Origin of the sequence: Arthrobacter sp. 3Tela_A, from assembly GCF_049311025.1 — a bacterium.
Lineage (GTDB): Bacteria > Actinomycetota > Actinomycetes > Actinomycetales > Micrococcaceae > Arthrobacter_B.
In genome coordinates this window covers 1-52,496 of sequence record NZ_JAXIOM010000020.1, presented here as the reverse complement: position 1 = coordinate 52,496, position 52,496 = coordinate 1, and the positions used below count along the sequence as shown (strand labels likewise).

The window sequence follows — 52,496 nt, the reverse complement described above, 5'->3', positions numbered from 1 at the left end:
CTGCGGGGGCGGGGGGGGGCGCCGGGGGGGGGGGGCTTTGGGGGGGGCGGCGGGCGCCTTTCGGGCCGGGGGCCAGGCCGTGGAGCTGGCGGGCAGCCCCGGCGAAGAAGGACACATTGTCCACGGTGCCCGGCACGTCGAACTCGGTGGACATCCGGATGGATTTGCCGGTCTGCGCGGTCTCCAGTTCGGCGAGCTCGGGGGAGCGCCTGTCCAGTTCGGCGGCCAGCGCCAGCATCGCCTCGGCGCGCTCGCCAGGAGTGCGGCGGGACCAGCCGGCAAAAGCTGCCTTGGCGGCAGCAACGGCGTCGTCCACGTCAGCGGAGTCCGCGTAGCGGATGGTCTCGTCGACGTTCCCGGTTGCCGGGTTGATCCGCTTGGCTTCCTCTCCCCGGCCCTGCCGGTAGCTGCCGTTGATGAAGAGGTGTCCTTCGGAAAACTGGTGCATTTGAAACTCCGTGTAAGTGGTGTGTGGTGCTGGGAGCGGCCGGGCAGCAATCTGCCCCTCCGGGTACGGCTAGGCGGTCAGGTAAACCTTGCGGAGCGTCTCGGTGACGGTCCAGCGGGTGCGGGTTCCGGCGGCGAGGCGCATCAGGGTGTGCGGGGCGAGTGACGCGGTGGCGGCCGCGGAGCCGTCCTCAGCCAGGAATTCGACGGTCGCGGTGCCGGAGAGGACCAGGAACACCTCGTCCGCTTCGGTGTCGAACATCCCGCCTTCGGTCATTTCCCAAACGCCCAGATTCACCCCGCCGAAACTGCCCAGCGGGTGCAGGCCGGTGGCCGGGGAGCCGGAGGCGACTGCCTCAGCGGGGACTGGTTCATGCTCCAGGTCCAGGGCATCGGGGTGGACGGGGACGCCTGCCGGCAGGGAAGTCAGGGTGCTCATGAATCGAACCCCATTCCCACGGCGTCCATGGCCTTCAGCCAGGGGCCCCGGCGGCCCTGCCGGCGGTCCGCGCGGACCATGGCGGCGGTGGTGATTTTCACTCCCAGCCAGGCGACGGGCTCGGGCGGGAAGGGAATGGGTTTGCGTTTGACCATCTGAAGCTCCGTTCGTTCGGTTTTCTCACCGGACAGCAGGTCCAGCATGACATTGGCACCGAAGCGGGTGGCTCCGACGCCAAGGCCGGTATAGCCCGCCGAGTAGGCGACCTTGCCGCGGTGTGCGGTGCTGAAGAAGGCGAAGAAGCGGCTGCAGGTATCGATGGCGCCGCCCCAGGCGTGGCTGAACCGGATGTCCGCGAGCTGGGGGAAGGTGGCGGCGAAGTGCGCGGCGAGCCGCTCGTAGGTTTCCTGCCGGTGTTCGTACTCCGGTTTCATCGTGCGGCCGTAGTTGTAGACGGCGTCGTAACCGCCAAAGAGGATCCGTGCTGCGCCGTCACGGTCCGTGGTGAGCCGGTAGTAGTGGAACCGGTTGTTCAGGTCGCTCAGTCCCTGACGGTTGTGCCAGCCGATTTCGGCCAGCTGTACCTGCGTCAGCGGTTCGGTCATCAGGGCATAGTCGTAGACCGGCACGGTGTAGAGGCGGGTGCGCTTGAGCAGGGAAGGGAAGACGTTGGTGGCCAGTGCCACGCGGGCGGCGGTGACGGTTCCGCCGTCGGCCAGGACCCGGACCTTGCTGCCGGCGTTCTGCAGGTCCCGCACCGGGGTGTTCTCATAGATTTCGACGCCGGCGGCCAGGGCTGCGCGCTGCAGTCCCCAGGCGAGCCGGGCCGGGTTCACCAGTGCGGTGCTGGTCCGGTCCCAGAGCCCGGCGAGGTAGAGCGGGGAATCGACTTCCTTGCGCACCGCCTCGCGGTCCAGGAACACCAGGTCCGGGTTCTCCGGATCGGCTTCCTCGGCCAGCCAGTCCACCTGATGCGCCTCGGTGGCCACGGACAGGCTTCCGGTGAGCTCGAAGCCGCAGTCGATGCCGTACCGTTCTACGGTCTCGGCTATCTCGCGCAGGTTCTCCCGCCCCAGCCGGTCCAGCTGTTCGGCTTCATCCGGCAGGTGCTTGATGCCGTTTGATTCGCCGTGGGTCAGGGATGCTTCGCAGAATCCTCCGTTGCGCCCCGAGGCCGCCCAGGCAACACGGGAAGCTTCCAGCAGCACCACGCGGCGGTTCGGGTCCCGTTCTTTGGCCATCAGGGCCGTCCAGAGTCCGGTGTAGCCGCCGCCGACCACGGCCAGGTCCGCGGTGGTGTCTTTGGCGAGGGCAGGCAGGGCGTCGGGCCGCTCCGGGTCATCGAGCCAGTACGCTCCCCGGGAGGCCCCGGCCAGGGCTTTGGCGGCACGCGGCCGGCCGTACCGGGATTCGGCGAGCTCATACACGGTCATCATGGGGTGGTCCTCGAAAGCATGGGTGCGCCGGCATCGGCGCTGGAACGGACAAAGACAGGTTCGCCGGCAACCAGCACGATCTCGGTCTGCATGGCAGACAGCTCGTCGGGGGCCAGTTCGAAGGGGTTGGCCGAATGAACCAGCAGGTCGGCGGGTTCGCCCGGAGCCAGGGTTCCGCCGCGGGCACGGTTGAGCCAGGCTGAACCGGAGGTATAGGCGGCCAGCGAAGTCTCCAGGGAGAGTGCCTGGTCGGGGAGCAGCGGCGGGGCGCCGGGGTAGTCCGGGTGGGCCCGGTTAACCGCTACGTGGATGGCCTGCCAGGGATCCGGAGTGGAGACGGGCCAGTCCGATCCCATGGCCAGGCGGGCGCCCGCGGCCTGCAGCCCGGCAAACGGGTACTGCCAGCCGGCGCGTTCATCGCCGAGCAGCGGAACGGTCAGCTCCCGCATCTGGTCATCGTTGCAGGCCCAGAGCGCCTGGGCGTTGACGGTGACGCCGAGTTCGGCGAACCGGGCAACGTCCCGGGGATGGATGATCTGCAGGTGGGCCATGTGGTGCCTGCCTGCCGAACCGGGGTTGGCAGCGCGCGCTGCGGCGACGGCGTCGAGTCCGGTACGTACCGCCCGGTCGCCGATGACGTGCATGTGCAGGTCGAACCCGGCCTCGTCCAGGGCCACGGAGACGGCCGTCAGGACGTCGGGGGAGAGGTAAAGCAGACCCCGCTCGGGGGCGTCGTCGGCACATGCGCAGGGCCGCAGGTAGGGGTCAAGCATGGCGGCGGTGTAGTTTTCCGGAACTCCGTCCACCATGATCTTGGCGCTCACGGTGCTGAACCCGGCGGCTGCGTTTGCGCTGCGGCGTTCCACGAAGGACTGGACCAGGTCCGGAACGGAGTCCACGGTGGTGTCCCGCGGGACCCACAGTGCACCGGTGGCGCGTGCTTTGAGCCTGCCGCCGGCGGCTAGGGAACGGTATGCCGCTGAGGCGTCGGGGTAGCCGCCGTAACTGCCCAGGATGGCTTCCTGCCAGCCGGTGACGCCCACGGAGAACAGGTGTTCCTGGGCATGGAGGATCCCGTCAGCGAGCAGCTGGTCGGTGACCGGCGGCAGCACGTGTGCCACCAGGTCCATGGCACCTTCGTGCAGGGTGCCGGAGGGGAATCCGTCCCCGCCGCGTTCGATGCGTCCGTCGGCGGGGTCCGGCGTTGAGGCGTCAATGCCTGCGAGTTCAAGGGCACGGGTGTTCACCCAGGCGCTGTGATGGTCGCTGTTGATCAGGTAGACCGGGCGGTGGGGTACGACGGCGTCGAGCGTGTGCCGGTCCGGGTAGCCGCCGGGAAAATCGCCTTTGTACCAGCCGCCGCCGGTGACCCAGCCCTGGGGGTTATCCGCGGCGGCCGGGCGCCGGGCGTGTTCGGCGATGCGTTCCAGGCAGGCTGCGGCGCCGCTGAGCTCTGCCAGGTCGCAGCCCAGACGTTCCACGCCCGCGTAGGCGGCGTGGATGTGCGCGTCGGTGAAACCGGGCGTGATCAGGCGGCCGGCAAGGTCAACGGTCTGCGTGGCGGGCCCGGAGAGGGCGCGGAGTTCCGCATCGGTTCCCACGGCTGAGACGACGCCGTCGGAGACCGCCACCGCGGTGGCCCCGGAAACCAGCCGGTGGCCGTCAAAGACTGCTCCGGAATGGAAAATCCAGTCGAACTGTGGCACAGAAACCTCGTTATTCCACTTTGGTCATTATCGGAAATAGCCCAGCGCTATTCCGGACCAGGCACCTAAAATGAATGCCATTCATCGGTCAAGACTGTTCTTATAAAACGGGAGGCCGGCAGGCTTGTCAACGGTGAGTAGGAAGTTGCTGAAAGTGTTTACGGGCGCGAAACACCCTCCGTTTCCGCACCAGTGCCGTCCTACCGGATACCGCCGCAGCTGCCCTAAACCAGCGGCGGGACCCCGGAGGGATCCCGCCGCTGGATTTGCCTGAGTCCGGCTACTCCGTGTAGCCGTCCGCGATCGCCATGACGTCATCGAGGATGCCCAGGCCGGTGCGGGCCTCTTCCTCGGTGATGTTCAGCGGCGGCACCACATGAATGCGGTTGAAGTTCGCGAACGGCAGGAGTCCGTGTTCCTTGCAGGCGCCAATGAGTTCGTTCATGGCCGGGCTGGAACCGCCGTACGGTGCCAGCGGTTCGCGGGTTTCGCGGTTCTTGACGAACTCGATGGCCCAGAACGCGCCGGTTCCGCGGATCTCGCCGACGCTGGCATGCTTCTGCGCCAGTTCGGCCAGGCCCGGACCAAACACCGTTTCCCCCAGCCGGGCGGCGTTCTCCACCATGCCCTCTTCGCGCATGGCGTTGATGGTGGCTACTGCTGCGGCGCAGGCCAGGGGGTGGCCGGAGTAGGTCAGGCCGCCCGGGTAGGCCGAGCTGGCGAACGTCGCGGCGATCTCGTCGGAGATTGCCACGCCGCCCAGCGGGACATAGCCGGAGTTCACACCCTTGGCGAAGGTGAGCAGGTCAGGCTCCACGCCGTCCGCGTGCTCCACGGCGAACCACTTGCCGGACCGGCCGAAGCCGGCCATGACTTCGTCGGCAATGAACACAATTCCGTACTTGCGGGTCAGCTCCCGGACACCGGCGAGGTAACCGGGCGGAGGAACCATGATGCCGGCGGTTCCCGGGATTGACTCCAGCACCAGGGCAGCGAAGGCGCCTGCACCTTCAAGCAGGATGAGCTGCTCCAGGTGGTCCAGTGCGCGCTGGACTTCCTCTTCCTGCGTGGTGGCGTGGAACTGGCTGCGGTACAGGAACGGAATGTGGAAGTGCACGGTTCCCGAAGTGCCGTAGTCGTTGGGAATCCGGCGCGGATCACCCGTGACGTTTACTGCCAGTGCCGTGCCGCCGTGGTAGGAGCGGTAGGCAGAGAGAACCTTGTAGCGGCCGGTGTGCAGGCGTGCCATGCGGATGGCGTGCTCAATGGCGTCGGCGCCGCCGTTGGTGAAGAACACCGTGTCCAGGTTCCCCGGGGTCAGTTCGGAGATCAGCCGTGCGGCTTCGGACCGGGCATCGTTAACGTACTGCGGGGCAACGGTGCACAGCTTAGCGGCCTGCTCCTGGATCGCTGCAACGACCTTGGGATGCTGGTGGCCAATGTTGGTGTTGACCAGCTGGGAGGAGAAGTCCAGCAGCTTGCGGCCTTCTCCGTCCCAGACCCAGGACCCTTCGGCACGGGTGATGGTCATCGGGTTGATCTGCTTCTGCGCGGACCAGGAGTGGAACACGTGCTTGCGGTCCAGTTCCCAGGCACGGCGTCCTGCGGCCAGTTCCTCTTCGGAGACTGCCGGTTCTGCGGTGGTGCTCATGATCGAATCCTTCCTGGGGCCTAGGCGTTCTGCGGGAAACCGAGGTTCAGGCCGCCGTGGCTGGGGTCGAGCCAGCGGGTGGTGACAACCTTGCCGCGGGTGAAGAAGTGAACGCCCTCGGTGCCGTGGGCGTGGGAGTCGCCGAAGAGCGAGTTCTTCCAGCCGCCGAAGGAGTAGTACGCCATGGGCACGGGGATCGGAACGTTGATGCCGACCATGCCCACCTGGACTTCGTTCTGGAAGCGGCGGGCGGCGCCGCCGTCGTTGGTGAAGATCGCGGTGCCGTTGCCGTACTGGTTGGCGTTGATGAGGGCGAGCGCCTCGTCGTAGCTTTCGGCGCGGACCACGGAGAGGACGGGGCCGAAGATCTCATCGGTGTAGATGGACATGTCCGGGGTGACATTGTCGAACAGGGTCGGGCCGAGGAAGAAGCCTTCTCCGTCGGCATCGGCTTCCACCTTGCGTCCGTCCAGGACAACAGTGGCTCCGGCGGCTTCGCCGGCGTCGATGTAGCTGGCCACCTTGTCACGGTGGGCTGAGGTGACCAGCGGACCCATGTCGGTGCCGCGCAGGCCGTCGCCAATGCGCAGGGTGCGGGTGCGCTCGGCGATCTTGGCAACGAGCTCGTCACCGACCGGTCCGACGGCGACGAGGGCGGAGATGGCCATGCAGCGTTCGCCGGCGGAGCCGAAACCGGCGTTGACCGCGGCGTCGGCAGCCAGGTCCAGGTCGGCGTCGGGCAGGACGATCATGTGGTTCTTGGCGCCGCCCAGGGCCTGGACGCGCTTTCCGCTGGCGGTGCCTTCGCGGTAGACGTACTGGGCAATCGGGGTGGAACCCACAAAGGAGACGGACTTGATGTCCGGGTGGTGCAGCAGGGTATCCACGGCAACCTTGTCGCCGTGGACCACGTTGAAGACGCCGTCCGGCAGGCCGGCTTCCTTCCAGAGTTCGGCGACCCAGTTGACTGCTGTGGGGTCCTTCTCGCTGGGCTTGACCACCACGGTGTTGCCGGTGGCGATTGCAACCGGGAAGAACCACATGGGAACCATGGCCGGGAAGTTGAACGGGCTGATGATGGCTGCGGGGCCAACCGGCTGGCGGATGGAGTGTACGTCCACCTTGGTGGAGGCGTTCTCCGTGAAGCCGCCTTTGAGCAGGTGGGGGATGCCGCAGGCGAATTCGACGACTTCCTGGCCGCGGCTGATTTCGCCCAGTGCGTCGTCGAGGACCTTGCCGTGCTCGGCGGTGATGATTGCAGCCAGTTCCGGCTTGCGGGCGTTGAGCAGCTCGCGGAAGTTGAAGAGGATCTGCACGCGGCGGGCCAGGGAGGTGTCGCGCCAGGCCGGGAAGGCGGCAGCTGCGGCTGCAACGGCCTCGTTGACGGTTTCCTCGCTGGCCAGGGCCACCCGGGAGGTGGTCTTGCCGGTGGCCGGGTTGGTCACGTCGGCGAGGCGGGTGTCTGCCGGTGCCGTGAAGGCGCCGTTGATCCAGTGCTGCGTGGTCTGCACGTGTGCTCCTTGGGCTTAGATGGTGGGACTGAACACCATCTAAGCGGGGTGGCTGGCCGGGGAACATTGCCAACCTGTTAGGAAATATTCGGAAATCTTTACGATTCGTCAGCCCGCTGGTCAGAGTCCTGCCTAGACTCCCAGCATGAGCCTGCAGCTGCGCACCGTCCTGGACCTCGACGTCGTCCGTGCCGGGGAGCCCGAAATCCTTACCGGACACGCGGCCCTGGACGTGCCGGTACGCTGGGTGCACGTTGCCGAGCTGCGCAGCCTTGCCGACCTGCTCGAGGGTGGGGAACTGGTGCTGACCACCGGCCTGGCGTTTGGGGAGTCGGCAGACCAGGCAGCTGAATACCTGGCCGGACTCCAGGCCGCCGGGGTGGCAGGCGTCGTCGTCGAAATTCCCTCGGACCGCCCGGAGGCCGCCGCGGCGCTGGCAGCCGGTGCGCAGCGCGCGCTGGCAGCCGGCACACCCGGACTGCCCGTCATCCGGCTGCACCGGACCGTCCGGTTCGTGGAGGTTACCGAGGTGGTGCACCGCAGGATTGTTGCCAGTCAGCTCGAGCAGGTTGAAAAAGCACGGCAGGTGCATGAAGTGTTCACCATGCTGAGCCTGGAAAGCGCCGGGGTGCAGGAGATTGTGGACCGAACTGCCGCGCTGCTGGACGCTCCGGTGGTGCTGGAGGACAACTCGCATCTGGTGGTGGCCTTCGCCGCCGTCGGGCTGCCGGCCCAGGACCTGCTGCGGGACTGGCAGCGGCGCTCGCGGGCGGTGCATGGTTACCGGGAAACGAAGGTGGCAGGCGACGAGCGCTGGCTGCAGACCCCGGTGGGGCTCGGCAGCGCGCAGTGGGGAAGGCTAGTGCTTCCCGGCGTCCCCGAAGGACCTGCGGCTGCAGCGGAGGCCGCCATGGTGCTGGAACGGGCCGGACAGGCGCTGTCCATCAACCGGCTTGCCGAACGTGACCAGGCGGGACTGGCCCAGCAGGCGCAGGCCGGCCTGATCCATGAACTGCGCGGGTCCCGGAGCCAGGACGACGACGAGGCGCTTACCCGGGCGTCGGCACTGGGACTGAAGCCGTCTCCGGCATACCTGCCGCTGGTCCTGCACTTGGACTCGGGCTCCGGCAAGGATCCGATGTCCATGCAGCGCAAGGAACGTGCACTGCTGGAGATGCTCGACGCCGTGCTGGCAGCCACCCGGAACAGTGCCCTGGCTGCCGCACTGCAGACCGGACAGGTGGCAGTGCTGCTGGCGCTGCCGGCCCGGATGCTGGAGGACAGTCTGCTGGAGCGGATCTGCGGCGACCTCGCGGCACGGACCGCTCCGGGGGAAGTGCGCTGGACCGCCGGTGTTGGCCGTGCCCGTACCCGCCTGTCAGACGCCGCCGCCGGCCTGGACGAGGCGGCGCATGTTGCGCAGACGGCCGGCACGCTCTCGGCCGGAGCCAACCGGTACTTCCGCTCCACGGACGTCCGGCTGCGCGGCCTGCTGGCGCTGCTGCGCGAAGATCCGCGGGCGGTGTCCTTCGCAGAGGCGGAGCTGCGCGGGATTGATGCCGGGGAAGACCTCGTCCTGCTGCAGCGTTTCCTGGAGTGCGGCGGCAACAAGACGGCACTGGCCCGCAGCGGCTATCTCAGCCGTCCCACGCTCTACGCGAGGCTGCAGAAGCTGGAGTCACGGCTGGGCGTTTCCCTGGATGATCCCGAGTCCCGGACGTCACTGCATGTGGCAGTGCTCCTGCGCCAGCTTCAGGCGCTTTCTCCGGCAGGCTGACCGATACCGAGTTCGCCTTCGTGGAGATTGAGCTGAAGCCCCAGGGCTGAGACGCAGAACGCGTAAAGGTGCAGGGCAGTGGACGCCCCTAGCGCCCGGAGACCAGGTCCGCGGCTTTGGCGATGGGCGACGTCGTACTGCGGCCGTTCCGTTCGGCACGGTCGGCGGCGTAGTACGCCGCATACATGGCTTTCACCGCAATCCAGCGCAGCGGTTCGGGCTCCCATTTGCGCACCTTGCGGTTCACCCACGGCATCCGGGTGAGTTCACTGCCGGGATCAAGGATCAGGTCGCGCAGGGTACGGGCGGCAAGGTTCGTGGCGGCCACTCCGGTGCCGACGTAGCCGCCCGCCCAGCCCAGGCCGGTCTTCGGATCCAGCCCGACGGTGGCTTTCCAGTCCCGCGGAACGCCCAGGACGCCGGCCCAGGCGTGCTCGATCCGGGCGTCTGCCGCTGCGGGGAACATGTCCTGCAGCAGCGCCGTGAGGCTGGCAATGGTCTCCGGCTGGGTGGCGCCGTCGGTATCGGTACGGGAACCAAAACGGTACGGCACCCCGCGCCCGCCCAGGGCGATGCGGCCGTCGGCGGTGCGCTGGGCGTACATGTAGGCGTGGGCCATGTCTGCGACGGTGTCCATTGAATCCCAGCCGAGCTGCTGCCAGACCGAGTCCGGCAGCGGCTCGGTGGCGATCATGGAGGAGTTCATCGGGAGCCATTCCCGGTGGTGGCCGCGCAGATTCGCGGTGAAGCCCTCGGTGGCTCGCAGCACGTACTTCGCGTGAACGGTCCCGCGGTCAGTGACGGCGCGTCCGGGCTGGATGTCCGTTACGGTTGTGCCCTCGTAAATGGGAACACCAAGGCGTTCGACGGCGGCAGCCAGCCCCCGCACCAGGCGGGCGGGGTGGATCCGGGCGCAGTGCGGGTGGTGGATGCTGCCCAGCGCACCGGCAACGTGGATCCGCCCGGTGGTTTCGCCGGCGTCGAGCAGGCGTGCCCCTGCCTCGGGCCACGCTGCTTCCTCTTCCGCCCAGGCACGCAGGCGGCCCAGCTGGGCCTCGTTGCGGGCCACGTTCAGTTCCCCGCCCTTGGCCACCGCAGCGTCGATGCCTTCAGCATCGGCAGCCGCGATGACCTCGTCCACGGTTTCGTTGAGCAGTTCCTGGAACCGCCCGACGACGGCGCGGCCGTGGGATTTCACGTACTGGCCGCGGCCGCCGGTGATCGAGTTGGTCAGCCAGCCGCCGTTGCGTCCGGAGGCGCCAAACCCGGCGAAGCGGGATTCGAGCACCACCACGGACAGGTCAGGCCTGGCCTTTTTCAGGTAATAAGCGGTCCACAGCCCCGTGTAGCCGGCGCCCACGACGGCGACGTCCGCCTCGCGGTTCCCGTCCAGGCCGGGACGCGGGTCCGGCATGCCGGTGTCCGCGTACCAGAAGGAGACGTTGCCGTTTACCGGGGCTGTGGAGATGCTCATTAGAGGTGGTTCAGTCCTTCTGTCAGGACGGTTCGGAGGATTGATTCGATCTGGTCGAACTCCGGCTGGCCGATGGTCAGCGGCGGTGCCAGCTGGATGACGGGGTCTCCCCGATCATCGGCGCGGCAGTAGAGGCCGGCGTCGTAGAGTGCGGTTGAAATGTAACCGCGCAGCAGGCGCTCGGACTCGTCGGCGGAGAAGGTCTCCTTGGTTGCCTTGTCTTTGACCAGTTCGATCCCGTAGAAGTAGCCGGCGCCGCGGACATCGCCCACAATCGGCAGGTCCTTGAGCTTTTCCAGGGTGGCGCGGAAAGCCGGTGCATTGGTCTTCACGCGGTTGTTAAGATCTTCGGCTTCGAAGATGTCCAGGTTCGCCATGGCGACGGCGGCGGAGACCGGGTGCCCGCCGAAGGTGTAGCCGTGGTAGAACGTGGTGTCGCCCTTGGTGAACGGTTCGAACAGCCGGTCGGAAGCGATCATCGCACCCAGCGGTGCATAGCCGCTGGTGATGCCCTTGGCGCAGGTGATGATGTCCGGTACGTAGTCGAAGTCGGTCGAGGCGAACATCGAGCCAACGCGGCCAAAGGCACAGATCGTTTCGTCCGAGACCAGCAGTACGTCGTACTGGTCGCAGATTTCGCGCACGCGCTTGAAGTATCCGGGGGGCGGCGGGAAGCAGCCGCCGGAGTTCTGTACCGGCTCGAGGAAGACAGCGGCGACAGTGTCCGGTCCCTCGAATTCAATGGCTTCGCCGATGCGGTCGGCAGCCCAGCGGCCGAAGGCCTCCGGGTCCTCCAGTCCGGCAGGTGCGCGGTACTGGTTGGTGTTCGGGACGCGGAAAGCGCCCGGGACCAGCGGCTCGAAGGCGGACTTCATGTCCGGGATGCCGGTGATGGACAAGGCTCCCTGGGGAGTGCCGTGGTAAGCGACGGCGCGGGAGATGACCTTGTGCTTGGTGGGCCGGCCGGTCAGCTTGAAGTACTGCTTCGCGAGCTTCCACGCGGACTCGACGGAGTCGCCGCCGCCGGAGGTGAAGAAGACGCGGTTCAGGTCGCCGGGGGCTCCGGCCGCGAGGCGCTCAGCGAGGTCGATGGCCGGCGGATGGGCGTAGGACCACAGCGGCATGAAGCTCAGCTCACGGGCCTGGCGGGCAGCAGCCTCGGCCAGTTCTTCGCGGCCGTGGCCAACCTGCACGGTGAACAGCCCTGCCAGGCCGTCAATCAGTTCATGGCCGCGGTCGTCATAAATGTGATGGCCTTTGCCGCGTGTAATAATCGGTACATTTCCACCGGCGGCCGTTCCCGAGTGGCGGGCCATGTGCATCCACAGGTGGTCACGTGCCGCCTGCTGGCGGTCCGTTCCGCGCGGCGTTGTTGACGAAGAAGTTGAAGGCTGGACAGTTGTTTCGGTCATCTGGTGCCCCAGTTGTAGGCCTGCTTGCGCAGGGAGAGGTACATAAAGGTTTCGGTGGTTGAAACTCCGGGGATGCTGCGGAACCGGTTGACCAGCAGCATCAGGTCCTGGTCGTTTTCGCACACCACTTCGGCCAGCAGATCGAACGAGCCGGCAGTCACCACGCAGTAGTCCACCTGATCAATTGCTGAGATCCGGTCGGCTACCGCAAGGACGTCATCATTCACGCGGATGCCCAGCATCGCCTGCCGCGGGAAGCCCAGCTGCAGGGGATCGGTCACCGCAACGATCTGCATGACGCCGCTGTCTGTCAGTTTTTGGACCCGCTGCCGGACGGCCGCTTCGGAAAGGCCCACGGCCTTTCCGATCGCGGCGTAGGAGCGGCGTCCGTCTTCCTGAAGCTGCTCAATGATCGCCTTGGAGATGTCGTCGACGGAATGGTTCCCAGAAGCGGATTCCATGGTTTGCGCCACCTCCAGGTGCGGATTCGAGAGCTCAGACTGCGTGAGTGGTAGCAATTCAATCTTTTATTTCGTGCGAAATCAAGGCTTTTCGGAACGGAAAGCGTGCTGATCTTTGTCATATTCATTTGGAAACCGTTGTGTAACAAAACTTTTACAACGAAAACCTTGTCGCAACGGATTTCGGTCTGGCACTATCAATCATCAACACCCGTCCGCAGTGCAAGTAGTGCCAGCAAGGAGCCCCCTATGTCGAAGCGCCCCGTGAACGATCCGATGCTACGGAGTATCGTCAACGCCCAGCTGTCCCGGCGCAAGCTGCTCATGGGGGCCGGAGGGCTTTCGCTCGCCGGCATGCTCGCGGCCTGCGGCACGGGCGGAGGAACCGGAGGCGGATCCTCGTCTAAGCCGAGCCCCGCAGCTGACGTTTCAGACACTGACAAGATCGTGAACTGGGCCAACTGGACCCTCTACCTGGACTACGACGACTCAACCCGGAAGTACCCCTCGCTGGAGGCGTTCAGCGAAGCCACCGGGATCAAGGCGAACTACTCCGAAGACGTGGACGGAAACGATTCATACTTCGGCAAGGTGCAGGGCCAGCTCTCCGCCGGCCAGGACATCGGCCAGGACATCATCACGCTCACCGACTGGATGGCAGGGCGCATGATCCGCCTGGGCTACACCCAGGAACTGAACCTGGATAACATCCCCAACTCCAAGAACCTGCTGGCCGGCCTGCAGAACGTGGACTTCGATCCGGGACGCAAGCACTCACTCACCTGGCAGTCCGGCTTTGGCGGAATCGTATGGAACAAGGAAGCCTTCCCGAAGGGCCTGAAGTCCGTGTCCGATCTCTGGCAGCCCGAGCTCAAGGGCCGTGTGGAGGTCCTCGACGAGATGCTGGACACCATGGGCCTGCTCATGATGGACCAGGGCGTGGACATCACCGGTGACTGGGGCGAAGACGAGTTCGAGAACGCCCTGGACGTCCTGTCCAAGCAGATCGCCGACGGTCAGATCCGCCAGGTCAAGGGCAACTCCTACAAGGAAGACCTCATTTCAGGCGACGCCCTGGCGGTCATCGGCTGGTCCGGCGACATCACCCAGCTGAACTTCGAAGAGGGCGACAAGTGGGAGTTCGCGCTGCCCGAAGCCGGCGGCACGCTGTGGTCGGACAACCTGCTGGTCCCGATCGGAGCGACACACAAGTCCAACGCCGAGAAGCTCATGGACTACTACTATGACCCGGTCAATGCCGCAACCGTCGCAGCCTACGTGAACTACATCTGCCCGGTTGAAGGAGCACGGGAAGCTATGGAGGCCATCGACCCCGAACTCGTCGAGAACCCGCTGATCTTCCCCACGGACGAGTACCTGGCCAACGCCCACGTGATCCGCACGCTGAGCCCCGACGAAGAGACCGATTTCAACGACCGGTTCCAGACTGCGATCGGAAACTGATAGATGAGCACCACCGAACTTTCCCGGGAATCAGGCGCCGCCGCGCAGGGCTCCGGAGCGGACCTTGTCCTCTCCGGCGTCACCAAGCGGTTCACCGAATTCACTGCCGTGGACAACCTGGACCTGGTAATCCCCTCCGGCTCCTTCTTCGCCCTGCTTGGCCCCTCCGGCTGCGGCAAGACGACCACACTGCGGATGATCGCAGGCCTGGAACAGCCCACGGCAGGCACCATCTCCATCGGGGGCAGGGACATCACCGGCACCAGCCCGTACCAGCGTCCGGTCAACACGGTGTTCCAGAACTACGCACTCTTCCCGCACATGAGTGTGCTGGACAATGTTGCCTTTGGACTCAAGCGCCGGAAAATCCGCGACGCCGAAGCCCAGGCCAAAGAGGCGCTGGAACTGGTGGAGCTGGCACACTTGGCAGCACGCCGTCCGGCCCAGCTTTCCGGCGGCCAGCAGCAGCGCGTGGCACTGGCCCGCGCCGTCGTCAACCGGCCCGCCGTGCTGCTCCTTGATGAGCCGCTCGGTGCGCTGGACATGAAACTGCGGCGCCAGATGCAGGTGGAACTGAAAAAGATCCAGACGGAAGTCGGCCTGACCTTCGTCCACGTCACCCACGACCAGGAAGAAGCCATGACCATGGCTGACACCGTGGCCGTGATGAACCACGGCCAGGTTGAGCAGATGGGCCCGCCGCAGGAACTGTACGAACTTCCGCGAACCGCTTTTGTCGCGAACTTCCTGGGCAAGTCCAACCTCATGCCGGCCACGGTTACCGGTGACGCGATGCCGGCCACGGTTACCGGTGACGCGGGGGAGTACCTGCAGATCGACGTCGCCGGCAACGCCCTGACCCTGCTCAAGGACCGGGCCACTGACCACGCGGGCAAGATCCTGGTGGGCATCCGGCCGGAGAAGCTGCGCATGGAGGCCGACACCGCTGCGGCTGCACCGGGCTCGATCCGCGGCGTGGTGCTCGATGCCTCCTTCACCGGGGCGAGCACCGAATACCTGGTCGACGCCGAGGGGATTGGCACCGTTGGCGTCTTTTCCCAGAACCACGGGGGAGCCCTCTTCAACGACGGTGACCGGGTCCGCCTTGCCTGGGATCCCGAACACGCCTTTGGCCTCAGCGGAAGCGAGGACCGGGAGGCCGGCGCCGGAGAGGACGGCCTCTAATGGCGCTCCTCACCGCGGGCAAGGCCACCGGCACCGGGCCCAGCGCCGCGGAAGACGAGGCCAGCAAACGCCGCGGCCGGATCGGCTACCTGCTGATCCTTCCCGGGTTCATCTTCCTGCTGCTGTTCTTCGCCATGCCGGTGCTTTCGCTCCTGGCCACCTCGCTGTACATCAAGCCTGAAGGCGCCGACGTCGGGCAGTTCGTTCCGGCGCTGGAGTTCGGCAACTATGTGGTGGTCCTGCAGAACTACTGGCCAGCAGTGCTTCGTTCCTTCGGGTTCGCTCTGATCGCCACGGTTGCTGCCCTGGTTATCGGCTATCCGATGGCTTATCTGGTGGCAGTCCGGCTGCGGGACCGCAAGCTGCTCAAGGGCATTTTGCTAGTGCTTATCATCGCCCCCTTCTTCACCAGCTTCATTCTGCGCACCCAGGCCTGGAAGCAGATCCTTGCCGACGAAGGCCCGGTGGTCTCCGTCCTGCGGGCAGTATCACTGCTGCCCGAGGACGGCCGGCTCACCGCCACGGCCTTCGCCGTGATCTGCGGCCTGACCTATAACTTCCTGCCCTTTATGACCCTGCCTATCTACGCGAACCTGGAACGCCTGGACACCCGGCTGATCGAGGCCGGCGGCGACCTGTACGCCAACGGCATCACGACCTTCCGCAAAATCACGTTCCCGCTGTCGCTGCCGGGTGTGATGGCCGGGACACTGCTGACGTTCATTCCCGCCACCGGCGACTACGTGAATGCTGCCCTGCTCGGCAACAACCAGAACACCACGATGATCGGGCAGGTCATCGACTCCCGGTTCTTCCGGGTGGTCGACTATCCGGGCGCGTCGGCACTGTCCTTCCTGCTGATGCTGGCGATCCTGTTCCTGGTGATCCTGTACGTCCGGCGTTTCGGCACCAAAGAACTGATGTAAGGAACCAAACATGAAACAGAAACTAGGCCGCTGGCTTGTGCCGGTGTTCGGAGGACTGGCCTTCCTTTTCCTCCTGGTTCCCATCGTTTACGTCTTCGCTTTCTCCTTCAACGACGCCGGACGCACCAACCTTTCCTGGCGCGGGTTCACACTGGACAACTGGAAGAACCCCTGCGGCGCCCCCGGTGTCTGCGAGGCGCTTGGCAATTCCCTGCAGGTGGGGCTTGCGGCAACGGTGATTTCGACGGCGCTGGGTACCGCGATCGCCGTCGGGCTGGTCCGTTACCGCTTTAAATTCAACGCCACGGCGAACATGCTGATCTTCCTGCCGCTCGCTACCCCTGAAGTGGTGCTGGGCGCCTCGCTTCTGGCACAGTTCCTGAACGTGGGTGCTGAGCTGGGCATGGGAACCGTGATCATCGCGCACTCGATCTTCTGCATTTCCTTCGTCGTGGTGACGGTCAAGGCACGCGTAGCGAGCCTGGACCCGAAGCTGGAGGAAGCAGCCGGGGACCTTTACGCCTCACCGATCCAGGCATTCTGGCGGGTCACCTTCCCGCTGCTGCTGCCGGGCATCGTGGCGGCCGCGCTGCTCGCCTTCGCGATGAGCTTTGACGACTTCATCATCACCAACTTCAACTCAGGCAACCTGGACACGTTCCCGAAGTTCATTTACGTCGCGGCGACCAGGGGTATCCCCGCGCAGGCGAACGTTATTGGGTCGGCCATGTTCATCATTTCTCTGCTGGTGGTAATTGGCGGCCAGGTCCTGGCTCACCGCCGGGCCAAGATGCTGGCGGCCCGTTAGGGGACCGGCAGCTGCAATCGAAGAGGCACTGCGGTTAACGCCGCGGTGCCTCTTCCTTTGTCCTGACGTCCCTCAAGCCAGCAGCTCCCTGAGCCGGCGGGCGTTATGCACCGCTGCGCCGCCGCCGTCGTTGTTGAAATAGGCATAGACGTCCCGCCCGCCGGCCTGCCATTCCCGGATCCGCTCCGCCCACCACTGCAGGTCCTGCTCCGGGTAGGACCCGGCGTAGAGGGTGTGCTGGTCCGGCCCGTGCAGGCGCACGTAGACAAAGTCCGCGGTGGCTTCCAGAATGCAGGGCAGCTGTGCGCCGCTCATCACGCAGTAGGCTGCGTTGTGCCGGGCCAGCAGGGCATAGACCTCCGGGTCGTTCCAGGTCTCGTGCCGGAATTCAACGGTCACGCGGATGGACTCCGGAAGAGCAGCGAGCACGTCATCGAGCCGTGCGTCGTCGCGTTCAAAGTCCGGCGGCAGCTGGAGCAGCAGCACGCCAGCCCGGGAACCCAGCTCCTCCCAGCAGCGGCTAATCCGTCCAATCCAGACCTCCGGATCGCGCAGCTTGCGGGCATGCGTCAGCCCCCGCGGTGCTTTGACGGAGAACTCGAAACCTTCCGGCAGCCGGTCCCGGTAGCGGGCAAACGCCTCCTCCCGTGGCCAGCGGTAGAAACTGCCGTTGAACTCCACGGAGTCGAACTGCCCGGCGTAGTACTCCAGCCACTTGGCGGCCGGCACCCCGGAGGGATACAGCTCATGGCGCCAGTCACTGTAGGTCCACCCGGACGTTCCAATGCGCAGCCCTCCCATTCGTTCCCCTTTCTGTCCGGACCAACCTACCCCGCACCTGGAAAAGGGCCGGGAACCGTACCCAGAGCTGCGCGCTGGACGGCAGACTGGAACAGGAGGCTCGTAGAAACCGGCAACCCCGGGGAAAGGACCTGCCATGGAACAGCCGGAGCGGCAGCAGCAGCCGGAGCCAGAAAAGCCAGACCAGTCAGGTTCCGGGAGGGGAATCTACCTGCGGATGGTCCGTGACTTCCGGGCACAGCCTGAGGCGGTGTACAAAGCCTGGACGGACCTTTCGCACGTCACCGATTGGTGGGGCCCGGAGGGTTTCATCGTCCCGGAGGACCGGGTGAGCATGGACAGCCGCGAAGGCGGCCGGTACCAGGCCTGCATGGTGAACACCATCACTGGAGACGAGCTGTGGTGGGGCGGCACACTGGAACGGCTGGACCCGCCGGACCACTTGTCGATGACTCAGCAGTGGGAACAGCCGGACGGCACGCCCGCCAGCAACACCACGCTGATTACCGTGGATCTTGAACCGCACGACGGCGGGACGCAGATGTCTTTTGCGCAGGGTCCCTTTCCGAATACTGGGGACAGGGACGGCCACGAAACGGGCTGGGACTCGTCCTTTTCCCGGCTGGCGGACTACCTGGCCCGCCGGGCCTGAAATAACCCCGGGGGTCAGTGGGTTGTACTGCTAAGCCCACCCAGTGCAACGAAAGGCCCGCGTTCCATGACGTACCCGCTTTCCATCCTCGACTTCGCCTCCATTGAAGAGGGCGGAACCGCAGCAGACTCCTTCCGGGAAAGCCTGGCTCTGGCCCAACACGCTGAAAAGCTGGGTTACCGCCGCGTCTGGTACGCGGAGCATCACAACATGCCCACCATCGCCTCCTCGGCGACGAGCGTGCTGATCTCCTTCATCGGAGCCAACACGTCCACCATCCGGCTCGGCGCCGGCGGGATTATGCTGCCCAACCACGCCCCGCTGACCATTGCCGAGCAGTTCGGCACGCTGGAGTCCCTGTATCCGGGACGGATCGATCTTGGCCTCGGCCGTGCTCCGGGCAGCGACCAGAAGACGATGCGTGCCCTGCGCCGGGATCCCATGTCTGCTGACAGCTTCCCGCGTGACGTGCAGGAGCTGCAGAGTTACCTCACCGGCAACAGCCTGATTCCCGGCATCGACGCGATTCCCGGCAAGGGCACCAACGTGCCCCTGTACATCCTGGGGTCCTCGCTCTTCGGTGCCCGCTTGGCCGCCGCCCTGGGTCTGCCGTACTCCTTCGCCTCCCACTTCGCCCCGCAGGCGCTGCAGGACGCCGTCGCGCTCTACCGGCGTGAGTTCCAGCCGTCCGAACAGCTCGCCGAGCCGTACGTCATTGCCGGCGTCAACGCCCTCGCCGCCCCCACCACCGAGGAAGCAAACGCAATCTTCCAGCAGTCCCAGCGCCGCCGGGTCACTCAGCTGCTGGGTAAGGACCGCACCTACACGGATGAGGAAGCGGACCTGGTGCTTGACTCCCCGGCCGGGCAGCACATCAAGATGATGGGCCACTACTCCGCCGTCGGAACGCCGGCCGAAGTCCGCTCCTACCTGGACTGGTTCGCCGAACATGCCGCGGCTGACGAGCTGATCGTGGCCACCCATGCGCAGACTCTGGAGCAGCGACTGCGTTCGTTCACCCTGCTGGCCGAAGCCGCCGAGCTGATCTCCGCCTAACCCGGCTCCACCTCCCCCTCTCCCTCCATCGAGATAGCAGAAACTGCTCGTTTGACGTCTGAAACGGGCAGTTTCTGCTATCTCGATAGCGAAGCGGCGGGTGTCCGGTGCGCGGAGAACGACGGCGGCTGCCGGGGCTGTGCCAGAATCTAGGCATGGAAACATCCGCCCACGTCATCCGGGTTCAAGTGCCGATGCGCTGGTCGGACATGGACGCGTACGGCCACATCAACAACGTTGAAGTGGTCCGGATGCTGGAAGAAGCCAGGATCCTCGCGTTCGGTCCGCCCGGAGGCACCGGGGCTCCGGGGATCGAGCCGCCCGTGCCGCTCTTTAACACGGTTCCGCCCAACACCCAGTCGCTGGTCTCTGAGCACAGGGTCAAGTACCTCGCTCCGCTGGAGTACCGCAACGTCCCGGCCGACGTCGACATTTGGTTCAGCTCGGTCAAGGGAGCCAGCCTGGCTGTTTCCTACCTGGTATCTGACCCGGTGACGAACAAGCCGTGCATCAAGGCTGAAACCACCCTGGCCTTCATTGACGCTGCCACCGGAGCCCTGCAGCGGGTCAATGCGGAGCAGCGCGAACTGCTGCGCCGGCATACCGGTGCATCTGTCTTTGCTTAACGGGTCCCCGCGGAAAAGCGCGCGGACTACCATCTGAGACAGCTGCCTGCCTGAGGTACCGGGGAACCGCTCACTGCCGGAGGAGACCCTGCCGTGTCGAATGATCCGTGGTACAGCCTTGGCATTACGCCGATCGAAGCCTTGTGGGTGGTGGTCTCGGCCATCGGCATCTACGCCGCGTTCTTCCTGTTGATCCGGGGCTTCGGCCAGCGTGCGCTGGCCAGCTGGAGCACCCTGGACAAGGCGATTGTGATTGCCCTGGGCGGCGTAGTGGGCCGGGTCATCCTCGGCTACACACCTACCCTCGCCGGCGGGATCGTCGGACTCATCACCCTGTTCACCATGATGCGGCTGGAAGAGTACCTCCGCCGCACCAAACGCGGCGTGTACCTGAGCAGCAAACCGGTACTGCTGATGGCAGGGGACGAGATCCTCGCAGATAATCTCAGAAAGGCCCGGATCCAGAACGATGAGCTCTATTTCAAATTGCGCCAAGCCGGGATCCGCAACTTCTCCGAGGTCTCGATAGTGCTGCTGGAGCCTACCGGAGACGTGAGCGTGATGCGCAGGGGAGTGCCGGTGGAACGCGAGCTGCTGCGGCGCGTCGCTGACCGGGACCGGATCCCCAGCCAGCTGCTGCTGCCGGAGCGCGAGGGGCGCCAGGGCACCTAGCGGGGCCCACGGCCGGCCCGGCCTGGAAGCACGATTAGGTGTTTGGGAGGATCCCGTGTAGAGTCTTTCTCAGTTGTTGTGTTGCGCATTTTGTATTTCAAGCGGCGAAACCCAAACGGGCTAGCTGCTTTTCTGTAAAAGCGGTAAAGGAACACCGCGACTGAAACCTCCCGAAAGTCGGGAAGTGTTTCAATCCAGAAGGAATATTAAAATGGCTACAGGTACCGTGAAGTGGTTCAACTCCGAAAAGGGCTTCGGCTTCATTGAGCCGGACGACGGCAGCGCCGACGTCTTCGCTCACTACTCCGCTATCAACTCCAGCGGCTACAAGTCCCTCGAAGAGAACCAGAAGGTCTCCTTCGACACCGAGCAGGGCCCCAAGGGTCCGCAGGCTACGAACATTCAGGGCCTCTAATTCCAGAAGCCTAGACACCGCCGCTAAGGCAGGTATCTAAAAAGAAGAGCAGGACGGGCAACCGTCCTGCTCTTCTTGTTTAACCCCGGCGCTTCGTCTTCAACTTCCTCTTCACCGAGAGGGCAGTTACGGCTGGTTTGAGCGTTCAAACGGGCCGTAACTGCCCTCTCGATGGGTTTTTGCCGACCCAGGAAAGGGAGCTAGTCCTGCACCCGCACAGCGGTTTCGCGCAGATACTGCTCCACACGGGTATACGCGTCCTGGGTCAAAGCGCGCCAGAACTGCATGGCCAGACGGGGCTCGTCCTCCTCCAGCCGCGCGATCTCATCCGCCGGAAGCCGCCAGACCTCCACCGCGCCGTCGGCCTTCACTGTGGTCTCCTGCCGCTTGTCCTCACCCAGGGCCATCTCACCGAATGTCATTCCGGCGCCCAGCCGGTTCAGCTTCACCCGATGTCCGTCCGGCCCGGGCATCAGGGTCTGCACGTGTCCGGAGGCAATGAAGTAGACGCCGCTGAAGCGTTGTCCGATGCGGCGGATGACGTCGCCGTCGTCATACGTCAGCTTTTCCATCCGAGCGGCGATGTCCTTGGAATCGGCCTCATCCATCGGCGCAAGAGCGGGGGAATGCACCGGCAGGATCCGCGCCGGCTGCACCAGATCCGCGGCATGGCGTTCCAGCAGCTCCTCCTCACACCATTCGACGGCGGCTGAACGGGTGGCGAAGGACTGGACGTCATGCCCGTCCTCCATCAGGCTTTCCGCCACGGCTCCTTCAGCGTCCACGATCGCCAGGCTGCGTCCGGCCTCGGTAAGCATCTGCGCCGCCTCGGCGAACAGGCGCATCGCCACCCCGGACACTTCATCAACGCTGCGCAGGTCCAGGACCACCAGTTCGACGTCGTCGTCCAGGGAAGCGAGTTCACGCACCATCGCCTCTGCACCGGCAAACAGCAGGTCCCCGTTCAGTTCAAGAATCCGGGCCCGGGCGACGTTGGCGCGCAGCACGCCGGCAGCTTCCTCGCTGCGGCGGATACCGGAGGGCGTGGTGCCAATGTCATACGAGCCGCGCAGGGCAGAGCGGCCGGTGCGTCCGGCGCGGACGAAGTGCAGTTCCAGGTCACTGGAAAGACGCTGGGCGACGGCGACGCCGCGGACACTGCTGCCGTGGGCGTCCAGCGGCGGGGAGTAGACAGCCAGCCCAATCTGGCCTGGAAGCACGGCAATGGTGCCGCCGGCCACCCCGGACTTCGCCGGCATGCCGACGCTGCTCATCCAGGCACCGGCGTCGTCGTACATCCCGCAGGTAGCCATGACGGAGAGCACCCGCTCCACCGGGGCAATGTCCAGGACCTGTTCGCTGGTGAGCGGGTTGCGGCCGCTGTTTGCCAGGGTGGCGGCCATCATGGCCAGGTCCAGCGTGTTGACCATGACCGAACACTGCCGGAAGTAGTCCTCGATGACCGGGGTCGGATCGGACTCGATGATGTCGAAGCTGCGCAGCAGGTAGGCCAGTGCATGATTGCGGTGGCCTGACTTGAGCTCGGACTGGTAGATCCGCTCACTGACAGAGAGCTGGCGTCCGGCGAAGGCAGAATAGGTGTTCAGAATCCGCTTGAACCGGGAGTTGCCGCCGGAGCCGCGGACCAGGGACGTAGCAGTCAATGCGCCCGCGTTGATCATCGCGTTTGCCGGGCGGCCGGTGCCTTCGGCCAGGGAAATTTCGTTGAAGGAATCCCCGGACGGTTCAACATCAACCTTCGCATCGACGTCGTCCATCCCGCGGTCCGCCAGCGCGAGCCCGTAGGTGAATGGCTTGGAGATCGACTGAATGCTGAATTCCTCGCGGGTATCCCCAATCTCATAGACGTACCCGTCCGCAGTGGCGAGGACAATGCCGAAGTTGTTCGGATCGACGTTCGCCATCGCCGGAATCGAACTATACGGCTTGCCGTCCTTCAGGTCGGCTATCTCGGTGTGGATTCGCTGCAGGTAGTGATCAATGGGGGAGTCCATCCAACCAGCCTACGGGGGTCCTAAAAACCCCGTGACCTGACCGTTACCTCTGTGTATACTGGCACGCAGTTGTTGTGTTGAGCGTTTGAACTTGAAGCGGCGAACCCCGAAACCAGGGCCAGCCGCTTTTTTTGTCCATCGCTGCATGGGACACTTCAGCTGGAAACTCCTCGACGGTCGGGGAAGTTTCGCCTCAGAAGGATGATTAAAAATGGCAACAGGCACCGTGAAATGGTTCAACTCCGAAAAGGGCTTCGGCTTCATCGAGCCCGATGACGGCAGCGCCGATGTTTTCGCCCACTACTCCGCCATCAACGCGAGCGGCTACCGCTCCCTCGAAGAGAACCAGAAGGTTAGCTTCGATACCGAACAGGGACCCAAGGGCCCCCAGGCGGTAAACATCCAGGCTGTCTAACCAAAGACTTCCGGCCCTTTCACGGGCCAGCTGGACTCAGGATGCAGGGCGGTTTCCGTCCTGCATCCTCTGTTTAACGGCTGATGCACCTGCCTGAATCCGGCACACGGGCGTAACGCGGCACACAATTCCGGCCGATTTCTGCCTATACTCCTATCAGCTTCAAGAACTGCGGCCGCCAAGCTCCGACTTGGCCGCATACCAACCCCACGCTCGTTGGGTGGTTCGGATGAAGAAGCGGCCTGCACTCGCCTTCAGGGGCAACCGGTGCCAGGCAAGAGCACGCCGAAAGGACCGGCGCCCGGCGCCGCAGCCATGGACACTTCTGCAACCGTTTCAACTTCTTCTCTTAACGCAGTCAGCCTGCAGGACTATGAGGCACTGGTCAGTATCCGGGAGGCATTTGTGAACTTCCTGCTGGGCGAGCCGGCTGCCGCAGTATGAGCAGTCCCTCGGGTCTGCTGCTGGATACCCCGGTCCTGGCAGAGGTCCGCAGCGAATCCCCGGATGCCGCCGTCGTCAGTTTCCTTCGCGGCCGCAGCCATCTGCGCGTCTTCGTCTCGGCACTGACAGTCGGCGAACTTGAGTCATCTTCGCCCGGCTGGCTACGCGAACTGTCCTCACGGTTCGCAGCGAACATCCTTCCGGTGGACCACGAGATTGCCCTGCTCTGGCGCACGCTCCCGGAAGCCGTGCCGGGGGATGCCCGCGGTGCCCTCCGGACCTGGCTCGCCGCTACGGCCATCCAGCGCAACCTTACGGTTGTGACCCCCGAACCTGAGGCGTTTGTGGCCTGTGGTGCCAGTGCGGTTTGTCCATACACGGAATTCGGCTGAGCACAACCCCTGTGAGAGAATTCATTGTCCCGGGTGAGGCCGGGCACACTGCCGCGTGCTGTCCTGGTGCCGCGGCCACTCGCAAGTTAGGAAATCTTGGCCGATGGCTGAAAACAATCCCCGCCCGGACGCGGTACCGCATTCGGAGCGGATCGACGATGACGGCGGCAAGGCTGCCAAATGGAAAATAGTTGGCCCCGGACTCGTGGTTGCGGCCACGGGTGTTGGAGCGGCCGACATGGTCGCGACCCTGGTCGCCGGCTCCCGCTACGGCTACGGCCTGCTGTGGGCAGTTATCCTCGGCGTCATCCTGAAGATCATCCTGGTTGAGGGTGCAGGCCGCTTCACGCTGGCTACCGGCAAGACCATTTTTGAGGGCTGGCGTTCCCTGGGCCGCTGGACCACCTGGTACTTCGGTCCGTACATCATGATCTGGGGCTTCGTTTACGGCGCCACGGCCATGTCTTCCGCGGCCCTGCCGCTGGCTGCGGTCTTCCCGTTCCTGCCGCTGTGGGCCTGGGCCATCGTGATGGGCCTGGCCGGCTTCGTCATGGTCTGGTTCGGCAAGTACGCCACGTTCGAGAAGATCACCGCGGTCCTCGTCGGGCTGATGTTCGTTACCGTGGTCGGTCTGGCAATCATTGCAACCCCCAACATCCCGGAGATGTTCAAGGGCCTTGTCCCGATGATCCCCGAAGGCGGCGTGGTCTACACCCTGGCGCTTGCCGGCGGCGTCGGCGGCACCATCACCCTGGCAGCCTACGGCTACTGGCTGCGTGAAAAGGGCTGGTACACGCCCAAGTGGATGAAGGTCATGCGCATCGACAACTCGATGGCCTACGTGATGACGGGCATCTTCGTCATCGCCATGCTCATCGTGGGTGCCGAAGTTGTCCGTACCGCCGGCATCACCCTCAGCGCCGGAGACAAGGGCCTGCTGGACCTCTATGACGTGCTGAAGCTCGAGTACGGTGACTTCGTGGGCACCGGCTTCCTGGTCGGTTTCTGGGCGGCATCCTTCTCCTCCATCATTGGCGTCTGGAATGGTGTTTCGCTGATGTTCGCCGACTTCTGGGGCAACATGCGCGGCAAGGAATCCGGCCACCCGGACACCCGCGTGGGCGGCAAGTACTTCAAGTTCTACGTCCTGTGGCTGACCTTCCCGCCCATGATCCTCTTCGCCCTGGGCCAGCCGATCGGCCTGATCCTGGCGTACGGCGTGCTGGGCTCGCTGTTTATGCCGTTCCTCGCGGTCACCCTGCTGGGCCTGCTCAACGGCAAGCGCATTCCAAAGGAATGGGCCAACCGCCTGCACACGAACATTGCCCTGGGCATCACTGCCCTGCTCTTCATCGTCCTGGGCCTGCAGCAGGCCTGGAAGGCACTCGCCCCGGTATTCGGCGGAGAGTAATCCCGCGATTGGAGGGGCTCCTGAGCCCGTCCGGGACGCCCGGATCGAAGCACCTAAACTGCCCTGGCTTCCACGAGGGAAAAACGCAGTTCGAAAATATGTAGGGAAAGCCCATCTACGCCCCGAGCACCCTCCGCTACGCTTGAATGGCGAGAGAAGGTTGCAGCATGGAAATCAGCGCAGCGGGTGGCCTGAATCGTCTGATTGCGGGCCGTTACCGACTCATCGAACCAATTGGCCACGGTGGCATGGCTACCGTCTACCGAGGACTGGACGAGGCTCTCGGCCGCGACATCGCCGTGAAGCTCTTCCGGGCCAGTGCTGTCGACCCCGACGACGTCGGGCGGCAGGAAACTGAAATGCGCCTCCTGGCTTCCCTCACCCATCCAGGCCTGGTCACGCTCTACGACGCAGGCAAGGACGACGCCGGCCGAGACGATGGTCCCGACGGCGAACCCCGCGCATTTCTCGTGATGGAGCTCGTGGACGGACCGGACCTGCGCAAGCGGCTGCGCGAGCACCCTGTTCCGGCAGGGGACGTTGCGTACCTTGGTGCGGAACTGGCCGGCGCGCTGGCCTATATCCACGCCCGGGGGGTGATCCACCGGGACGTAAAACCCGCCAACATCCTCCTTCCCCCGGCCGTCGCGGGCACCGCACCGCGGGCAAAGCTTACGGACTTTGGGATCGCCCGGATGATCGACGGCGCGCGGTTCACGGCTACGGGGGCCACTCTGGGAACTGCCAACTATCTCAGCCCCGAGCAGGCATCCGGCCGGTCTGCCACCGGCGCTTCGGACATCTACTCCCTGGGGCTGGTGGTTCTGGAATGCCTGACCGGCAGGATTGAGTTTGGCGGCAGCCCGCTTGAAGCTGCGGTTGCCCGGCTGAGCAGGGATCCGGAGATTCCCGAATCACTGGGAAAACAATGGAGGCCGCTTCTTTCAGGAATGACCTCGCGGGATCCGGACACCCGGCCTACTGCTGCGGAAGTCTCTTCCGCGCTCCTGGATTTCCGGTGGGCGGACCCAGCGCCTGCTGCAGCACCTTGGCGGCCTGCTGACCTTGATACCGCCCAGGCCCCGGGTTCCGTCGAGGCCCCGGGTTCCGTCGAGGCCCCGGGTTCCGTCGAGGAACCGGGCATGGAAACTGATCCGGCTGACGTCTCCGTGCCGGAGCCCATGGAGACAGGAACGGGTTCAGCGCCGGTGCCGGACGCGCCGCGGCTGCCCTCACCGGCGGCTGTCTTCAGCGGCACGGACATCCGCATGCCAGCCATGGAACGCGCCGCCGCAGCCTATCTGGCCAAAGACGACTCAGACCATCCGGACATTCACACGCCGGCAGCCCCGCCTACGCCACCTTCCATCGGACGCGTGGTCCAGGCAGGCGCGGCAGCAGGGGAGAAGCGCCGCACCCGCGCCGGCCGCGGATCACCAGCGCTCATGGCGCCCGCCTTCCCGCTGCCGCCCGGACGGGCCGTGCTGGCCGGGCGGGCCCTGCTCGCGGTGCTCGCCATGACCGTCCTGACGGTCGCCGTCGTCCTGGCCGCGGGCCGGGTGGGAGCCGCCGATTCAGTGAACCAGCAGCCGGTTCCGGGCCAGATCGGCGGGACAAGCACCGGCGGGACAAGCACCGGCGGACCGCCGTAGCACCGGGCACCTGCTTCCCCCGTTAGGCCGGGGGAGCACCCGGATCGCATACTGGAAAGATGAGTTTTCCGGCCCCCGCCCAGACCGACCGCTGCCCCTGCCTGAGCGGGGAGAGCTACGGCAACTGCTGCAGCCAGTTCCACGCCGGCACCGCGCAGGCGCCCACTGCAGAGGCTCTGATGCGTTCGCGGTACACCGCCTTCGTCACCGGAGACACCAAGTACCTTCTGCGGACCTGGCACCCCAGCACACGGCCGGCGGAACTTGAGCTGGACCCGGACCTGCGGTGGCGGCGCCTGGACATCATCGCCACCGAGGCAGGAGGTCCGCTGGACACGGCCGGCGTCGTCAGCTTCGAAGCGCACTACCGCCAGGACGGGACCGCCGGTGTGCAGCGTGAACGCTCCGAGTTTGTCCGCCAGGACGGCCGATGGCTCTACATCTCGGGCGAGTAAGGCCTGCTGCCTTCCCCCGGCCACGGACCAAGCCTAAGGTTAAATAGCGTCCGACGGTGGTCCGGATCCCCGGGCCCTTAGGGAAGTCTCCCGAACAGGCGGCAAGCCTGAAAGTGGTCGGACCCCAGCAGAACGAGGACACCATGAAAGCACTCGTTTACGAAGGACCCGGACAGAAAGCCTGGAAGGACGTTCCAGATCCGACGATCCAAGACCCCCGTGACGTGATCGTCAAGATCGACACCACAACCATCTGCGGCACGGACCTGCATATCCTCAAGGGCGACGTCCCAGCTGTCACTCCCGGCCGTATCCTTGGCCACGAAGGGGTGGGTACCGTCACCGAGACGGGCTCCGGCGTCACCAACTTCAAGGTGGGTGACAAGGTAATCCTGTCCTGCGTTTCCGCGGACGGTTCCTGCAGCTTCTGCAAGGACGGCCTCTATTCGCACTGTACCGGCTCGGAAGGCCAGTCCGGGATCGGCTGGATCTTCGGACACCTGATCGATGGAACCCAGGCGGAGTACGTCCGGGTGCCGTACGCGGACACCTCGATGTACATCCTGCCCGAGGGCGTTTCGGCCGAGCATGGTGTGCTGCTGAGCGACATTTTCCCCACGGGTTTCGAGATGGGCGTTCAGTACGGCCAGACCAAGCCTGGCGACGTCGTCGCAGTCATTGGTGCCGGACCGGTGGGTCTTGCAGTGATTTCCACGGCCGGGCTGTACGGCGCCGCGAAGATCATCGCCGTTGACCTGGACCAGAACCGGGTGGACCAGGCACGGCGTTTCGGGGCCACGCACGGGGTGAATTCCGGTGATTCCGACTGGAAAGAGCAGATCATGTCCCAGACGGACGGCTGGGGCGTGGATGTGGCCGTGGAGGCCGTGGGCATTCCGCGGACCTTTGAGATGTGCACCGAGATTGTCCGCCCCGGCGGCAACGTGGCGAATGTGGGCGTTCACGGTAAGCCGGTGAGTCTTGAACTGGACCGGCTGTGGATCGAGAACATCGATATCAGCATGGGTCTGGTCAACACGGACACCCTGTCCATGCTGCTGAAGCTCATGGCGGAGGGGAAGCTGCCGGCGGAGGAATTCATCAGCCACCGGTATCCGCTGGATGACGTGATGACGGCGTACGACACCTTCTCCCGTGCCGCGGAGACCAATGCGCTGAAGGTGATCCTCACCGCCTGACGGGGCCGTTTTGGAGCGGGTGCCGCGCCCGAGAATACTGGGAAGTGCGGTGTGCAGGCGCGGCCCGCCCTTCCTAGTATCAAGGGGGTTGAGATGTCCGAAGATACATCCCGCACCATGCTCGCCGGACGGCTGAACGTCGAGACCGGAACGTTTGCTCTCAAGGAAGTCCCGGTTCCGGACCCGGGCCCGGGATTCGTCCGGGTGAAGGTCCAGGCAGCCGGTGTCTGCCTCTCGGATGTCCACTTGATCCAGGGGCTGCTGCGCCCCAAGTTCCTCAAGGGCAGCGAAGTCACCCTCGGCCACGAGGTCGCCGGAACCATTGACCTGCCCGGACCCGGGGTGACGTCCCTGGCACCGGGAGACCGCGTGGTGGTTCAGGCGGGCTACGAATACAACGGCGTGACCCTCACCATGGGGGTGGACTACGACGGCGGGTGGGCCGAGTACCTGGTGGTTCCCGCCGGCGTGTGCGTTCCGCTGGGAAACGAGATCCCGTTTGACCAGGCCTCCATCATTCCCGACGCCGTATCCACGCCGTGGGCAGCCATCGCCTCCACCGCCGACGTACGGGCCGGCGAAGCCGTGGGTGTCTGGGGAATCGGCGGACTGGGTGCCCACGGTGTCCAGCTCCTTAGGCTGGTGGGTGCGGCTCCGATCATCGCCGTCGACCCGATCCCGGAAGCACGCGCACGCGCCCTGGAACTTGGCGCCGATGCTGCCCTGGATCCGATGGCCGAGGACTTCGCCGAGGCGATGAAGTCCGCCACCGGCGGCAGGGGGCTCGACGCCGCCTTGGACTTCGCGGGTGTCGACGCCGTACGCAGCCAGGCACTGGCCTGTTTGGGTGTGCGCGGCCGGCTGGTCCTGGTCGGTTTGAGCGGCAAGCCGGTAACCATCGGTGACAGCACCGGCTTCTCGTATGCCCGCAAGCAGGTCCTCGGCCACTACGGTTCAGAGGCGCACCACGTGCCTCAGCTGGTCTCGCTGACGCAGCTTGGCAGGCTGGACTTCGCTGGATCCATCAGCGCACGCCTGCCGCTGGCCGAGGCGGAGCGGGCAGTGAAGTCCCTGGACGCTAAGGAAGGCAACCCGATCCGCATTGTGCTGATCCCGTAGCGCCCGGCCGGCCCAGCCCGTCCAGCCCCGATGAGATTAGTCCTTAGTCCTTATCCGGCTTGCCCGGCTCGCCCGGCTTGTCTTTCTTCTTGGACTTGGCGTCCTTGGACTCCTTGATGTCCTTCGCGGCTTTGACCGCCGCGGCTGCTGCGGTGGCCTTCACCGGCGTCGGGACCTTGACCACCTTGGTCTTGGTCTTCGTTTTGCTCTTGGTGTCCAGCACCAGGGCGGCCGCGATGCCGAGCATCCAGACGTCCTTGGCGAACGGCGTGCCGGCCGCGCTGGGCCGCACGCCGTCGTCTTCGGTGAAGTCCGGCGTCTTCAGATACATCCTCATCATTCCGCCGGAGAAGGCCCCGAGGACCAGTCCTGCGAGCCGGCTGGGAACGAACGGAGTCAGCAGGGTCAGGCCGATGGAGATTTCGGCGGCGCACAGCAGTTTGCCGAATCTCGCAGGCTCCAGGTCCAGCACCTGCGGAAAGGCGTTGCCGGCCAGATGCTGCAGTCCCGCGGCGGACTCTTCATCCAGGTTGCGCTTGTTCAGGCCCGAGTTCAGGATGTAGGCGCCGGTGGTGAGCCGCAGCGGAATGTGGCTGAGTTTCATGGTGGTTCCTAACTCAAGTGGGCAGTGTCCACGCACGAGCCTACGGCCGCGTCCCAGCAGGTGGAAGAGTGCATGCACATTGCCGGCCGAAGTTTCCGGACAGTCCCCCGGACATGGGTAAACAGTCCGCGGCCGGCAGATGGACATTCGGTGCGGAGGGGCCAACATGCCGACGCAAACTGCCCCCGCCCGCCGGATTTCTGCTTTTATTAAGGAGTTACTGGGCAACCCGTCAACGACATTAGAAGGTCACTAATGGATTACCTCCCGGCCGAGCATCCCCGGCCGCGACATTTCATCCTTCATCTAAGCGACACCCACCTGCTGGCGGGACCGCACCCGCTGTACGGGGCGGTGGACAGCCGGGCCAAGCTGCTCTCCCTCTTTGAACGGCTCGCAGCTGCAGAGCGCAAACCGGAAGCCATTGTGTTTACCGGGGACCTGACGGACAAGGGGGAACCGGAGGCCTACGACGAGCTCCGCTCCATTGTTGAGCCCGCTGCGGAGGCGATGGGAGCGCAGGTCATCTGGGTTATGGGCAACCACGACCAGCGCACGCATTTCAAGGAACGCCTGCTTGACGAAGCACCGGACATGGCGCCGATGGACCGGGTGTACGAGGTCAACGGGCTGCGGATCGTGACGCTGGATTCCACCGTTCCGGGCTACCACCACGGCGAACTCAGCGACGCCCAGCTTTCCTGGCTTCGGTCGGAGCTGCGCACACCGGCACCGGAGGGCACCATCCTGGCCCTGCACCACCCGCCGGTTCCCAGCGTCCAGGACCTCACCGTCCTGGTGGAACTGCGCCATCAGCGTGACCTCGCTGCCGCGCTGGAAGGAACCGACGTCCGCGCGGTCATCGCTGGCCACCTGCACTATTCGACCTTCACGACCTTCGCGGGGATTCCCGTTTCCGTGGCCTCGGCGACCTGTTATACCCAGGACCTGGCCACTCCCGGTACCCGCGGTCAGGACGCAGCGCAGGGCTTCAACATGATCCACGTCTACGAGGATTCAGTGGTGCACTCCGTAGTGCCGCTGGAAGAAAGCAGCACTGTTGGCGAACGGGTGGATGAAGCTGAAACCCGGCGCCGGCTTGAGGCCGCAGGCCGGCGCATCCTCGACGCCCGGACCTTCAGCAACGCGTAGCCGCACCATCGAGATGGCAGAAACTGCTCGTTTCAGCCCTCAAAAGAGCAGTTTCTGCCATCTCGTTTAGAGTTCGTCGGGGTCCGGTTCCGGGCCGAGGTTGAAGAACCGTCCGCTGACCGATTCCGGGGTGAGTTCCACGTAGCGGTATTTCGGGGTGCGGACCCACGGCTTCAGGGGGAACTTCTCAGCCTCTTCGATCTCCGCGCTGCGCTCCAGCTCCCGGCAGGAGCCCTTGATGATGACGGACCAGGCTTCGTCGCTCATGATGCCGTCGGTCTCGAACGCCACGTGGGAGTTGATCGTCAGGCCGGCCAGCTTGGTGCCGGGGGCCGTCCTGAACAGGATCACGCCGTCGTGGGCGTAGTAGTTGATGGGAAAAATGTCGGGCTGGTTGCCCACGCTGACTGCGATTCGCCCGTGGAAGGTCTTCTCAACGTACTTCCAGGCTTCTTCTGCCGTGAGCTCAACAACCGGAGGCCGTTCTTCAGTAGTCATGCCACCAGTCTGCCAACCAGGGACCCGCGCCGCCAGCCGCCGGTTCCAGTAGCGGCTTGACTCCTCAAACCTGCAGCACAACCGTGAAGACGGTAAGCTTACTGACCTAATCAGCACTACCTCGAGCGAGAGAGAGCATGATGACGGACGAGAACAAGCAGTATTCGGCCCAGGAACACCTGACCACACGGCAGGGGCACCCGGTATCCGATAACCAGAACACCCGCACGGTGGGTTCCCGCGGACCGGCAACCCTGGAGAACTACCAGTTCCTCGAGAAGATCAGCCACTTTGACCGGGAACGGATCCCTGAGCGTGTGGTCCACGCCCGCGGGTTCGTGGCCTACGGCGAGTTCGAGGCCAGCGGCAAGTGGGGCGACGAGCCCATTTCCAAGTACACCCGCGCCAAGCTCTTCTCTGAGCCGGGTAAGAAAACCGACGTCGCCATCCGGTTCTCCACGGTGATCGGCGGCCGTGATTCCTCTGAAGCGGCCCGGGATCCGCGCGGTTTCGCCGTGAAGTTCTACACCGAAGACGGCAACTGGGACATGGTGGGCAACAACCTCGGCGTCTTCTTTATCCGTGACGCGATCAAGTTCCCGGACGTGATCCACTCCCTGAAACCGGACCCCGTCACCTTCCGCCAGGAACCTGCCCGGATCTTCGACTTTATGTCCCAGACGCCTGAGTCAATGCACATGCTGGTGAACCTGTTCAGCCCGCGCGGCATCCCGGCGGACTATCGCCATATGCAGGGATTCGGCGTCAATACCTACCGCTGGGTCAACGCGGCCGGTGAATCGAAGCTGGTGAAGTACCACTGGCAGCCCAAGCAGGGCGTGAAGTCCCTGACCGAAGAGGACGCCGCCAACATCCAGGCCGGGGACCTTGGCCACGCGTCCAAGGACCTCTACGAGGCCATTGAGCGCGGTGACTACCCGCAGTGGGACCTGTACGTGCAGATGATGGATGACAACGACCACCCGGAGCTGGACTTCGATCCGCTCGATGACACCAAGACCTGGCCCGAAGAAGTGTTTGTGCCCCAGTACGTCGGCACCATGACGCTGAACCGGAACGTCTCCGACCACCACAATGAGAACGAGCAGATCTCCTTCGGCACCGGTGTGCTGGTGGACGGACTGGAGTTCTCCGATGACAAGATGCTCGTGGGACGTACCTTCAGCTATTCGGATACGCAGCGCTACCGGGTGGGCCCGAACTACCTGCAGCTGCCGGTCAACGCCCCGAAGAACGCGAAGGTTGCCACCAACCAGCGCGGCGGGCAGATGTCCTACGGAACGGACCTCGCTCCGGGCCAGAACCCGCACGTCAACTATGAGCCGAGCATTACCGGCGGCGTCCAGGAAGCACCGAAGCAGGGTCCCTCAGCCGTTGGGCCCGAGCTTGAAGGGCGCCTGACCCGTGAGCGCATCGAGCGGACGAATGACTACATGCAGGCCGGCCAGCGCTTCCAGCTGATGGAACAGTGGGAGAAGGACGACCTGGTGAAGAACTTCGTCGACAACATCTCCCAGGCTGCCCGTCCGGTGCAGGAGCGTATGCTCTGGCACTTCTACATGTGCGACGACGAACTGGGCGCGCGCGTCGGCGAGGGCCTGGGCATTGGGCTGGCTGAGATTAAGGATCTTGGCCCGCTGCCCACCCAGACCCTTACCGAAGAGGAGCAGGAACGGATCAAGAACCTCGGCAGCAACGGTCCGCGTAACGTCGAGGGCCTGACCATGACGCACTGCGTTCCCAACGAGCACGTCGTGGTTTCCCGCTAATTCCGGGCAGCACCAGCAAACCGCCGGCCGGGGCACCCCCCCCCCCGGGGGGGGGTGCCCCCCGCCCCCCCGTTTGCTGCATTCAACCCGCGGCTAAGCCGGCGTGACGTACGCACCCGAGATGCCGCCGTCGACCATAAACGTCGAAGCGGTGATGAAGGAAGAGTCATCGCTGGCCAGGAAGGCCACAGCCCCGGCGAGTTCCTCCGGCTCGGCGAACCGGCCCAGCGGTATGTGCACCAGCCGGCGGGCGGCTCGCTCCGGGTCCTTGGCAAAGAGTTCCTGCAGCAGGGGAGTGTTCACCGGTCCGGGGCACAGGGCGTTCACGCGCACCCCCTGCCGGGCGAATTCGACGCCGAGTTCCCGGCTCATGGCCAGCACCCCGCCTTTGGACGCGCTGTAGGAAATCTGGGACGTGGCCGCACCCATAACCGCCACAAATGAGGCGGTGTTGATGATGGATCCCTTGCCGGTGGCGAGCATGTGCGGCAGCGCGTACTTGCAGCAGTAGTAGACCGAGGTCAGGTTGACTTCCTGTACCCGCCGCCAGGCATCGATTCCCGTTTCCAGAATGGAGGCGTCCTCGGGCGGGGAAATGCCGGCGTTGTTGAAGGCAATGTCCACGCGGCCGTAGGTTTCCCGGGTCACCTCGTAGAGCCTCCGGACCTCTTCTTCGTTCGTGACATCCACCGGCACGAACAGGCCGCCCACCTCATGGGCGGCCGCCTTCCCGGCCACCGGATCGACGTCGCCGATGACAACGTGCGCGCCTTCCGCTGCCAGCCTTCGGGCGGTGGCGAGGCCGATGCCGCTGCCTCCGCCGGTGATCACGGCGCTGCGGCCTTCCAGCCTGCGCAGCGGCGCGGGAGCGGGATGTGCCGGTGAGACCTGATCTGACATGGTGTTCTCCTCCTTGGAGCCGTTACCGGCCGGTGGCGATGAAGACGTTCTTGGTTTCCGTGAACGCGTCCAGGGCGTCCGGGCCCAGTTCCCGGCCGAGTCCCGAATGCTTGAAACCTCCAAACGGCGTCCAGTAACGCACTGATGAATGCGAGTTCACGGAGAGGTTCCCGGCTTCCACGCCGCGGGAGGTGCGCAGGGCACGTCCCAGGTCCCGGGTCCAGATCGAGCCTGAGAGTCCGTAGGCTGAGTCGTTGGCAATGCGGACGGCATCTTCCTCGTCGGTGAACGGGACGACGGCGATCACCGGACCAAAGATCTCTTCGCGAAGGGCGGGACTGCCGGGCGCGGGTGCCAGGACAGTGGGCGGAAACCAGAAGCCCGGTCCGTCCGGCGCCTGGCCCTGGATAACGACGTCGTCTGCCGCCACGTAGCCGGCCACCCGGTCGCGCTGTGCGGAGGAAATCAGCGGCCCCATGGCTGAGTCGTGCAGCCTGGGGTCGGCTACCCGCAGGCCCGTGACGTGCGGTTCGAGCAGTTCCAGGAAGCGTTCGTAGACTCCGGCCTGGACCAGCACCCGGGACCGGGCGCAGCAGTCCTGCCCGGCATTGTCGAACGCCCCGCCCGGCGCTGCTGCTGCGGCCTGTTCCAGATCAGCGTCGTCGAAAATGATGTTGGCGCTCTTGCCGCCCAGTTCAAGGGTTACCCGCTTCAGCTGCGCGGAGCAGCCGGCCATGATGCCCTTGCCTACCTCGGTGGATCCGGTGAACACGACTTTGCGGACGGCCGGATGGGTGACGAAACGCTCGCCGATCACCGATCCCTTGCCCGGCAGGACTGAGAAGACGCCTTCGGGGATGCCTGCCTCCAGCGCAAGCTCAGCCAGCCGCAGGGCGGTCAGCGGAGTCAGTTCAGCGGGTTTGAGTACTACGGTGTTCCCGGCTGCCAGCGCCGGTGCGAATCCCCACCCGGCGATGGGCATGGGAAAGTTCCACGGCACGATTACTCCCACCACGCCCAGCGGCTCGTGGAACGTCACGTCGATGCCGCCGTCCACCGGAATCTGCGCACCGGTATGCCGTTCCGGAGCGCCGGCGTAGTAGTTCAGCACGTCCCGGACGTTGCCGGCTTCCCACCGTGCGTTGCCCAGGGTGTGTCCGGCGTTGGCGACTTCCAGAGCGGCGAGGTTCTCCAGGTCCGCGTCCACGGCGGCAGCGAAGCGGCGCAGCAGGCGCGCTCGGTCCGAGGGCCCGGTGTTCCGCCAGCTCTCGAAGGCCCGCGCCGCGGCGTCGATCGCGGCGTCCGTGGCCTCCAGGTCCAGCGGAGCAACGGTGGTGATGATCTCCTCGGTCGCGGGGTTCAGGATGGGCGTGCTCACCGTTGGGCTCCTTGTGGTGTTGACGTGTGCCGGGCGGCTGCGGCGACGAATCCGCGGAACAGCCGCAAATCCCCGGGATTCTGCTCGGGATGGAACTGCACCCCCAGCACCCAGCTGCCGCCGTCGGGCAGTTCCACGGCTTCGATGGTGCCTTCCGGGGCCACGGCTGTGACCACCAGTCCGTGGCCCAGTTCCGCAATGCCCTGGTGGTGGTAGCACGGGGCGCTGGCCTGCGGACCGAGCAGGGAAGCGATGAGGCTGCCCGGTGCAGTTGTGAATCCAACCTCCCCGAACACGCCGGGGGAGGGCTGGTAGTTCGCTTCCGGACGGACGTCGGGCAGGTGCTGGATCAGCGTTCCGCCCAGGGCCACATTCAGCACCTGTGCTCCCCGGCAGATCGCCAGCAGCGGCAGGCCCCGGTCAAGGGCTGCCCTGGTGAGGGCCAGGTCATGGGAATCCCGCTGCGGCTGGCTGACGGTCAGGTGATGCCGCGTATGCCCGTACTCCGCCGGATCCACGTCCGTGCCGCCGGCGGTGATGAGTCCGTCCAGCCGGTCCAGCACATGCACCCCGGTGGCTACCGGGGGCAGGAGCACCGGTACGCCGCCCGCGGCGGCGACGGCCTCCACATAGGTTCCCGGGATCAGCGCCGCGGTTCCTTTCCAGACGCCCCAGGCCGTTTCCTGGTAGTAGGTGGTGATGCCGATCAGCGGCCGCGCGGCACCGCCGGGGGAGAAATCCTCAGAGCCGCTCAAAGCCACGCTTGCGCTCCCAGTCGGTGACGGCGGATTCGAAGGCAGCCAGCTCGACGTCGGCGGCGTGCACGTAGTGCGTGACGACGTCATCGCCGAAAGCCTTGCGGGCCATCTCGCTGCCGGCCAGCAGGTCCCTGGCCGCGCGCAGCGTGGTCGGCAGCCTGTCAGCCCCGGTGGTGTAGGCATTGCCGGCCGTGACCGGTTCCAGCGGTAGCCGGTTCTCCAGACCGTGGATGGCGGCTGCCACCAGTGCCGCCGTGGCCAGATACGGGTTCAGGTCCCCGCCGCCCACACGGTTCTCACTGCGCATCCCGGAACCATGGCCCACCACACGCAGTGCGCAGCTGCGGTTGTCCAGGCCCCAGGCGATGGCGGTGGGTGCGAAGCTGCCTTCCACGAAACGCTTGTAGGAGTTCACGTTGGGCGCCAGGAAGTAGGTCAGTTCCTTCAGCGCTGCCAGCTGGCCGGCCAGGAAGTGTTCCATGACCGGGCTGAAGCCGTGTTCGCTGTCGCCCGGGAACACGGGCTCACCGTCGAGGTCCCGGAGACTGAAGTGGATGTGGCAGGAGTTGCCCTCACGTTCATTGAACTTGGCCATAAAGGTAACGCTCTTGCCCTGCTGGTCTGCGATTTCCTTGGCACCGGTCTTGTAGAAGGCGTGGTTGTCGCAGGTGCGCATGGCTTCGTCGAAACGGAAGGTGACTTCCTGCTGCCCGTAGTTGCATTCACCCTTGGAGGATTCGACCACCATGCCGGCGCCTTCCATGCCGGTGCGGATGGCGCGCAGCACCGGTTCCAGCCGGGAGGTGGCCAGCAGGGAGTAGTCCACGTTGTACCGGCTGGCTGCCTGCATCCCGGTGTACTCGCGGTCCCAGGCGGAGGAGTAGCTGTCGTCGAAGAGAATGAACTCCAGCTCGGTGCCTATGTAGGCCCGGTAGCCCAGTTCCTCCAGGCGCTCCAGCTGGCGGCGCAGGATCTGCCGCGGGGAGGGGGCCAGTGGAGTGCCGTCGGTATGCAGCACATCGCACTGCACAATGGCGGTTCCGGGCAGCCACGGCACCAGTCGCAGCGTTTCCATGTCCGGGCGCATGACCAGATCCCCGTACCCGTTCTCCCAGGAAGAGGACTCGTAGCCGTCGATGGTGTTCATGTCCACGTCCACCGCGAGCAGGTAGTTGCAGCCTTCTGCTCCGTGCGGGTAAACGTCCTCCAGGAAGGACTTCGCGCCGCAGCGTTTGCCCTGCAGCCTGCCCAAGTGGTCGGTGATGGCAACGATCACGGTGTCGATGCTGCCGGCTGCGGTACGTTCGCGCAGTTCTTCGATGTCCAGCCCGTTGGGCGGTAGTTTCCGTTCCTGCTGCTTCATGCTCTGTCCACTTCCCACGTTGTTTCCTAACGGATTTCCGACTCGGCCTCGGTGATCTGGGCGAATTCCTCCTCCGGGGCGCTCGCGACCAGGTGATGGCGGCTATAGAACCAGAAGTAGGCCAGCGCGGCTACGAAAATCCCCGCGGTGATGGAGGCAGCCAGCACATCCACCACGAACGTCGCCACCACGGCCACCACCGCAAGGACCAGCGCGACGCCGGTGGTCACCGCTCCGCCCGGGGTGCGGTAGCCGCGCGGCAGGTTCGGTTCGCGGCGGCGGAGCACTATGTGGGAGAGGTTCAGCAGTACGTAGGACACCGTTGCGCCGAACACGGCGATGTTGATCAGCAGACCGCCGTCGCCGGTAAGCGCCGCGAGCAGGAAGCCGATAGTGCCGGGCACGATCAGCGCCATGTACGGGGTGCGCCAGCGTGTGGTCAGGGACATCCAGCGCGGCAGGTAGCCGGCACGGGAGAGGGCGAAGAGCTGCCGGGAGTAGGCGTACATGATGGAGAAGAAGCTGGCCACGAGTCCGGCGAGCCCGGCGTAGTTCACGAAGTCGGCCAGGAACGTGTTGCCGCCGTAGGCGATGCGCAGGGCTTCAGGCAGGGGATTGTCCGAGGTGCTCATGGCTTCTGCGCCGGCGGCTCCCGGGACGAGCACAAGCATCAGCGCGCCGAAAACCAGCAGGATCGCCATGGCCGCGATGATGCCGCGCGGCATGTCCCGCTTGGGGTCTGAGGTTTCCTCGGCAGCCAGCGGGACGCCCTCGATGGCAAGGAAGAACCAGATGCCGTAGACCAGCGCTGCCAGCACGCCGGCGATGCCCATCGGGAGGAAGGAACTCGCGCCCGCGGCGTCGGCCGGGACAATGTCGAAGAGGTTGGCGGCGTCGAACTTCGGAACCAGGCCCACCACGGTGGCGACCAGCGCCAGGACGGCGATGGCGGTGATGACGAACATCAGCTTGAGCGCCTCGCCGACTCCGCGCAGGTGGATGCCAATGAAGATGGCGTAGGTGACCAGGTAGACCGGCCAGGAGTTGGTTAGGCCGAACAGGCCCAGCGCTTCGACGTAGCCGCCGATGAACGTGGCGATGGCCGCAGGTGCCACGGCGTACTCGATCAGCACGGCCATGCCGGTGGCAAAGCCGCCCAACGGTCCCAGCGCCCGCCGCGCAAAGCCGTAGCCTGCCCCGGCGGTTGGCAGTGTGGAGGAGAGCTCGGCCAGCCCGAAGACCATGCACGTGTACATGATTCCCATCAGGACGAAGGCGATGAGCAGTCCGCCCCAGCCGCCCTGGGCCAGGCCGAGGTTCCAGCCGGAGAAGTCTCCGGAGATGACGTAGGCGACGCCCAGGCCGGCCAGCAGGATCCAGCCCGCCGCACCGCGCTTGAGCTGCCGCTGGCTCATGTAGTTAGCGCCGACCTTTGTGTAGTCGACCCGGGATTTAGCCATGCCGTTTCCTCGTTCACTGAGATGGGCGGTGCAGGAACAATCCACTGGTGCAAAAGCTGATGTAGCCGGAGACAGGCTCATCAATGGACTGGTTTCAGTCCATGAGAGTTGGGGAAGAGTCTGCGGGTGCACAGGCACGCACGTCAAGAGGCTCTCGTAGATTTTTATTGGCCTGATTTGAGCTCTTTGGGCTTAGACTTCCCGGATGGACACAGAGCGCTTCGCCTCCGGGGCGCTGCCCGTGCGGCCGGTGCGCCGCGGCAACGCGTTCGAAGAGACCGTGGAGCGTGTGCTGGAGAACCTCAAGCTGGGGATCTACGCTGCCGGGTCCAGGCTTCCCCCGGAGCGTGAACTTGCAGCCCAGCTGGGCGTATCCCGGACTACTTTGCGCGAGGCGCTCGCAGAGCTGCAGGCCGCAGGCTATCTGGAGTCACGGCGCGGACGGTACGGCGGAACTTTCGCAGCTGATGTCCTGCCCGACCGGTCCCGGCCTGCCGGCATTGGGCGCGTGGATGACCTTGAGGACGTTCTGCTGTTCCGCCGGGTGGTGGAGTCTGCTGCTGCCCGGTTCGCGGCCGAGGCAACACTCACCCCGGCCGCCCGCAGACACCTGCTGTCTGCGCTCGCGGACGTGGACCAGGCTGCTGCGGATACCTTCCGTCCGAAAGACGCCCGGTTCCATATTGCTGTGGCTGAGCTGTCCGGGTCATCCCGGCTGGTGGCTGCCGTTGCCGAAGTCCGTGCGCAGGCAAGTGACCTGCTGGACCGCATTCCGTTGCTGCAGGCCAATCTGGACCATTCCCAGGCCCAGCACCGGGAACTCGTCGATGCGGTGCTGCGGGGGGACGCGGACGCAGCGGAGGCTGCGGCCGTTGCGCACCTTGAGGGCACCGAACGGCTGCTGCGGGGGTTCCTGGGGTAGCGCTTGATGCGGAACGCCTGCGTCTGAGAGTACGACGGCGGCACCCCGGGCATTCCCCGGTGAGGCACCTGCCGCCGTCGTACTCTGTGCTTTAGATTTCCCAGGGCGCCTTGATCGGGAAGTACTTCTCCAGGAAGTCCGTGACCCGGTTGGTCCGTTCTTCGGTGGAGACCTCGGGGAAGGACCCGTCGTTGAGGCAGAAGAGATCCTTGTTCCGCTTCGCCAGCAGGCGGTCCATATCCTTCAGTCCGCGGTAGGACGTGGTGTCCACATACTTCACCTTGGCGGTTTCCTGCGTGACGGCGCGGCCGGTGAGCAGCGCGTAGTAGTGGTAGAGCGAGTTCGTGACGGAGATGTTGTCCTTGGCCCGGAACTTGCTGGCGGCCGTGGCTGCGAACTCCTCGGGGAACACCGCTTCCATCTCCACCAGCACACTTTTGCGCAGCGGCGCTGCGGTGTGTTCCAGGTGGCGGGTGGTGATGCGGCCGAAGCGTTCCCAGAGCAGCCTGCGGTTTACGCGTGCGGCGTTTTCGAAGCCGCTGCGTTCGGGATCGTTCGCGCCGAGGCCGATGCGGGTGCTGGCTTCAATGAACTTGGTGATCCCGCCGGGGGAGAAGAACAGATCAGGTCCTACCGGGCGGCCAAAGAACATGTCGTCATTGGAATACAGGAAGTGCTCCGAAAGCCCGGGAATGTGCTGCAGCTGGGACTCGACTGCCTGTGAATTGAACGTCGGCAGCACTGACGGGTCGCGGAAATGTTCGGTTGCCGGCACGAAGGTAACCGACGGGTGGTCTGCCAGCCAGTCCGGGCGCGGGGAGTCCGAGGCGATGAAGATCCGCCGGATCCAGGGGGCGAACATGTAGACGGAGCGCAGGGCGTACTTCAGTTCGTTGATCTGCCGGTAGCGGGCTTCATGGTCGTCGCCTTCGCCGACTACTGCGTCCTGCATGAGTGCTGCGCGGCGGGCCCGGTATTCCGGGGAGCTGCCGTCCACCCAGGAGAACACCAGATCGACGTCGAACCGGATGTCCGTGGCGTGGTCGGCGAACATGTTCTCGATGGTGGGCCAGATCAGGCCATGCTTGTCTACGCTTCCACGGACCACCTCGGAGGCGGGCAGAGTGCGGCGGGTCAGCGAGTTTTCCACCGGCAGGGTGATCTGTGTTTCCCCGAGTTCCCAGAGTTCCACCTGGACACCTGCTGAGGGCCCGAAGACGAGGTTGGTTCCGCTGGTTCCGCGCGGGCGGAAGAGGCGGATGATGCGGGTTTTCTGGTGCGGGGAGAGATCGCCGTCGGCTACCAGTACTGTGCGGGACTTTTCAGTGTCCACGCTGCGTGAGTAGAAGGGCTCGTCCCGGCAGGCTTCGACCAGGGCCCGGCGGAGGTCTTCGCGCAGCTGCAGGTCTATTGCGATCACGGGGCGCTGGTCATTGCCGCGGACCAGCAGGTAGTCGATTCCGGCGTCGTCCAGTACCCGGCGCACGAACAGCAGGTCTTCCACCATGGCCTGGTGCGGGGTCAGGCCGGTGTCCATAAGGGTCAGCCGCCCTTTGATCTTGCTGACGTTCGGGCGGTGTTCTACCCGTTCGATGACTGCCAGTGATGCTGTTTGGAGGTCTTCTGCTTCTGCGGCCTCTTCGGGCGTGCCGAAGTAAACGTCATGCTCAGCTGTGATGTCGGTAATTGGAGCCTCCGAGGGGTCGGGCCATTTAGGCGCTGAAAAAGGGAAGCGTGCGACGCTGCACAGGTAGCTGGACCCTCGGTGGCTCTGGCCGGTTTGGTGCCGTGCCGGTGCCGGGAAACCGCGGGATGCTATGGGCGGCGCTGGCGGGGCTGCGTAGCATTGAATGCTTACACGCGGAAACCTCCGGGAGCCGATGTGAGATACCGTAACACCCTGTTGGCGGCCGTAATAACGGCCGGTCTTGCCGCGGCCTCCTGTGCTGCCCCGGAGCCGTCTGAAACTGCTTCTCCTGACTGGGCTGTGTACGAGGTTCAGGCTGCGTCGCTGGAGTTCGAATACCGCTCTGACTGGCAGGTTGAGCAGGTGGAAGCCTTGGCGAATGACCCTGCCGGCGGTGTGTCCCTGCGGGTTCACGACGCCGATGGTGACGTGATTGCCTGGCTGGACACCGGAATCATTACCGATCAGGTGTGTATGGGCATGCAGGAGCCGGTTTCGTATACGGAGTATGACTCCCAGGACATGCCTGACCTGAAATCCGCTCAGGATGATTCCCAGCGTTTTGTGTACCACTCTGTTGCTCCTGCTTCCGGGGAAGCTCTGGTTACCTATGCAGTGGTCAGCGCTCCTCCTCCGTCAGCCGAGGAGGCTGCCTGTGGTCTGTTCGATTTCTTTACTCTGACTGAGTCCAGCGGCGGCCGGTTTTCCGGTGTGGTTCTTGCTGATGAAGGTTCTGATGTTTCGGCCCATTTGGAGAAGGCTGCGGCCTATGCCGGCTCGGATGAGTTCCGTGATGTGAAGCGAATGCTTGTGTCATTGCGCAGTTCGGATTGATCTTTTTGGGCTTGTTGCCCTTCTGCTGTGGTGTCCTGTGGATAAGTAAGTATGCTTTGCGGCAGTTTGACTAGGATCTACCGCACGCTGCCTTGCCTACCACGGGGGTTCAGATGTCCAGTCTTGGTGTTCGACGCCGTTTCGCTGCGGTTTCTCTGGCTGTGGCTGGTTCGTTGGTTCTTCTATCCGGGTGTTCCGGATCTGACGATGCTGGTGCTGATGCTGCGCAGTCTCCGAGTCCGTCTGTCTCGCCCAGCACTTCTCCCAGCCCGACTCCTATGCCTTCTGCGACGTACAAGCCTGCTTCTGCCGAGGGTCCTGCGGAGAATGTTCCGTTGCCCGTGATGCCTGAGGAAGCGAAGGTCGAGTCCAAGGAGGGGCTTATTGCTTTCGCGCGGTATTGGTATGAGCTGGTGAACTACGGGTATGAGACCGGCGATGTGGAGCCGGTGAAGGCGGTGAGCGGGCCGGACTGCGTTGACTGCAATCGATACTTCGGGGTCGTCGACCGCGGTTATCGTGACGACGATTGGATGGCCGGTTCCCTGATCGATTTTAGAAGTGTCCACAGTGATTACGTGCTCACCCCGGAGGGTCTTTACCAGGTGCTGATCCAGTTCACACAGGAGCCGGTTGAGTACTATGGCCCGGACGGAGCGGAGTATGGAGTAGACCCCGGAAGTGATGCCCCGGTTGTCCAGATTCTGGAAGCGCGTTACGAGGATGATCGCTGGATCGTCGCAAAACTGTCGAGTATGTAATGCGTAAGACTATGACGCTGCAATGGGTCGTCGTCTTAATTTGGTTTTCGATAGCTGCATTCGCGACACCTGCTGTTGCTGCTCCTGCCTCCGAAGATAAATCGGGAGGAAACTCGTCGTTCCATGATGGAAATGTTGTGAGCGAGTGGTTCCAGCACGACTCGGGGGTGTGGACAAGTGTGCAGGTCGGAATACCTGACGATCCGAATGGTTATCGGTTCGAACCTGCGTGTTTCGATGACCAAAACTTCGGGGACTTGACATGCCTGAACCAGGCGACAGCATGCACGGCATCGGAAGACGGTCGTCTGGTGTGGTGGTTCTCCGGACTACGGGCTACCGATCCAGCCACCTGGCCTCCTTTGGGTGACAACCCCAGTTGCATCTACTCAGAAGATCCTGCCGCGTTCGAAGAACGCCTTCGCGAGGCAGTGCTAACGGCTTTCCAAGAAGCCCCAATCGCACCCGGAACCATGACCCTGCAGCCGAGTCCGCACACGCTTGTCGGCGCACACACGAACGTCTACGTGGAAGCACAACCCCAGGTTTTCGAGATGGAGCTCTTGGGCCAATCCATCCGGATCGAAGTTGAGCCGACTGAATACACGTTCAACTACGGTGACGGGACCAGTTACGGCCCGGTCTCGACCCCAGGAGGACCGTTGCCGGAAACACGCTGGGGCGAACAAACATCCACAAGTCACATGTATTCGCAGACTGGTGATTTTTCGGTAATGGTCACGACGTTCTTCTCGGGGGAGTATTCCGTCAACGGAGGTCCACTGATCCCCATGGACGGACGGGCCGAAGTTGCCTCTCCATCACAGGTCCTAAGCGTCTGGCGCTCTGAATCACGAAACGTCGCCGATAACTGCCTCGTGAATCCGGCAGGAGTTGGCTGCTAGTTCCGCTCGATTTCCCCTGTGGATAACGGCAATTACCCGAAGAATTGACCGTAGCCTCGGGCCACAACATCGAGTGGACAGTGGAGGCCGACGTGGAGGACAAGCAGTCTCGAGAGACCAACAGAGGATCGAATATAACCAGACCAAGGGTCGCCCTCGGCTCAGTATTCGTAATGGCAGCCCTGCTAAGCGGATGTTCACAGATCAGCTTCGAGCCGGCTACCCAGACTGCGGATGCGCAGTCTTCGAGCTCCTCCGCCACTGAACCGGCCGAACAAAGCCCCACGCCGACACCCGCTCCGTCCTACAGCCAGGCCTCCGGCGCGGGGCCGGCTGCCAACGTGGAGCTTCCGGTGCTTCCGGCAGTGGCCCGCCAGGACACCAAGGAGGGGCTGCTGGCATTCGCCGAGTATTGGTTCGAGCTTGTGGACTACACATACCAAACCGGAGACGCCGAACCGCTCAAAGCCGTGACGACGCCGGAGTGCGAGGTCTGCGGAGGCATGTACGGAAGGATCCCGGAGACGTACGCCAATGGGGGATGGGTGGAAGGCGGACTTGTTGAAATGGAGAAGCTCGAATCAGCATTCGTCCTTACCCCGGAAAACAGGCGCCAGGTGACAATGTCGGTTAGGCAGAAAGTAATGGTCTTCCGTGACAGCTCAGGCAAATCAGTGGACGTGGTTGCCGGGAACCTTCGCTCCAGTCACATGCTCCTGGAGGCAACCTTCACTGGAGACGGCTGGTACGTGGACACCGCCGTACTGACCGGATGGCCGGGCTAGAGATGGCGCGGGCGAGGCACCACAAAGAGTCTCCTGGGATCCTGCAACAAGGCCGGATACCCGAAATCCGAACGCTCCACCCTCCCGGAAACGTTAACCGTCCGCCGGGCAGTGTCGTTGGTGAGGGCCACACTTCCGACCGTTCCCAGAGACAGAACCGACCGGTCCGGACCGAGCAACGCCACCGTATCGCCGTCGTCCATCTCATCCAGGAAGCGCTCGAGTTCCCGGGCCCTCTTGCCCGTCACCGGCTTACCCCGGGCGGTCAGCATCGGCAGCTCGATCACGGGCACAGCACCACCCATAACCGGCCGGGCGACCCACAGCGAATCCGCCCCAGGCTCCGCGGGCAGCAGTGGAGTCTCCGGCTCCGGCCAGACATAGGGCAGGTCCGTGGGAGTTCCGGGAAACAGCTCGCGGTAAAAACCGGGATTCTTGGCCAGCAGGTTCGACCGGTGGCTCCTATGCAGCTCAGGGTTCCCCAGCCAAGGCGGCATAGCGGTCCCGCCGAGCTCGGCCCCGGGAGCGAACTCGACCAGCTGATCCCGAACCGTATCCACATAGCCGCGCTGCACCCACGTATCGGTCATCGCCAGCCCATACAGTGTCAGGGCCGGAACATATCCCATCCACATTCGGGTAACCGGGTGGCTCTGCCAGCCATAGTCCGGCACCACCAGCGCACGCAGAATCTGCAGAGTTTCTACCCGCTGCTTGCCCAGCCGAGGGGAATCAAGCACCTCGGCGCTGCGCCGGAAATCCTCGTAGGGAAGAAACGTCTGCACCGTCAACCTCCGCTGCTGGTCCTAGTACTCGGCATACAGTTCCCCCGCGTACACGGGCTCTGCGACCCGGTTATCGGGCCCGGGCAGAGGGCATGCCCAGTGTTCGTCGTAGGCACACGAAGGGTTGTACAGAAAATTGAAGTCCAGCAGCAGAGAATCCCCGGACCCTTCGCCGAGATGCGCACCCTTGATAGTGTCCAAAAGGTAGCGGCCGCCACCGTAGGTTCCGTCGGGCTTGCCGGCCAGACCGTCCCGCAGCGGCAGAAACAGCCCGCCTCCATACGTGGCCAGACGCCACAGTGCGAGCCTGCCTACCGGCGTCGAAACGGTCCCAAGGCGTTCGAAGTAAACCGTTCCGTCCGTGCCGGTGGGGACTTCGAGTTGCTGCCCCGCGCCGTCGTCGTCAATTGCTGCCTCGCAGCGCAACTCGGGATCGTAGGGCGCGACGGCGAGCCCGCGGAAACGCTGTTTTGCGTCCTCACTCAGCGGTGACGCGGCGTGGGTGGCGAACATTTCATTGCGTTGGCGGCACCAGAGGTCATGGGCCGACGACGGCGAGCCTGTCTCCGCCTCCCGGCGCACCTGTGCGTATATGTCGAACATGCGACGGCGCCAGTCAGCCGTCCGGAGTGCCGAATCGGGGGAAACCATGACCCCAGCGTAGTGTGTTCGGGTGACTACGGGACTGCTGATTGTTGTGCTGGCTTCGATCTTTGTGGGGGCGCTGGCCCAGCGGATCGCCGGACTTGGGTTCGCACTTCTTATTTCACCGTTCCTGGTGATCATTCTCGGTGCCCATGCCGGCGTGCTGATGGTGAATGTGTGCGGATTGGTTTCGTCGCTGCTGATCATGTTCCGGGTTTGGAAAGACGTGGACTGGAGCATGTACCGGTGGCTGGTGATTCCTGCCGCAGTCGGAAGCGTTCCGGCGTCGATCGCTGCGGTGTATTTGCCGGCCGCTCCGATGGCTGTGATCGTCGGGGCAATCGTTCTGGTGGCTCTGGGCGCATCGCTGGTTCTGGCGCGCAATTCGGTGGTGGTCACCGGTAACCCTGCCAAGGCGATTGCAGGTTTTGCCTCGGGCGTGACCAACGCAATTGCTGGTGTTGGCGGGCCTGCCGTTAGTGCCTACGCCGTGATGGCGCGGTGGCCGCAGCGGCCGTTCGCTGCCACGTTGCAGCCCTTTTTCGTCACCATTGCCACGGTGACCCTGGCGGTGAAACTCGCTGTTGACCCGGGCCAGATGCCGCCGTTCAGCGTTGTTGCCTGGGTGCTGATCGGTTTGATGATCGTCGGCGGAATCTATGCGGGGGAGCGGCTGCAGAAGCACATCCGCGACGACCACGTCCGCTTCGCAGTCATCGTGATTGCGTTCCTCGGTGCCGGTGCAGCGATGGTCAAGGGCATTATCGACCTGATGGCGTAACCGGCGGCGGTCTCGGTGGGGCCGTAGGCTGGACCCGGCGGTGCTTGCCGGCGGTGTTTGCCGGCGGTGTTGATGTTCGACGGCGGTGCGGAGCCGATTAGTTCGCATTTTTCAGGCCCCGTAGCTGGAGCCCCATCCTGTCGGAAAAGCGGGTAAATCACCGGTAATTAGCGGTCCTGAAAAGAGCCGATTTTGGCCCCTAAATGTCAGTGGCAGCTGAAAGAGTTGGGGTATGAACCGCTCCTCGGACACCGCGTTCTCCCGGTCAACTGACCGGGAACGGAGCGGTGCGCCGGGTGTCGAGCCGGATGCAAGATCAGCGTCCTCATCCTCCCCGTCGTCGGGTTCCGGTCCCACGGCCCGCCCGGCTCCAGGGACTTCCTCGGGCGCACGTACCGGGCCCCGTCCGGGCTCCGGACCCTCGGCCAGCCCTGGGCCGGAGACTTCGTCTGGCTCGCATTCCAGGTTTGTTGTTCCTTCCGGTGCAGTGTTCTGTGCCGATCCTGCCTTGGCTGCTGACACCCCGGTGGAAGCGCTTCCCGAGGGATTTGCTGGCAGTTTGTCGTTCCGTGGCGCCGAGTCCTTGGGCTATGACGAAACCGTGTCTGCTCTGCAGCGTCTGGGGATGCTGGTCTCCTGGGCCCAGGCTCAGCAGGCACGTGTTGCCGCCCGTTTGGAGGTGCTCTTCGCCCGCGACATCGCCGATGCCTCAGGAAGGGAAGAACCAGCACTGGCCATGAGCCTTGCGGCAGCGGAAGCATCCGCTGTCTTGAACATCCCGCACATGACCGCGATGCAGCTCATCAGTGAATCCTCCCGCCTCTGCGCCGACGCCCCGGAGACTCTTACCCGTCTGGCAGAGGGGAAGATCGCTATCCAGCACGCGCGGATCATCCTCGAGGAAACCCATAACCTCCCTACAGACGTCTTGGAGGTCCCGGAAGGTGATTCCGGGACAGGTGCCGCCGACGACCGGGCGGGGGCAGATGCCGGTGACAACCAGTCAGATTCGGGCCAGCTGGACCTCGGACTCAATATGGGACCCACAGGCAGTGAGCCCGGCGGTGAAGTTGGCGAAGGAAATGGGGACGGGTCTGACGAGGAAAGTGGGGACGATGCTCCGGGATCAGCCTGCACGGGAGCGGCGTCGGGAGACGGGGCCGAAACCGAAGGTGCCCCGGCAAGTGCCGACGCACTGACTGTGCGTGGTGCGTTCGAACGCGACCTGCTCACCGAGGCTGAGGGCAGGACTGCTGCCGGGTTCGGCCGGCGGGCCCGCAGGCTCCGGGAGTCACGTTTCCCGGATCTGATTCCGGTCCGTCACCGGGAGGCGAAGGACAAACGCCGGGTGATGTTCCAGCCCCTGCCCGACGGGATGTCCTGCCTGAGCGCGATCATCGCCGCGGAGAAGGGCCAGGCCATGTTCGCCGCCCTCACCAGTGCCGCCAAAGCCGGCAAACGAGCCGGCGACCCGAGAACCATGGACCAGCTCCGCGCCGACACCCTCACCGAACTGCTCCTCGAAGGCGAAGCAACACCCACAACGACCGGCCCTGATTCTGCTCCCGGTACTGCAACGGGCAGCGAGGACGCGCCTGGTGCTGGCACTCCCGCCAGCGAGGGCTGCGGCTGCCGCGGAGCCACTTCCACCGGCACTGCCACTTTCCCCGGCTCAAGCACCGGCGGTCACACTGGCACTGGCACTGGCACTGCCGCTTTCCCTGGCTCCGGCCCCGGCACTGCCGCTTTCCCTGACACAGGCCCCGGCACTGGTGCTGGTATTGGTACCGCTGGCGGCACTGCACAGGTGAAGCCCCTAGACACTCCTACCGAGACCGGAAGCGAGACTGCGACCGGGACCGGAACTGAGACTGAGACCGGTCCCCTCCCCGATTCCAGTAGACCGCCGGCCTCCACCCCTCGTACGAACCCGGAACCGAAACAGCCACGCCGGGCCGAACGGCACCGGAACCGGAACCGGACCAAAGTCCGCACCGACGTCATGGTCCTGATCAACGCTGACACCCTGGCCGGACTCAACGAGAACCCCGCTGAACTCAACGGTTACGGACCAATCAGCGCAGACACCGCACGGACCATGATCCTCGAGGCACTGCACTGGACACCCCTGCTCCAAGACCCCGCCACCGGTGAAATCCTCAGCGTCGGACGAACACGCCGCATCCCCGCAGGACTCAAACGCTGGCTCCAAGCCCGGGACGGAACCTGCCGATTCCCCGGCTGCTCAGTCAGCGTCACCCATGCCGAGATCGACCACACCACACCCTTCTCACACGGCGGACCCACAGACCATACAAATTTGGAACACCTCTGCCCCAAACACCACCGGTTCAAAACCCTCGGCCACTGGAAAGCACGCCAACCCGAACCCGGAACCATCGAATGGGAGTCACCGACGGGACGTACCTACGCCACCGGCCCGGCACTGGCGTTCATGCCCAGCCCTCACAAAACGAGACCCGAGCACTCCGGCCGGAACGCCACACAACCGGACGAGGATCCACCCCCTTTTTAGGCCACGCCGCCTGAACCACGCCGCCTGAACCACGCCGCCTGAGTCGCGCCATCCAGGCCACACCGATTCGAACTGCTTGTGGGTGGGGCCTGATCTGGTCTTTTAGACGTGGCCTCTCGTGGTCCGGAGCGTCACCACTCTTGATCGTCGGAGCAGTCTTGTCCGCACTCGTTTACCGACACCGGGGCCAGGGGAGAGTTGAAGGAGATAACCCTCTGAAGTGACTCTCCCAGGTGCCGAGACGAGTCAACCACAGGTGCGCCGGGACGGGGCCAGAATCACAAACCCAAACCTCGACTCACACCCACACCCTCAGCTGCTGTGACCATCCACAATGGCACGATAGAGAGCGATGAAACTCTTTAAGCGCCCGAAGAAACCGGGTGTGCTGCCCATGCCTCTCTGGCTGCAGGGAATGTTCGAACTCGGTCAGGCAGCAGTGCTGTCAGCCCTGGTCGTAATCCTGCCGCTAACAGGAGTGTGGGCAGCAGACGGGTTCTCAGACCGGGACTACGCGTCCCTGGCGCGGCTCAGCGGACAGGCCTGGCTGCTGCTGCACGGAGTTCCGCTGTCACTTACATATCCGGCAGGAACGGTAGGAACCGAAGCCTCCGGCGGACTGCTCTCGCTCATTCCGCTGGGCCTGACAATGATCCCGTTCTTCCTCTGCTGGCGAGCCGGACGCCGGCTGGCCAGAGCCTCCTACACGGACCAGCTCTGGCAGGCACTGCTCGGAGCCCTTGGAACCTACGCCCTGCTCGGAACAGCAGCGGCATACTTCTCCGCAAATGAAGATGTCCACATCTCACTCGTCGCCGGAGGGCTCATACCTCTTATAGCTGCAGGCCTCGGAGTGATCATCGGAGCCAGAGTTGAGGCAGGATCCTGGGTCCGGCTGATCGGCGTTGACCTCACAGACTGGATCGCCCGGACCAGCCAGCACTCGCGCTGGGCAGGATCGTACCTATGGGCAGCCATCCGCGCCGGAGTCGTAGGAATTACAGCAGCAATCGGACTCTCAGCAGTCCTGTTGGTGGTTGCGCTGGCTATGGCCTGGGCAGAAATCGCAACGGTGTATCAAAAGCTCGACGCCGGAATCATCGGAGGAGCCGTCCTCACCGTCGCTCAACTCGGACTGCTGCCAAACCTCGTGGTCTGGACCCTGGCCTGGGCATCCGGAGCAGGCTTCAGCATCGGAACCGGAAGCATGATCAGCCCTCTGGAGACAACCGTCGGCCCGCTGCCGGCAGTTCCGCTGCTGGCAGCACTGCCAGGCGGACAAGCAGAATACGCCTACGTGGCACTGCTGATCCCGGTGGCAGCAGGAGTGCTGGCAGGCTGGTGGTTCCTGCGCGAGGGTGAGAACCACTTCGACGAATGGCTGTCCATCAAGATCCGCGCACGGTGGTTCACGGCAACCGTTTCGACCATCTGCCTCGGAGCAGTGATCGGAATCGTATCGGGCCTGCTGGCAGCTGCAGCGGCACTCATTGCAAGAGGCTCACTGGGTATTGGACGGTTCGTGGACATCGGTCCGGATCCGCTCTGGACTGGAATCTGGATCGCAGCTGAAGTCGCAGTTGGAGTTGTGATCGGCTATGCCGTCGGACCCTGGCTGGAGCGCGAACGGACACGTCGTCCGTCAGATGCGACAAGTACGCTGGGGCGCTAGCGACCGGCTGACGGAAGATGTCTGCTCCAAATGCCGGGTGGGGACTGCAAGCTAGCTGCTGTCGAAAATGTACCCGAGGGCACCGCTCGTCAGGATCAGTAAACCCAACAGGCAGAGTGTCGCAACGCCGCCACAAAACAGCCACATAAACCGTCGTTCATCGGGTCCCATCTGGAGATGGTACAGCGGCGGTGAACACGGGACAGGAGTGCCGCTGGCCCGGGTGGGCGAGCGCGCCCAGAGGGGGGTGGGCAAGGAG

The 52,496-nt window shown here is 64.5% G+C and carries 49 protein-coding genes and 1 riboswitch; of the genes, 28 read left to right on the top strand and 21 right to left on the bottom strand.

All coding sequences use genetic code 11. From position 1 onward, the window contains the following. The 6 genes from TVC13_RS08195 to TVC13_RS08170 form a co-directional block, all read right to left on the bottom strand. On the bottom strand, nt 1-448 hold a 448-nt coding region (locus tag TVC13_RS08195), incomplete at its 3' end, for an aldehyde dehydrogenase family protein (protein ID WP_422400725.1). 69 nt (nt 449-517) lie between these two features. After that, nucleotides 518-886, bottom strand: a complete 369-nt coding sequence (locus tag TVC13_RS08190; protein WP_422400724.1) for a cupin domain-containing protein — start codon at nt 884-886, stop codon at nt 518-520. Next, nucleotides 883-2,322, bottom strand: coding sequence for an NAD(P)/FAD-dependent oxidoreductase (locus TVC13_RS08185; RefSeq protein WP_422400723.1), 1,440 nt, complete (start codon nt 2,320-2,322; stop codon nt 883-885). Before TVC13_RS08185 ends, TVC13_RS08190 begins: the two co-directional genes overlap by 4 nt. Next, nucleotides 2,319-4,028, bottom strand: coding sequence for an amidohydrolase (locus tag TVC13_RS08180; RefSeq protein WP_422400722.1), 1,710 nt, complete (start codon nt 4,026-4,028; stop codon nt 2,319-2,321). The genes TVC13_RS08185 and TVC13_RS08180 overlap by 4 nt, the downstream gene beginning before the upstream one ends. A 280-nt stretch (nt 4,029-4,308) precedes the next feature. Continuing rightward, complete coding sequence (locus TVC13_RS08175; protein ID WP_422400721.1) at nt 4,309-5,679, bottom strand: aspartate aminotransferase family protein; 1,371 nt, start codon at nt 5,677-5,679, stop codon at nt 4,309-4,311. Between the two features lie 20 nt (nt 5,680-5,699). Next, complete coding sequence (locus tag TVC13_RS08170; RefSeq protein ID WP_422400720.1) at nt 5,700-7,190, bottom strand: CoA-acylating methylmalonate-semialdehyde dehydrogenase; 1,491 nt, start codon at nt 7,188-7,190, stop codon at nt 5,700-5,702. 145 nt (nt 7,191-7,335) lie between these two features. Between TVC13_RS08170 and TVC13_RS08165 the strand changes: the two genes are divergently transcribed. Beyond that, nucleotides 7,336-8,967 carry a PucR family transcriptional regulator gene (locus TVC13_RS08165; protein WP_422400719.1) on the top strand — a complete coding sequence of 544 codons (1,632 nt, stop codon included), beginning with the start codon at nt 7,336-7,338 and terminating at the stop codon, nt 8,965-8,967. Nucleotides 8,968-9,055: 88 nt separating this feature from the next. Here the strand turns inward: TVC13_RS08165 and TVC13_RS08160 are convergent, their stop codons facing one another. The 3 genes from TVC13_RS08160 to TVC13_RS08150 are packed head-to-tail and all read right to left on the bottom strand — an operon-like array spanning nt 9,056 to nt 12,314. Continuing rightward, the gene (locus TVC13_RS08160) at nt 9,056-10,441 is read right to left on the bottom strand and encodes an NAD(P)/FAD-dependent oxidoreductase (protein WP_422400718.1); all 1,386 of its coding nucleotides are present in this window, start codon (nt 10,439-10,441) and stop codon (nt 9,056-9,058) included. Further along, nucleotides 10,441-11,853: an aspartate aminotransferase family protein gene (locus TVC13_RS08155; RefSeq protein WP_422400717.1), complete on the bottom strand. Its 1,413-nt coding sequence runs from the start codon at nt 11,851-11,853 to the stop codon at nt 10,441-10,443. Before TVC13_RS08155 ends, TVC13_RS08160 begins: the two co-directional genes overlap by 1 nt. Continuing rightward, entirely contained in the window at nt 11,850-12,314 is a 465-nt protein-coding gene (locus tag TVC13_RS08150) for an Lrp/AsnC family transcriptional regulator (RefSeq protein ID WP_154578621.1), read from the bottom strand. The genes TVC13_RS08155 and TVC13_RS08150 overlap by 4 nt, the downstream gene beginning before the upstream one ends. A 249-nt stretch (nt 12,315-12,563) precedes the next feature. Here TVC13_RS08150 and TVC13_RS08145 point away from each other — a divergent pair, with 249 nt between their 5' ends. The 4 genes from TVC13_RS08145 to TVC13_RS08130 are packed head-to-tail and all read left to right on the top strand — an operon-like array spanning nt 12,564 to nt 16,697. Continuing rightward, nucleotides 12,564-13,778, top strand: coding sequence for an ABC transporter substrate-binding protein (locus TVC13_RS08145; protein WP_422400716.1), 1,215 nt, complete (start codon nt 12,564-12,566; stop codon nt 13,776-13,778). Between the two features lie 3 nt (nt 13,779-13,781). Then, nucleotides 13,782-14,963 carry an ABC transporter ATP-binding protein gene (locus TVC13_RS08140; protein ID WP_422400715.1) on the top strand — a complete coding sequence of 394 codons (1,182 nt, stop codon included), beginning with the start codon at nt 13,782-13,784 and terminating at the stop codon, nt 14,961-14,963. After that, a complete protein-coding gene (locus TVC13_RS08135) occupies nt 14,963-15,889 on the top strand; it encodes an ABC transporter permease (protein ID WP_422400714.1) in 927 nt (308 codons plus the stop codon). Before TVC13_RS08140 ends, TVC13_RS08135 begins: the two co-directional genes overlap by 1 nt. Before the next feature lie 10 nt (nt 15,890-15,899). Then, nucleotides 15,900-16,697 carry an ABC transporter permease gene (locus TVC13_RS08130; RefSeq protein WP_422400713.1) on the top strand — a complete coding sequence of 266 codons (798 nt, stop codon included), beginning with the start codon at nt 15,900-15,902 and terminating at the stop codon, nt 16,695-16,697. A gap of 72 nt (nt 16,698-16,769) precedes the next feature. Here TVC13_RS08130 and TVC13_RS08125 read toward each other — a convergent pair whose 3' ends face one another. Further along, nucleotides 16,770-17,498, bottom strand: coding sequence for a DUF72 domain-containing protein (locus TVC13_RS08125; RefSeq protein WP_422400712.1), 729 nt, complete (start codon nt 17,496-17,498; stop codon nt 16,770-16,772). Between the two features lie 136 nt (nt 17,499-17,634). On the opposite strand from TVC13_RS08125, the gene TVC13_RS08120 reads away from it, so the two are divergent. The 5 genes from TVC13_RS08120 (at nt 17,635) to TVC13_RS08100 (ending at nt 20,919) form a co-directional block, all read left to right on the top strand. Beyond that, nucleotides 17,635-18,150 (top strand): SRPBCC family protein, encoded by a 516-nt coding sequence (locus TVC13_RS08120; RefSeq protein ID WP_422400711.1) that lies wholly within the window; start codon nt 17,635-17,637, stop codon nt 18,148-18,150. 66 nt (nt 18,151-18,216) lie between these two features. Next, nucleotides 18,217-19,206, top strand: a complete 990-nt coding sequence (locus TVC13_RS08115; RefSeq protein ID WP_422400710.1) for an LLM class flavin-dependent oxidoreductase — start codon at nt 18,217-18,219, stop codon at nt 19,204-19,206. A 155-nt stretch (nt 19,207-19,361) separates the two neighbouring features. After that, the gene (locus TVC13_RS08110; RefSeq protein WP_422400709.1) at nt 19,362-19,832 is read left to right on the top strand and encodes an acyl-CoA thioesterase; all 471 of its coding nucleotides are present in this window, start codon (nt 19,362-19,364) and stop codon (nt 19,830-19,832) included. A gap of 93 nt (nt 19,833-19,925) precedes the next feature. Further along, the gene (locus TVC13_RS08105; protein ID WP_422400708.1) at nt 19,926-20,504 is read left to right on the top strand and encodes a DUF421 domain-containing protein; all 579 of its coding nucleotides are present in this window, start codon (nt 19,926-19,928) and stop codon (nt 20,502-20,504) included. A gap of 211 nt (nt 20,505-20,715) precedes the next feature. Further along, nucleotides 20,716-20,919 carry a cold-shock protein gene (locus TVC13_RS08100; protein ID WP_055240158.1) on the top strand — a complete coding sequence of 68 codons (204 nt, stop codon included), beginning with the start codon at nt 20,716-20,718 and terminating at the stop codon, nt 20,917-20,919. Between the two features lie 200 nt (nt 20,920-21,119). Here TVC13_RS08100 and glsA read toward each other — a convergent pair whose 3' ends face one another. Beyond that, entirely contained in the window at nt 21,120-22,934 is a 1,815-nt protein-coding gene (gene glsA, locus TVC13_RS08095) for a glutaminase A (RefSeq protein WP_422400707.1), read from the bottom strand. Nucleotides 22,935-23,145: 211 nt separating this feature from the next. Here glsA and TVC13_RS08090 point away from each other — a divergent pair, with 211 nt between their 5' ends. The 8 genes from TVC13_RS08090 to TVC13_RS08055 all read left to right on the top strand — a co-directional run bounded on the left by TVC13_RS08090 (nt 23,146) and on the right by TVC13_RS08055 (nt 30,021). Beyond that, complete coding sequence (locus TVC13_RS08090) at nt 23,146-23,349, top strand: cold-shock protein (protein ID WP_066298618.1); 204 nt, start codon at nt 23,146-23,148, stop codon at nt 23,347-23,349. 160 nt (nt 23,350-23,509) lie between these two features. Continuing rightward, nucleotides 23,510-23,636, top strand: a riboswitch (SAM riboswitch). Continuing rightward, nucleotides 23,617-23,793 carry a hypothetical protein gene (locus tag TVC13_RS08085; protein ID WP_422400706.1) on the top strand — a complete coding sequence of 59 codons (177 nt, stop codon included), beginning with the start codon at nt 23,617-23,619 and terminating at the stop codon, nt 23,791-23,793. Its footprint overlaps the riboswitch before it by 20 nt. Beyond that, nucleotides 23,790-24,185 (top strand): PIN domain-containing protein, encoded by a 396-nt coding sequence (locus tag TVC13_RS08080; protein ID WP_422400705.1) that lies wholly within the window; start codon nt 23,790-23,792, stop codon nt 24,183-24,185. The genes TVC13_RS08085 and TVC13_RS08080 overlap by 4 nt, the downstream gene beginning before the upstream one ends. Nucleotides 24,186-24,288: 103 nt before the next feature. Next, on the top strand, nt 24,289-25,596 hold the full coding sequence (locus TVC13_RS08075) for an Nramp family divalent metal transporter (protein WP_422400704.1): 1,308 nt from the start codon (nt 24,289-24,291) through the stop codon (nt 25,594-25,596). A 167-nt stretch (nt 25,597-25,763) separates the two neighbouring features. Further along, the gene (locus TVC13_RS08070; protein ID WP_422400703.1) at nt 25,764-27,248 is read left to right on the top strand and encodes a protein kinase domain-containing protein; all 1,485 of its coding nucleotides are present in this window, start codon (nt 25,764-25,766) and stop codon (nt 27,246-27,248) included. Nucleotides 27,249-27,307: 59 nt separating this feature from the next. Then, nucleotides 27,308-27,703, top strand: coding sequence for a YchJ family protein (locus TVC13_RS08065; protein WP_422400702.1), 396 nt, complete (start codon nt 27,308-27,310; stop codon nt 27,701-27,703). 143 nt (nt 27,704-27,846) lie between these two features. Next, nucleotides 27,847-28,902: a zinc-dependent alcohol dehydrogenase family protein gene (locus TVC13_RS08060; RefSeq protein ID WP_422400701.1), complete on the top strand. Its 1,056-nt coding sequence runs from the start codon at nt 27,847-27,849 to the stop codon at nt 28,900-28,902. A gap of 93 nt (nt 28,903-28,995) precedes the next feature. After that, entirely contained in the window at nt 28,996-30,021 is a 1,026-nt protein-coding gene (locus TVC13_RS08055) for a zinc-binding dehydrogenase (RefSeq protein WP_422400700.1), read from the top strand. Between the two features lie 43 nt (nt 30,022-30,064). Here TVC13_RS08055 and TVC13_RS08050 read toward each other — a convergent pair whose 3' ends face one another. After that, a complete protein-coding gene (locus TVC13_RS08050) occupies nt 30,065-30,625 on the bottom strand; it encodes a hypothetical protein (RefSeq protein ID WP_422400699.1) in 561 nt (186 codons plus the stop codon). Between the two features lie 255 nt (nt 30,626-30,880). On the opposite strand from TVC13_RS08050, the gene TVC13_RS08045 reads away from it, so the two are divergent. After that, nucleotides 30,881-31,777 (top strand): phosphodiesterase, encoded by an 897-nt coding sequence (locus TVC13_RS08045; RefSeq protein WP_422400698.1) that lies wholly within the window; start codon nt 30,881-30,883, stop codon nt 31,775-31,777. 66 nt (nt 31,778-31,843) lie between these two features. Here TVC13_RS08045 and TVC13_RS08040 read toward each other — a convergent pair whose 3' ends face one another. Then, nucleotides 31,844-32,275 carry a pyridoxamine 5'-phosphate oxidase family protein gene (locus tag TVC13_RS08040; RefSeq protein WP_422400697.1) on the bottom strand — a complete coding sequence of 144 codons (432 nt, stop codon included), beginning with the start codon at nt 32,273-32,275 and terminating at the stop codon, nt 31,844-31,846. 137 nt (nt 32,276-32,412) lie between these two features. Here TVC13_RS08040 and TVC13_RS08035 point away from each other — a divergent pair, with 137 nt between their 5' ends. Further along, nucleotides 32,413-34,065, top strand: coding sequence for a catalase (locus tag TVC13_RS08035; RefSeq protein WP_422400696.1), 1,653 nt, complete (start codon nt 32,413-32,415; stop codon nt 34,063-34,065). A gap of 93 nt (nt 34,066-34,158) precedes the next feature. On the opposite strand, the gene TVC13_RS08030 is transcribed toward TVC13_RS08035, so the two are convergent. From TVC13_RS08030 to eat, 5 genes are read right to left on the bottom strand one after another with little or no spacing between them, the layout of a single operon-like run. Then, nucleotides 34,159-34,965 (bottom strand): 3-oxoacyl-ACP reductase, encoded by an 807-nt coding sequence (locus TVC13_RS08030; protein WP_422400695.1) that lies wholly within the window; start codon nt 34,963-34,965, stop codon nt 34,159-34,161. Between the two features lie 22 nt (nt 34,966-34,987). Beyond that, nucleotides 34,988-36,343: an aldehyde dehydrogenase family protein gene (locus TVC13_RS08025; RefSeq protein ID WP_422400694.1), complete on the bottom strand. Its 1,356-nt coding sequence runs from the start codon at nt 36,341-36,343 to the stop codon at nt 34,988-34,990. Then, complete coding sequence (locus TVC13_RS08020; protein WP_422400693.1) at nt 36,340-37,104, bottom strand: gamma-glutamyl-gamma-aminobutyrate hydrolase family protein; 765 nt, start codon at nt 37,102-37,104, stop codon at nt 36,340-36,342. The genes TVC13_RS08025 and TVC13_RS08020 overlap by 4 nt, the downstream gene beginning before the upstream one ends. Continuing rightward, nucleotides 37,085-38,464: a glutamine synthetase family protein gene (locus TVC13_RS08015; RefSeq protein ID WP_422400692.1), complete on the bottom strand. Its 1,380-nt coding sequence runs from the start codon at nt 38,462-38,464 to the stop codon at nt 37,085-37,087. Before TVC13_RS08015 ends, TVC13_RS08020 begins: the two co-directional genes overlap by 20 nt. 26 nt (nt 38,465-38,490) lie before the next feature. Further along, nucleotides 38,491-39,924, bottom strand: coding sequence for an ethanolamine permease (gene eat / locus TVC13_RS08010; protein ID WP_422400691.1), 1,434 nt, complete (start codon nt 39,922-39,924; stop codon nt 38,491-38,493). 205 nt (nt 39,925-40,129) lie between these two features. Here eat and TVC13_RS08005 point away from each other — a divergent pair, with 205 nt between their 5' ends. Continuing rightward, complete coding sequence (locus TVC13_RS08005) at nt 40,130-40,846, top strand: FadR/GntR family transcriptional regulator (protein WP_422400690.1); 717 nt, start codon at nt 40,130-40,132, stop codon at nt 40,844-40,846. Between the two features lie 91 nt (nt 40,847-40,937). Here TVC13_RS08005 and TVC13_RS08000 read toward each other — a convergent pair whose 3' ends face one another. Then, on the bottom strand, nt 40,938-42,524 hold the full coding sequence (locus tag TVC13_RS08000; RefSeq protein ID WP_422400726.1) for a stealth family protein: 1,587 nt from the start codon (nt 42,522-42,524) through the stop codon (nt 40,938-40,940). A gap of 225 nt (nt 42,525-42,749) precedes the next feature. Between TVC13_RS08000 and TVC13_RS07995 the strand changes: the two genes are divergently transcribed. From TVC13_RS07995 to TVC13_RS07980, 4 genes are all read left to right on the top strand, one after another. After that, nucleotides 42,750-43,367, top strand: coding sequence for a hypothetical protein (locus tag TVC13_RS07995; RefSeq protein ID WP_422400727.1), 618 nt, complete (start codon nt 42,750-42,752; stop codon nt 43,365-43,367). Nucleotides 43,368-43,480: 113 nt separating this feature from the next. Beyond that, nucleotides 43,481-44,128: a DUF6318 family protein gene (locus TVC13_RS07990; RefSeq protein WP_422400689.1), complete on the top strand. Its 648-nt coding sequence runs from the start codon at nt 43,481-43,483 to the stop codon at nt 44,126-44,128. A gap of 11 nt (nt 44,129-44,139) precedes the next feature. After that, nucleotides 44,140-45,033, top strand: coding sequence for a hypothetical protein (locus TVC13_RS07985; protein WP_422400688.1), 894 nt, complete (start codon nt 44,140-44,142; stop codon nt 45,031-45,033). A gap of 173 nt (nt 45,034-45,206) precedes the next feature. Next, nucleotides 45,207-45,818: a DUF6318 family protein gene (locus TVC13_RS07980; protein ID WP_422400687.1), complete on the top strand. Its 612-nt coding sequence runs from the start codon at nt 45,207-45,209 to the stop codon at nt 45,816-45,818. Here the strand turns inward: TVC13_RS07980 and TVC13_RS07975 are convergent. Together TVC13_RS07975 and TVC13_RS07970 are read right to left on the bottom strand one after the other, a co-directional pair. Then, nucleotides 45,815-46,603: an MSMEG_6728 family protein gene (locus TVC13_RS07975; protein ID WP_422400686.1), complete on the bottom strand. Its 789-nt coding sequence runs from the start codon at nt 46,601-46,603 to the stop codon at nt 45,815-45,817. The genes TVC13_RS07980 and TVC13_RS07975 overlap by 4 nt on opposite strands. A gap of 21 nt (nt 46,604-46,624) precedes the next feature. Next, nucleotides 46,625-47,206 carry a DUF1684 domain-containing protein gene (locus TVC13_RS07970; protein WP_422400685.1) on the bottom strand — a complete coding sequence of 194 codons (582 nt, stop codon included), beginning with the start codon at nt 47,204-47,206 and terminating at the stop codon, nt 46,625-46,627. Nucleotides 47,207-47,276: 70 nt separating this feature from the next. Between TVC13_RS07970 and TVC13_RS07965 the strand changes: the two genes are divergently transcribed. The 3 genes from TVC13_RS07965 (at nt 47,277) to TVC13_RS07955 (ending at nt 52,237) form a co-directional block, all read left to right on the top strand. Continuing rightward, a complete protein-coding gene (locus TVC13_RS07965) occupies nt 47,277-48,029 on the top strand; it encodes a TSUP family transporter (protein WP_422400684.1) in 753 nt (250 codons plus the stop codon). Nucleotides 48,030-48,630: 601 nt separating this feature from the next. Next, entirely contained in the window at nt 48,631-50,565 is a 1,935-nt protein-coding gene (locus TVC13_RS07960; RefSeq protein WP_422400683.1) for a DUF222 domain-containing protein, read from the top strand. Nucleotides 50,566-50,917: 352 nt separating this feature from the next. Further along, nucleotides 50,918-52,237: a DUF6350 family protein gene (locus TVC13_RS07955; protein ID WP_422400682.1), complete on the top strand. Its 1,320-nt coding sequence runs from the start codon at nt 50,918-50,920 to the stop codon at nt 52,235-52,237. The last annotated feature ends 259 nt before the right edge of the window (nt 52,238-52,496 follow it).

What these genes read in the sequence shown, in the direction of transcription:
- TVC13_RS07980 (WP_422400687.1), top strand. Translation starts at nt 45,207, where the DNA reads ATGGCAGCCCTGCTAAGCGGATGTTCACAGATCAGCTTCGAGCCGGCT.
- TVC13_RS07990 (WP_422400689.1), top strand. Translation starts at nt 43,481, where the DNA reads ATGTCCAGTCTTGGTGTTCGACGCCGTTTCGCTGCGGTTTCTCTGGCT.
- TVC13_RS08135 (WP_422400714.1), top strand. Translation starts at nt 14,963, where the DNA reads ATGGCGCTCCTCACCGCGGGCAAGGCCACCGGCACCGGGCCCAGCGCC.
- TVC13_RS08040 (WP_422400697.1), bottom strand. Translation starts at nt 32,275, where the DNA reads ATGACTACTGAAGAACGGCCTCCGGTTGTTGAGCTCACGGCAGAAGAA.
- TVC13_RS08175 (WP_422400721.1), bottom strand. Translation starts at nt 5,679, where the DNA reads ATGAGCACCACCGCAGAACCGGCAGTCTCCGAAGAGGAACTGGCCGCA.
- TVC13_RS08065 (WP_422400702.1), top strand. Translation starts at nt 27,308, where the DNA reads ATGAGTTTTCCGGCCCCCGCCCAGACCGACCGCTGCCCCTGCCTGAGC.
- TVC13_RS08075 (WP_422400704.1), top strand. Translation starts at nt 24,289, where the DNA reads ATGGCTGAAAACAATCCCCGCCCGGACGCGGTACCGCATTCGGAGCGG.
- TVC13_RS08155 (WP_422400717.1), bottom strand. Translation starts at nt 11,853, where the DNA reads ATGACCGAAACAACTGTCCAGCCTTCAACTTCTTCGTCAACAACGCCG.
- TVC13_RS08050 (WP_422400699.1), bottom strand. Translation starts at nt 30,625, where the DNA reads ATGAAACTCAGCCACATTCCGCTGCGGCTCACCACCGGCGCCTACATC.
- TVC13_RS08045 (WP_422400698.1), top strand. Translation starts at nt 30,881, where the DNA reads ATGGATTACCTCCCGGCCGAGCATCCCCGGCCGCGACATTTCATCCTT.
- TVC13_RS08190 (WP_422400724.1), bottom strand. Translation starts at nt 886, where the DNA reads ATGAGCACCCTGACTTCCCTGCCGGCAGGCGTCCCCGTCCACCCCGAT.
- TVC13_RS08120 (WP_422400711.1), top strand. Translation starts at nt 17,635, where the DNA reads ATGGAACAGCCGGAGCGGCAGCAGCAGCCGGAGCCAGAAAAGCCAGAC.
- TVC13_RS08150 (WP_154578621.1), bottom strand. Translation starts at nt 12,314, where the DNA reads ATGGAATCCGCTTCTGGGAACCATTCCGTCGACGACATCTCCAAGGCG.
- TVC13_RS08005 (WP_422400690.1), top strand. Translation starts at nt 40,130, where the DNA reads ATGGACACAGAGCGCTTCGCCTCCGGGGCGCTGCCCGTGCGGCCGGTG.
- TVC13_RS08015 (WP_422400692.1), bottom strand. Translation starts at nt 38,464, where the DNA reads ATGAAGCAGCAGGAACGGAAACTACCGCCCAACGGGCTGGACATCGAA.
- TVC13_RS08055 (WP_422400700.1), top strand. Translation starts at nt 28,996, where the DNA reads ATGTCCGAAGATACATCCCGCACCATGCTCGCCGGACGGCTGAACGTC.
- TVC13_RS08145 (WP_422400716.1), top strand. Translation starts at nt 12,564, where the DNA reads ATGTCGAAGCGCCCCGTGAACGATCCGATGCTACGGAGTATCGTCAAC.
- TVC13_RS08140 (WP_422400715.1), top strand. Translation starts at nt 13,782, where the DNA reads ATGAGCACCACCGAACTTTCCCGGGAATCAGGCGCCGCCGCGCAGGGC.
- TVC13_RS08035 (WP_422400696.1), top strand. Translation starts at nt 32,413, where the DNA reads ATGATGACGGACGAGAACAAGCAGTATTCGGCCCAGGAACACCTGACC.
- glsA (WP_422400707.1), bottom strand. Translation starts at nt 22,934, where the DNA reads ATGGACTCCCCCATTGATCACTACCTGCAGCGAATCCACACCGAGATA.
- TVC13_RS08125 (WP_422400712.1), bottom strand. Translation starts at nt 17,498, where the DNA reads ATGGGAGGGCTGCGCATTGGAACGTCCGGGTGGACCTACAGTGACTGG.
- TVC13_RS08160 (WP_422400718.1), bottom strand. Translation starts at nt 10,441, where the DNA reads ATGAGCATCTCCACAGCCCCGGTAAACGGCAACGTCTCCTTCTGGTAC.
- TVC13_RS07955 (WP_422400682.1), top strand. Translation starts at nt 50,918, where the DNA reads ATGAAACTCTTTAAGCGCCCGAAGAAACCGGGTGTGCTGCCCATGCCT.
- TVC13_RS08100 (WP_055240158.1), top strand. Translation starts at nt 20,716, where the DNA reads ATGGCTACAGGTACCGTGAAGTGGTTCAACTCCGAAAAGGGCTTCGGC.
- TVC13_RS07985 (WP_422400688.1), top strand. Translation starts at nt 44,140, where the DNA reads ATGACGCTGCAATGGGTCGTCGTCTTAATTTGGTTTTCGATAGCTGCA.
- TVC13_RS08090 (WP_066298618.1), top strand. Translation starts at nt 23,146, where the DNA reads ATGGCAACAGGCACCGTGAAATGGTTCAACTCCGAAAAGGGCTTCGGC.
- TVC13_RS08070 (WP_422400703.1), top strand. Translation starts at nt 25,764, where the DNA reads ATGGAAATCAGCGCAGCGGGTGGCCTGAATCGTCTGATTGCGGGCCGT.
- TVC13_RS08185 (WP_422400723.1), bottom strand. Translation starts at nt 2,322, where the DNA reads ATGATGACCGTGTATGAGCTCGCCGAATCCCGGTACGGCCGGCCGCGT.
- TVC13_RS08165 (WP_422400719.1), top strand. Translation starts at nt 7,336, where the DNA reads ATGAGCCTGCAGCTGCGCACCGTCCTGGACCTCGACGTCGTCCGTGCC.
- TVC13_RS08115 (WP_422400710.1), top strand. Translation starts at nt 18,217, where the DNA reads ATGACGTACCCGCTTTCCATCCTCGACTTCGCCTCCATTGAAGAGGGC.
- TVC13_RS08030 (WP_422400695.1), bottom strand. Translation starts at nt 34,965, where the DNA reads ATGTCAGATCAGGTCTCACCGGCACATCCCGCTCCCGCGCCGCTGCGC.
- eat (WP_422400691.1), bottom strand. Translation starts at nt 39,924, where the DNA reads ATGGCTAAATCCCGGGTCGACTACACAAAGGTCGGCGCTAACTACATG.
- TVC13_RS08060 (WP_422400701.1), top strand. Translation starts at nt 27,847, where the DNA reads ATGAAAGCACTCGTTTACGAAGGACCCGGACAGAAAGCCTGGAAGGAC.
- TVC13_RS08080 (WP_422400705.1), top strand. Translation starts at nt 23,790, where the DNA reads ATGAGCAGTCCCTCGGGTCTGCTGCTGGATACCCCGGTCCTGGCAGAG.
- TVC13_RS08110 (WP_422400709.1), top strand. Translation starts at nt 19,362, where the DNA reads ATGGAAACATCCGCCCACGTCATCCGGGTTCAAGTGCCGATGCGCTGG.
- TVC13_RS07970 (WP_422400685.1), bottom strand. Translation starts at nt 47,206, where the DNA reads ATGTTCGACATATACGCACAGGTGCGCCGGGAGGCGGAGACAGGCTCG.
- TVC13_RS08130 (WP_422400713.1), top strand. Translation starts at nt 15,900, where the DNA reads ATGAAACAGAAACTAGGCCGCTGGCTTGTGCCGGTGTTCGGAGGACTG.